Below are 56795 nucleotides of genomic sequence, written 5' to 3' on the forward strand. Positions count from 1 at the left end.
ATCATCGCCCCGATGGCGAGTGCAATTCCGTATGGCGCACCGACTTTGTTGTCATGCAATCGAAGTATCCACTCGGCTTTTGGCAGCCAAGTCTTCGGCACTTTCCAGCGAAACAACAATAAAAGCAACGTCAGTACACCGCCCAAAAAGGCAGAGTACACGAGATACTGCACGGCTTGTTCTCCAGCCCCCATCCACAGCCCAATCGCTGCTGCAAGTTTTGCGTCCCCGCCGCCAATCCAACCTGGAATGAACAATAAGAAGGCAACAGCCAACACGGCGGCACCGATACCGACATGGATACCGACCTGTTGGATCGGCATACCTATGGCAACGGCGCATATTGCAAAACTGACGATTAGCGCCAACGAAATCCAGTTGGGAATCCGCATGGTCAGCAAATCATAGGCTGCTGCAAATGCCATTAGGAGCGGAAAAGCTAAAGCCAATACTGAAGTAAGCATGTGGTTAATCTCTACTAAATTCGTTCGTCTGGATGGTGCTTGTTTACCGGGAAATAGTTAGGCCGCAGTAAATCTGATGCAAAAGCACATAAAAAAAGAGGGGCAAATTGCCCCCCTTAGTATTTAGCTGTAGATCACATCTTGTGATCATGTGGCTTATTATGATGCAGCTGTGCCGCCCATTGCCACTGTAATGCTATTGAACACTGCGAACAGCTGACCGCCCATTGCAGTTGCTGCACCAATGATTACGACAGAAATCAATGCTGCGATCAAACCGTATTCGATTGCGGTCGCGCCTGACTCGTCACTTAGAAACTTTTTTACCAAATTCATTTTGTTGCTCCTTGCTCTTTGTCACGACGTGACAATAAATTTGTCCGATCCTCACCACCGAACTCGAACACCAACTTAAGCTTGCTTTCTTGAAATAGTGTTAATTTGAACTAGCAGCGCCTAAGCATAGCCAGTCGCGTTACTTATGATTACTATATCGTTACTTTTTATAGTTAACAGTTTGTAACTAGAATAATACAACTATTTCCTTCCTTCCATCTTTACTAGGGTGCAGCACCCGGGCATGGCACAATTGGGCATATTTGCCATTTGTTCACCATTATTGTGCATGTTGGGCGTGAGTTTATAGTTACAGTTAGGTAAATCATGACATTTGCAAAATTCGCCGCTGGGATCAGCGCTGGTGTTTTGGGGATCGCAATAGCAACCGCAACAATTGCTGCGGAGTCTAAAAGCGAGATAAGCGTCATGATGAATATGGCCCGCATTTTGCGGCTACCTTCTGCCGCTTCCACCATAGTAATTGGCAACCCCATCATAGCGGATGCAACCATACAAGACCCCAGGACTTTAGTTCTGACGGGCAAAGGGTATGGTTCAACCAACTTGATTGCGTTAGATGCGGTGGGCAATCCGATCGCCGATCTCATCATTAATGTAAGTGCTGATGGCGCAAATCTTGTCACCGTCTTTCAAGGCAGTGCAAAGACGTCTATCTCGTGTGCGCCGAATTGTCAGCCGATGGCGCTGGGTGGCGACCACCCCGATTATGTTAAAGATATCGTTGATTCTCTAAACACGGCAACCAGCGTGAACAGCGGCAACTAATCTATCAGGTACACACAATAGTTTGCATTGAAGCTCAGTTTTCAATGGAACGGTAATGTTCTTGTTCGATACTCAATACTTGAAAACTCCCGTTTGTGGATTTGGAATTGGCTTTGATTAGGAATTTCAGAACATTATTCATACGCCAGACCAAGCGCCTCGCCAGTCAAGACGATGGCGTGACCGCTATCGAATTCGCACTACTAGCATTGCCATTCTTCGCCCTAATCGGCGCAATTTTGGAAACGGGTATGTTCCTTCTAGGTAGCCAAATTTTTGACAGTGCCGTTGATGATGCAGCCCGATTAATTATGATCGGTGAAGCCAAGAGTTATTCTGCTGCCGATTTTCGCACTAAAGTTTGCGAGCGTACATTTGGGTTGATCAACTGCCCGGGGATCAAGTTGCGCACGCGCCCTATTGCAAACTTCGCAGTTGCCGACACCACCCCGCCGGTAGATGAGAACGGCGACTGGATATTGGTAGAACAATTTGCACCCGGGAATTCCAGGCAAGTCATTCTGGTGGAAGCCTATTACAAGTGGAACACATTTTTGGGCTTCGATTTTGGATTCTCCAAATATGGTAGCTCGCTGATCATTTCGTCGGCTCGTGTATTCATGAATGAGCCGTTTTGATGAGCATATTGATTTTCAAGTCTCTTCGCTTCTTCCAAAATGCGGCCTTGCGATTTAGCCGAGATACCAAGGCTGTTGCAGCGGTCGAGTTTGCGCTCATTTTGCCAATCCTGTTGCTTACCTATATCGGTACTGCAGAAGTTAGCCGCCTGATTATTATGGATCGTCGCTTGGCTGTCGTGGCAGGCGCAGTTGGCGATCTTGTCGCTCGTGCAGACGGCTCATTGCCAAGCACCGTTTTGGACGATTATTTCGAAGCTGCGGAATTCACCATGGCCCCCTATCCTGCTGGGACACTTAAACAAGTTGTCACCAGCGTTTATGTGAATAAAAAGGGCAAGGCAAAGGTGCGATGGAGCAGAGGGTTTAATGGTGGCGTCAAATATGCGAAAAACTCAATTTACGCATTGCCGCCGGAAATGGCCAACCAATCCAAAAAGAAATACCTCATCATTGGTGAAGCCACCACACAATGGGTACCAATTGTCGATTTTATCTTCCAGTCTGGCTTTACATTGGAAAAAACCTACTTCTATCGCCCTCGCTTTGATGCTGAAATCCTCTTAAACTAACTTCCAGCACCCCCAACAAACGGATTTCCCATATGTCAGATTATTTGGTCCCAGTATTTGATCTGGGCGGGGTTTTTATCGACTGGAACCCAATGTATTTATTCCGCAAACTTTTTGATACCGAAGAAGATGCGCAATGGTTTCATGACCATGTCTGCACCAGCCTTTGGAACATTGAGTTTGATGCGGGCAAGTCTTATGCCGAAGGTATTCAAGAGAAAACCAATCAGTTTCCGCAATATTTCGAGCAGATTTCGGCTTTTGATCGGCGTTGGCACGAAATGATATCGGGCCTAATTGAGGGTACCATCGATATTCAAAATGAATTGATCGAAGCAGAAATCCCGACATTTGCAATTACCAACTTTTCCCGCGAGAAATTTCACGAGTGTTTGGAAAAATACGAATTCTTGCGCAAGTTTGACGGTATCGTCGTTTCAGGAAATGAAAGATTGATCAAACCAGACTATCGGATTTTTCATCGGCTTTTGGACCGGTATAGTTTAGCGCCCGACCAATGCGTTTTGATTGATGACAGCTTTCCAAATGTGACCGCCGCGCGTTATTTGGGCATGAAGGCTGTCCATTTTGAGAACCCTGCGCAGGCGCGCAAAGAGCTTATTGAATTTGGACTGCCGCTCAAAGCGGCATAAAAAAAGGCAAAGCAACCCGTGCTTTGCCCCCCAAATCAAATTCTATTTCTGAGTTATCGCGTTCCGTACATCCGGTCGCCAGCGTCGCCCAGACCCGGAATGATGTAGCCTTTTTCGTTTAGCCGTTCATCAATTGCTGCGGTGAAGATCGGCACGTCCGGATGCGCTTCTTGAAAGCGCACAATGCCTTCGGGGGCTGCAAGCAAGCAAAGAAACCGCAAATTATCCGCCCCGCGCCGTTTGATACGGTCCACAGCTGTAATTGCAGAGTTGGCGGTTGCCAACATCGGGTCAACCACAACGACCAAACGGTCTGCCACATCTGATGGGGCTTTGAAATAATACTCAATCGCTTCAAGTGTTTCAGGGTCCCGATAAAGACCTATATGTGAAACGCGGGCGGATGGCACGAGGTCCAACATTCCTTCAAGCAATCCATTACCTGCGCGCAGGATTGAAGCAAAAACCAATTTTTTGCCTTTGAGTGTCGGTGCTTTCATCGGCTGAATTGGGGTTTCAATGTCGATATCTTCAAGCTCGAGATCGCGGGTTATTTCGTAGCACAATAGATGCGCGATTTCGCGCAACAACCGACGAAAGCTTGCGGTCGAGGTTTCCTTGTTGCGCATAATCGTGAGCTTATGTTGCACCAGCGGGTGATCAATAACCGTTACATTTTTCATATTCGTCGTCCTTGATCCTTAAAAAAACGCGGTGCCGTGTGGTCCGGCAGGCAATTGCAGCCATGCAGCCACTGTTTCACCAATGTCGGCGAATGTCGATCTAGCGCCCTTTGATCCTTTGGTCAAACTTGGGGAAAACAATAAAACAGGCACTTGTTCGCGCGTATGGTCGTTGCCTTGCCATGTCGGATCGCAACCGTGATCAGCCGTCAGTATGAGTAAATCATCTTCATTCATTTTGGCAATAATTTCAGGCAAGCGTTGGTCAAACCGCTCTAGCGCTGCGGCATAACCTGGCACATCACGTGTATGGCCATAAAGCATGTCGAAATCCACAAAATTTGTAAAAATCAAATCGCCATCCCGCGCCATGTCAATTGCGTCCAATGTGGCATCGAACAGCTTCATATTGCCGTTGGCTTTGATCTTATGGGTCACCCCCTGCGCCGCATAAATATCCGATATTTTACCCACTGCAAAAACTTGCCGACCGTTATCTTTGGCGCGGTCCAACAAAGTTGGCTCCGGTGGTTTGATTGAAAAATCACGACGATTTCCCGTGCGTACAAACGTGTCTGGCGTTTCACCAACGAAGGGTCGAGCTATAATACGACCGATATTATAGGGCTTCACCAAATCAAACGCGATTTCACAAATCTCATTCAATCGATCCAAACCAAAGTGGGTTTCATGCGCCGCAATTTGAAACACGCTGTCCGCGCTGGTGTAGCAAATTGGCATGCCGGTTTTGATGCTTTCTTCGCCCAACTCGGCAATGACGAAAGTACCCGACGCATGTTTATTCCCTAAAATACCGGGCAAGTTGGCGCGCTTGATGAATTCATCAGTCAATTCTTTTGGGAAAGTTGGCGCAGTTTCGGGGAAGTAACCCCAATCAAATACTACCGGCACACCTGCAATTTCCCAGTGTCCTGACGGGGTGTCCTTACCCTTTGAAACTTCGCTGGCATGCGCCCATATGCCCGCTCTATGTTCACCCGATAAACCTGCTGGCAGTTCACCACTTGCGCCCAACGCTGCTTGGCCAAGGCCAAGCATGTCCATGTTGGGGATGTTAAGCGGGCCAGCTCTCAAACCAGTTTTATCGCCCAGTCCCTGCACACATGCATCCGCAATATGCCCAAGCGTATTCGAGCCCTCATCGCCGAACACTGCTGCGTCCGGCGCGCCGCCAATGCCAAAACTATCCAGAACACACAATATCGCTCGGGGCATATTTGCCTCCATATGTTTAGAACTAGCGGTCAGATCAGTTTGTGATCAGGCCGTGAAAAAGTTCGCTCGATGCGCCCACTTCACCAAATTGATAGGCTTTGCGCAACCGGTTAGCGGCCTCTGAGGCGCTATCTTCATCTGCGGCGTGGATACGCGCAATCGGTGTATTCGCGTCCAATTTGGTGCCTATTGGCGTGATGCGGTCAAAGCCCACTGCATAATCGAGTTGATCGCCGGGGGTTTTGCGACCGCCCCCTAGCACCACAACCGCCATGCCGACGCCCTTTGCATCGACACCCGAAATGTTAGCTTCACGGTCTGCAAAAACATCACGAATGATCGGCGCAACTGGCAAATAGGTATCGTGATTTTCGACGAAGTCTGTCGGACCACCAAGCATTGAAACCATTTTGCCAAACCGTTCGGCAGCGGCACCATTGTCCAACGCCGTTTGGCATTTCTGACGGGCAATCACCATGTCGCTTTCAATGCCAGCAAGACCAAGCCCGAGCGCGGCCAGTTCAATCGTAACGCTGAGCAAACGCTTGTCTTGGTGCGCGCCTGTGAGGAACCTCACAGCGTTGCGCACTTCCACCGCATTGCCTGCAGCGCTGGCCAAAGGTTCATTCATGTCGGTGATCAAGGCTGAAGTTTTCACCCCTGCACCGTTTGCTACATTAACGAGGCTTTTGGCCAATTCATCCGCGTCGCCAGCGGTGCGCATAAAGGCTCCGGTACCAACCTTCACGTCAAGCACCAACGCATCCAAACCAGCTGCCAGTTTTTTTGACAGAATTGAGGAGGTGATCAGGGAGACGTTTTCGACCGTCGCAGTCACATCGCGAATGCCATACATAATTTTGTCTGCCGGGGCCAAATTGGCCGTTTGACCAATAATTGCGCAACCCGTTTCACGCACAACTTTGCGAAATAATTCGTTGTCTGGGCTAGTGGTATAGCCCGGGATCGCATCAAATTTATCGAGCGTTCCGCCCGTGTGGCCCAATCCTCGGCCAGAAATCATGGGCACATAAGCGCCAACAGCGGCCCAAATTGGCGCAAGCATCAAAGAGACATTATCGCCAACGCCACCTGTGGAGTGTTTGTCCAATATCGGCCCATCAAAGTCTGACCAATCAAGCACATCGCCGCTGTCGCGCATGGCCTCTGTCAACGCAATGCGCTCATCCAATTCCATGTTCTGGAAGTAGACGGCCATGGCAAAAGCGGCGGCTTGCTCAGGCTTCACCTCACCATTGGTCAGGCCCGCAATGAAAGCGGTGATTTCTTCACTAGAAAGCCGCTCACCGTCGCGTTTTTTGGCAATCACTTCTTGGGGCAAAAAGACCATAAATACTCACCATTTAGGCGCCGTAAGGCACCCATACATTTTTGACTTGTGTTGTGCGGGCTAAGAAATAGTCGCCTTCACAAATCGCTTTGTCGGTCCAATCAATGGCTTTGCCTTTGTTGGTCCATGTTTGTTTGAGATTGTGGATCGACATTTGTTCGACCAATTTACCGCCCGCTGCGTCACCCGCATAAAAATGCGCATCAACGCCGTCATGCTCGACAAGCGTTTTGGTTAGGCTGTCTTTTTCGCCCGTCACAATGTTCACCACGCCGCCCGGCAAATCAGACGTATCCATGACTTGATAAAAATCCGTCATGGCCAAGGGCGCATGTTCGGATGGCACCAACACCGTCGTGTTGCCCATCGCAATTGCAGGTGCGAGCAAAGAAATCGCGCCGAGCAAAGGCGCTTCATCTGGCGCAGTTATGCCGATAACGCCAATCGGTTCTACCATGGCCACAACCATCGACCGGGTTGGTGGATTGTGCACTGCGCCATCATATTTGTCGGCCCATCCCGCAAAAGCAAACAAGCGCTCGATAGATTGATCGACTTCTTTCTTTGCAGCAGCGGCACTCACACCCGTCATGGCGCGAATGCGATCCGCGAACTCAGATTTGCGGTAGTCGAGATTTTCACCCATGTAATACAGAATTTGCGACCGCAAGTGGGCGGTTTTGCTGCCCCAACCCAAAGCGCCTCTGGCGGCTTCCACTGCGTTGCGAATGTCTTTGCGATTTCCTTCGCCGACTTCGGCGATCAATTTGCCATCCGGCCCAGTGATTGGGCGGGCATAGCCGCCGTCCGGACGTGTTTGCTTGCCGCCAATATAGAGTTTGGCTGTGCGATCAATGCCATCTGTTTCAAACAATTTCGGCGCAGCGGGTTTTGGCGTTGCAGGCAAGGCTTTGAGCTTGGTTTCCCACGTCGGGCGCAGGTAGGCTGACATGCCTTCTTTGCCGCCTTCACGGCCAAATCCACTTTCCTTATAACCGCCAAAACCACATGCAGCGTCAAACTGGTTGGTGGAGTTAATCCACACAATGCCAGACTGAATGCGCGGCGCGATATCGAGTGCGAGATTGATGTTCTCGCTCCAAATGCTGGCCGCAAGTCCGTAGCGAGAATTGTTGGCAAGCGCGACCGCTTCATCAGGTGTGCGGAAACTCATAGAAACCAAAACGGGGCCAAAAACTTCTTCACTGGCAATCGTATTGGCAGGGCTCACATTTGTGAAAAGCGTTGGCTTCATATAGCAACCATCGGCCGGCAATTCGCCATCAGGCTGATATTTTATCGCGCCTTCTGCTTCGCCTTTTTTCATCAATTCTGTGACGCGTTCGATCTGAATTGGTGCAATCATCGCGCCGATGTCGATGGCTTTGTCGAGCGGGTCACCCACACGCAATTTTGCCATGCGTGCTTTAAGTTTTTTGATGAAACGCTTCTCGATGCTTTCTTGGACCAATAGCCGTGAACCAGCGCAGCATACTTGGCCCTGATTGAACCAAATCGCGTCCACTAAGCCTTCAACCGCGCTATCAATGTCCGCGTCTTCAAAAACGATGAACGGTGACTTGCCACCCAGCTCGAGCGAAATGCCTTTGCCAGAGCCTGCGGTTGCTTTGCGAATGGCTTTGCCGACACCTGTTGATCCGGTGAAGGCAACTTTGTCTATACCTTCATGTTCCATGATCGCCGCGCCGACTTCACCATTGCCAGTGACGATATTGACCACACCTGCTGGCAGGCCAATTTCACGACAAATCTCTGCAAACAATAAAGCTGTAAGCGACGTGAGTTCTGCAGGTTTCAACACCACTGTGTTGCCTGCCGCCAAGGCTGGCGCAATTTTCCATGCCATCATCAATAGTGGGAAATTCCACGGGATAACTTGCCCGCAAACCCCATAGGGCTGGTGGTCTGGGAACTCGCGCTCAATATGCTGGGCCCAGCCTGCATGGTGATAGAAATGACGCGCCACCAAAGGCACATCCACATCACGGCTTTCGCGGATGGGTTTGCCATTGTCCATGGTTTCAAGCACCGCGAACAGGCGCGCGTGTTTTTGCACTTGGCGGGCAATTGCATAAAGGAACTTTGCCCGTTCAAAGCCGGACAAGGCTTGCCAAGGACCAGTTGCCTTGCGTGCCGCTTTTACCGCGCGGTCCAGGTCAGCCTTAGTGCTTTGGGTGATTTGCGCCAGTTCTTTGCCGTTCGCTGGATTGTTTGTGGCGAACGTTTTGCCGGGCTTTGTGAAGTCGCCATCAATGAAGCTGCCGAACTTGCGGGCATGGCTATCAAGCCACGCCACCGCTTGCTCGTCCCCCTCAGGGGCTGGACCATATTCAAGGTTCTTGAAAATCTCAGGAATGTTCATTGTCCTGCCCTAAACCATCGGTTGGCGATAGTCGGCTGAATAGCGACCGGTCGCATTATGTTCGAGTTGTCTTTCGATATCCGTCAAAAGGCTAGAAGCGCCAAAGCGGAACAGGTGCGGTTGCAACCAATTGTTGCCCAGCTCTTCCTTCATCAACGCCATAAAAGTAATCGCATCTTTGGCTTTTGAGATACCACCAGCGGGCTTGTAGCCAATTTCAACGCCGGTTTCTTCGTGGAACCAGCGGATCATACGGATCATCGACAAAGATGTTTGTAAATCAGCGTTGACCTTTTCCTTGCCTGTCGACGTTTTGATAAAGTCAGCCCCGGCCAACATGCAAACCAATGACGCTTTTGCCACATTGGTCTGCGTCGCCAATTCGCCGGTTCCCAAGATCGTTTTCAAATGCGCTTCACCGCAAGCTTCGCGGAAGGCCTTCATTTGATCATATAGGGCTTGCCAGTCACCATTAAGAACATGATGACGTTCAATCACTACGTCGATTTCTTTTGCACCAGCGGCAACCGAGGCTTCAACTTCTTTCACGCGGGTTTCAAACGGGGTAAGCCCGGCGGGAAAACCCGTGGAAACCGCTGCCACCGGAATACCCGTGCCTTTGAGCGCATGCACAGCGGTTTCGACGAAATTGTGATAGACGCAAACGGCGCCGGGATTGATTTTCAATCCTCCGGCACCAAGTGCGGCCAGAATTTCTGGGCGAACCGGCTGACGGGCTTTTGCGCATAGACGTTCAACGCGCCCCGCACTATCGTCGCCGTTCAGCGTCGTCAGATCAATCACGGTGATCGCGCGGAGTAACCACGCAACCTGCCATTGCTTTTTCACGGAGCGACGGGTGCCAATTGTCGATGCGCGGCGTTCAAGCGCCGAGCGGTTCATGCGCACTTGCCGCAACCATCCCAAATCCAGATCAAAACCCGGATTTCGCTGATGATTGTGATTATGCGCATCAATTGAAATAGCTTTGAGGGTCATAATTCCCCTACCAATCTTTCGAGCAACTGCTCGAGTTTTTTCGCGCCTTTAAGCGCCATTTCCTTGGTGTGCTGGTGGGAGATGGTTTCATCCGACAGCCCTGCACCCATATTCGTGATCGATGAACAAGCCCAAACACGCATCCCCAAGAAACGCGCCAAAATCGCTTCCGGAACCGTAGACATGCCGACAGCGTTCGCCCCAAAACCTTTGATCATGCGGATTTCGGCTGGCGTTTCAAATGTCGGGCCAGAGTACCAAGCGTAAACGCCTTCTTTTAACGTAATCCACAAATCGTCTGCGATGGATAGCGCCTGTTTACGCAATTGCGGGTCGTAGGCATCAACCATGTTGACGAACCTGTCGTCTGTTGGTTCGCCAATCAGCGGGTTAAAACCGTTATAATTGATGTGATCAGAAATCATCATCAATTCGCCCGGTGCAATGTCGTTCTCCAAAGACCCGGCAGAATTTGTCAGCAACAGCGTTTTTGCGCCAACTGCGCGCATTGTTTCAAGCGGCACGCGCATCACGTCGGCGCGGCCTTCTTCGTAATAGTGGGCGCGGCCGGTCAAGATCGCAGTACGCTTGCCACTTAACGTGCCAACCAACAAAGCCTTGCCATGCCCAGACACGCCACCTGTTGGAAAATCAACAAGCTCATCGTAGCGAATTTCTTCGCGATCACTGAGCAAATCGCCAACACCTGACAATCCTGATCCCAGGACTAATGCGACCTCAATTGGTTCAGAACCAGCACGATCTCGAATGATTTCTGCATTTGCATTTGCTGCACTCACTTTACCGCCTCCAAACTTTCTGGGCCAAACCCGTCGGGTAACAATTCGCTCATCGAATAGCTTTTTGAATCGCCGTCTTCACTTGTGCAAATAATCACGGTCTCAGCCGTGGCAAATTCGCGGATACGTTGACGACACCCGCCACACGGGGTGACAGGGTCGACACCTTTTCCGATTACAAAGATGCGGTGTATCTTTTTTGCCCCTGCGCCAATCATTGCCGAAATCGCCGATGCTTCAGCGCACGACCCTTGCGGATAAGCTGCGTTTTCGACATTGCAACCAGCATAAATCGCACCGTCATCAGCCAAAATTGCAGCGCCTACTGGAAAGTTAGAATAGGGCACGTGTGCATGCTTGCGCACCTTTTGGGCCGCATCATAAAGGGCTTGCGTTACCGCATCCATTTTATCTCTCCTTGACGTAGGGCTGCCCAACAGCTTTTGGTGGAACAGCGCGGCCGATAAATCCAGCCAGCAACACAACAGTCAGGATGTATGGCAGTGCTTGAATAAATTGCACCGGCACTTCCCCAATAAATAGGAACTCAACGCCTTGCAATCTGATTTGCGCGGCACTCAACACACCAAACAACAAGCAAGTCCAAAGAGCGTTCCAAGGCCGCCATTTTGCGAAAATGAGGGCAGCAAGCGCGATAAAACCACGTCCTGCGGTCATATTTTCGCTAAAGTTTGCCCCCTGTGACGTTGACAAATAAGCCCCCGCAATGCCGCACAGAACACCTGTAACAATCAATGCTTGGTAGCGCAGTTTGAAAACTGAAATGCCCGCCGTGTCGAGTGCTTTGGGATTTTCACCAACCGCGCGCAGACGCAAACCGAAACGCGTACGCATAAGCACCCAAGCCGTGATGGGCACAGCCGCAAACGCAAAATAGACAATGATCGTATGTCCAGAAATCAATTGCTCATAGATTGGACCAATGAACGGCACTTGTCCAATTTCTGTGGCAAATGGCAATTCAATAGGCCCTATACGAGCATCCTGAGGCAAATTCGGGGTGGTTCCGCCGCGTTTGAATATCGAATGGCCGATAAACACTGTTAAACCAGCAGCCAAGAAGTTCAACGCGACGCCAGAAATGACTTGGTTGCCGCGCAAATTGATCGACGCGAAGGCGTGGATCATCGACATCGCTGTTGACACCGCTATGGCTGCAAGCATACCAAACCACACTGAACCCGACAGCGAGGCCACTGCAGCGGCGGCAAATGCCGCGCCCAGCATCTTGCCTTCAAGACCGATGTCAACAATGCCTGCGCGCTCGGAAAATAACCCTGCAAGCGTAGCCAACAGAATAGGCACTGCCAACCGGACAGAGGAATCAAGAAGGAAAATGATATCGTTCATGCCCATCGTTACACTTCCTTCTTTTCAGCTGTGTCGTCTTGATTTCCCGAGGGCGACCGGAACGCTCCAAATATGCGCTCAAGCATCGGTTTAAACATTTCGTCCATGGCACCAGAAAAAAGAATAACGAGTGCCTGAATAACGACCACGAGGTCGCTTGGTACCGACGGCATAACGAAAGCCAACTCCAACCCACCTTGGTACAGCGCCCCAAACAAAACGGCAGCGAATGCGATGCCAACCGGATGTGCGCGGCCCATAAAGGCCACGGCGATGCCCACAAAGCCAAAGCCTTGGACATAACCAACAACCAGGCGTTTTTGTACGCCAACCGCTTCATTTACCGCCATCAGACCGGCCAATGCGCCTGCGATGGCCATAGCAATCATAATGATCGTGACGGCGTTGATCCCGGCATATCGAGCGGCTTCGGGGTTGGAGCCAAGTGTGCGGATTTTGAAGCCCAATTTTGTGCGCCAAATAAGCACATAAACAAATATCAGCGCTAGAATACCAAAGATGAATGTTACGTTGAGCGGCGAATATTTGAAGTAACTGAAATATTCTGCCATTAACGGCAATCGACCGGCTTCGGCAATCGTGCGTGTTTCAGCGTTTGCGCCAGGGTTGGTGATCACTCGGGCGAGCATGTAGCTCATAAACGCAGAGGCGATAAAGTTAAACATGATCGTTGTGATCACGATATGGCTGCCACGCTTTGCCTGCAAATAGCCTGGTATGATGGCCCAGATTGCGCCGAGTGCCATCGCAGCAAAAGTTGAAGCGAACAGCACAATAATCCAGTGGGTTTGGTCAAGCCAAAGCGCCATCATGATCGCGCCAAGCCCGGCGACATACGCCTGACCTTCACCACCAATATTAAACAGACCTGCATGAAATGCGACCGCAACTGCGAGGCCGGTAAAGATGAAACTGGTCGCAAAATGCAAGGTGAAGCCCATGCCCGTGCCGGTGCCAAAAGCCCCGTAGGCCAGAACTTTCATGGCTTCGAACGGATTCTCCCCAATCACAGCGACAGCAAGTCCGCCAACAATTAGCGCCAGCAACACGTTCATGGCTGGCATAAGGACATTCAATGCCCAATTCGGCAATGGCTGTCTCGAACTCATCGCAATTCCCCCGATTTATTGCTCAGCTGGGTCTAGCCCGGCCATTGCCAACCCAAACTCTTTTTCACTTGCAGTTGGTGGCAACTCGGTGACAATTTCACCGTCAAACATCACAAGTACACGATCCGAAAGCGATCGGATTTCATCCAGCTCAACAGATACCATAAGCACCGCTTTACCTTGATCGCGCAATTCAATAATTTGCTTATGGATGAACTCAATCGCCCCGATATCCACGCCGCGCGTGGGTTGGCCGACAATCAAAATATCCAGATCACGGTCCATTTCACGGGCTAGCACAATTTTTTGCTGATTGCCGCCAGAAAAATTTGCGGTCTTTAGGCGCGAGTTTTGCGGGCGGATGTCAAACATCTCGATGCGTTTGTCCGCCTCTTTTCGAGCTGCGGTGAGCGAAAGCATTGGCCCATTGCCATATTTTTGCGCATCTTCGTAACCGAGCATGGAGTTTTCCCACTCCTCGAACTGCGTGACCAAGCCCATTCTGTGCCGGTCTTCTGGCACATGGGCCAGCCCCATCCGGCGCACTTCTGCTGCAACACCGTCGCCATCGAACTTGATCTTTTTACCATTGATCCGAATTTCACCCAAAAGCGGTGAAAACATGCCCGAAATGGCTTGCAACAATTGCGATTGACCGTTGCCGGAGACCCCTGCAATGCCGACAATCTCACCAGCGCGGACGTCAAATGAGACGTTCTTGACGCGCGGCACACCAATATCGTCGGTCACAGATAGGTTCTCGACTTCAAGTACCTTCTCACCCGGCTTGGCTTCAGTTTTTTCAACTTGCAGCAGAACACGACGGCCGACCATCATTTCTGCCAATTGATCTGGCGATGTATCTTTGGTGGCGACGGTACCAACCATCGTACCTCGCCGCATCACTGAAACAGTATCGGTAATGGCCATAATTTCGCGCAGCTTATGGGTGATCAAAATGATCGTTTTGCCTTCGTCGCGAAGCTGTTCCAAGATGCGGAACAATTGATCCGCCTCAGTTGGCGTCAACACCCCCGTTGGCTCATCCAGGATGAGCACGTCGGCACCACGATAAAGCGCTTTGAGAATTTCAACACGCTGCTCTTGCCCCACCGAAAGGTCTTCGATGATCGCGTCCGGGTCAACATTCAACCCATAATCTTCAGCCAGTCGCGTCAATTCCTTGCGCGCCGCAGCCATACTTGGTGCAAGGAGATGATCACCTTCAGCGCCAAGAATGATATTCTCAAGTACCGTGAAATTTTCGACCAGCATGAAATGCTGGTGCACCATGCCGATACCCAAATCCAGGGCATGGCTAGAATCTTTGATTTTTACCTTCTCGCCATGGACGTAAATTTCGCCGGCGTCGGCTGTGTAAAAGCCATATAGGATCGACATTAAAGTCGACTTGCCAGCACCATTCTCCCCAACAATGCCGTGGATCGAATTACGCTTTACAGTCAAGTTGATGTCTTTATTTGCCTGCACCGGGCCAAAAGACTTCGAAACGCCTCTTAGATCAATCGCAGGAACAGACTCAGCAGCCCGCGAGGGCTGCTGAGTTGCTTGAGTTAAGTTCTCAACCATATTGAGTTACCGTTACCAGCCTTCGATTATGAAACTGGGCAAGAATTGTCTGAACGATAATCGTGTACAGCGATCTCGCCAGAATTGATCTTGGCAGTAAGCTCTTCAACTTTGGCTTGCATCTCTGGTGTGATGAGCGCGGCGTTGTACTCGTCCATAGCAGCGCCAACACCACCTTCAGCCAAACCAAGTGATTGGATGCCTGAAGTCCAGTTGCCATTCATCTCGTCTGTGAATGCATTTTGAACCGCAACGTCAACACGCTTCACCATTGATGACAACATTGTGCCTGGGAAGAGGTAGTTTTGGTTGCTATCAACGCCGATACCAAATTTGCCGGCATCAGAGGCTGCTTGCAACACGCCTTCACCAGATGCGCCTGCGGCTGCATAGAGCACGTCCGCACCACGCTCAAGCTGTGAACGACCAACTTCACCACCGGTATTGATGTCGTTAAAGGCACCAAAATCTGTTCCGATGAAGTTTTGAAGCACGACAACGTCTGGGTTTACCGCACGTGCACCTTGCACGTAACCACAACCAAACGCTTGAAGCAGTGGGAAATCAAACGCTGTAACATAGCCGATTGTGCCGGTTTCAGACTTCATCGCCGCTAGTGCGCCAACAATGTATGAACCTTCTTGCTCTTTAAACAACACAGACCGCACGTTAGGCTGATCAACAACCATGTCGATGATCGCAAAATGAGTGTCTGGGAATTCTTGAGCCACAACGTCAAGTGGTCCGCCCCATGTGAAGCCAGGCACCACAATTGGGTTTGCACCTTGTTGCGCAAAGCGACGAAGTGCTTGCTCACGCTGTGCATCTGTTTGGATTTCTAAATCTTGGTACGGGTTGCCAGTTGCTTTTGTATAAGCTTCCGCACCGTTCCAAGCCATTTCATTGAAAGATTTATCGTTTTTGCCGCCTACGTCATAAACCAACGCAGGTTGGGCAAGCGCCACACCTGTCATCAAAGCAGCAAATGTTGCTGCGCCAAGTACGGCTTTTGCACCACCAGAAATTTTATTTTGGACGGTCATGAATGTCTCCCTTGTCACGTCGTCATATGGTTTAACACAACAGGTCAATAAACCTGCTATGCGTCCATTTGATGTTTTTAATTCAAGCGTTTTATCAGGTCCTCCGCAAGCAAAAACGCCAGCTTGCTTCCTTCAATCGTTAGCTGGTGTGGAGCGCAATTACAAGTATTTTTTGACCGTTCGGTCAAACACCAGCACATTCACCAGCAAAACCATGGTGTTTTACTACATGGTAAAATTTTATATGGTGATTATTTGCCCGCCCGACATGTCAGCATCTGCGTGATCATGGGTCACCAAAAGTGTGGGTAGTTTTTTGGCTTTTGCCTGCGAAAAGACAAAATCGCGCACTTTACCACGCAACCCAGAATCAAGTGCGGAAAAAGGCTCATCCAATAACAAGGCTTTGGGCTCTGACAATAGAACACGTAACAACGCAATGCGTGACTGTTGTCCACCCGATAAGGTCAGCGGATCACGGCGACCAAGATCGGCCATATTCACCGCATCAAGCGCTGCACGAACCTTGTTGCAGCGTTCGTGATGACTGCCGCCTGCGGGCAAGCCGAACATTAAGTTTTCTTCGACATTAAAGTGGGGAAAGAGCAGCGGATCCTGAAACATCAATCCAACTTTTCTTTGCGCCGGATCAGCATCGGTTATGTCGACATCATCGAGCACCACGCGCCCCGTAAAACTAAAACTTGGTGGTAAAAAACCCGAAATGAGATTGAGCAGTGACGATTTGCCGGAACCCGATGGCCCCATAATGGTAACAACTTCGCCCGGTTGTACGTTGACGTTAAGTTCAAACAGCTTACTGCCATCATGAAACAAACGAACATTTTCAAGACAAAGAGCGTTTTTGTGGTTTGGATGTTTCATCACCTACCTGAAATACTTTTTGTTGGGAAACGCAAGCCGCGGCACCATAGCTGCCACAACAAATCCGATAGCAGGCAAAAGCATTTGCACCAAAGCATATACCCCAATCAACCGCCGATCACCGCCAGCAGCGAGCGCCACCGCCTCTGTTGTGATGGTGGGAACACGGCCCGCGCCGATCAGCAAAGTTGGCAAATATTGTGCAATGGAGATGGCAATTCCAAGTGCGGCGGCCAACAAAATCGGTTTGAGCATCATCGGTAAACGCACGGCAAAAAGGGCACGGTTTTGAGTGGTACCCAATGATGCGGCGACCCGCAAATAGCGCTGATCATAATTTCGATACGGCGCGGCAAGGGACAAAAACACATAGGGCAAAACAAATATTGTGTGCGCCATGGCGACCGGCCAGAAGCTGCCGTCCAAACCGTAGCGCACCAAAAACACCGAAATGCCAAACAGAAAGGCAACCTGGGGCACGATCAAGGGCAGGTACAAAATGCGCAACGCTGAAGGAGTGAATTCAATATTGCGACGATATTCGTTTTCCAAACAGGCGACGGTCAAAACCACGGAAAACAGCGTTGAGGTGATGCCGATTTTGATGGCATTTGTTATAGGCACCCAAAGGGTGGGACCGTTACTCATCCATCTGGACAATGTGAAGTTGGCAGGCAAAATATGTGGAAACTGCCAAAAACCGGCAATTGACCAAATGAGGAGAATAATCAAAGACATTATGAAAACCACAACCATCATGCTCATGGCCGATGCAGAACCGAAACGAAACCAAGCGTCTGATTTATGGCGCTCACCGTTGACAGATGCGCGCCGCCCGACATAGCCAACAATTGCTTCACCAACACGCCAAATCAACAACGCTGTGAGCGTTGCACCTAGCTGCCAAACCGCACCTGCTGCTGCAACAAAACGCATTTCCAATTCAGGGTCATTCATCCAACGCAGCAACTGCACGGGCAACATTGCAGGGAAGTTTGGCCCCAAAATCAAAGCAACATCGACAACCGATGAGGAGAAAGCGATGACCGCATAGATGGGCAAACGCATTTGTTTATAGAACGAGGGGAAAACAGCTGTGAACCAAGACCATACGCGGCCATACCCCAGCGATCGCGCCACTTTGAGCCGTTCATCCACATTGATTTGGCTGGACGCGGCTAATCCAACCAGAAATAAAAATGGAATTTCTTTTAACACCAGACCGAACAGCAAAGCATTGCCAATTGGGTCGTTGATGATCAACCAATCGGGGGGATGGGTAAAACCCGTTGCCCACGGAGAAAACAGGCGAACAAGCCATCCTGACGGCGCGATGAGGAACGCAAAGCCAAAAGCCGCTGCCGCGTGCGGCACGGACATGAGCGGCGAAATAAAACGGGAAATGGTTCTAAAGCTTGAACTGCCCCACTGTGATGCAAAGAAGCTGGTTACAAGCACCAAAGATATTAGCGTCGTTGCCAAACCAATCCAAATCGACAAATTTACCGAATGCCAAAATCCGGGTTTTTGGGTCACCGCGTGCAAATAATTTAGCGTGAATTGCTCGCCACCAAGCGAGGGGAAAAATCCGACCGCTGGCAACAAGACGCCAGCAAGTCCGGCAATCAGAGGCCCCGTGAGAACAACGATCATGAAGATCGGGGCCATCCATAGCGGATCGCCCCAACCTTTAGTTTTGGTTTGCATTAGTTAGAGCGCACGTATCGGGCAGCCCATTCATCTTCCAGCCTAGCAGACCAGCTCACGTCAGGTTCTAGCAATGTCGCACCAAACTGATCTGGGGCCAAAGTTGCTGGGCCACGCTCAAGCGTTTCGAACAGGGCCCTGCTTTCAGCAGAAAGGGAATTGATGTCCAGCACCGTTGGATCGCCCCAGACGTTTTCATCGGCTTTGCGGGCTTGCGCTTCTGCTGACAATAAGAAATTTGCGACAACCATCGCGCCCGCTTTTGCATTGGCGTTATATGGAATGGTCACGAAGTGGGAGTTTCCCATTGACCCATAATCTAAAACGAATGAGCGCACGGTTGCTGGCAATTCTTGCGCGCTAATCGCTGAAGACGCTTCGCCGGGATTGAATGTCATGGCAAAGCCAATTTCGCCATCGGCCAACAGGTTTTTCAACTGCGTCGTGTCTGCCGCATAGATTTCACCAGAACGCCAAAGATTGGGTTTTAAGCGATCAAGATATGCCCATAAAGGTGCAGTGACGGCGTCAAAATCTGCGTCATCAACCGAACCGCGCAGAACCGATTGATCTTTGATAACGCCATAAAGCACCTGCTTGAGGAATGTCGTGCCGATGAAGTTTGGCGGAGCTGCATAGGTAAAACGGCCCGGGTTTGCTTCAACCCAAATCGCCAAATCTTCAAGGTTGGTTGGTGGCGTTTCAACCATTGCGCTGTCATAATAAAACGTCAGCTGCGCCATGCCCCATGGGCTTTCTTGACCATCCACCGGCACCGTAAAATCGTAGGTCAGTGTTGGCTTGCCTGCAATGTCAGCAAATTGATAGTTTGGTAGTTTCTCTGACCAATTGTCGTCAATCAACAAGCCTTGGCGCTTCATGGACGCAAAATTTTCGCCGTTAATCCATATGAGGTCAACCGAACCGCCTTCATCGCGACCCGCCGCCTTTTCTGTCACCACTCGGTTCACCGCATTAGCTGTGTCATCAAGCTTTACCTGATTGAGCGTGACGCCATAATCCGCTTTCACCCGATCGCCGACCCAGGCAATATAGGCGTTAATGTTCGGCGCACCGCCCCAAGCGTTAAAATATACTTCTTGACCTTTTGCAGCTGCAACAACCGATGGCCAGTCGCTAGCATCTACTTCATCAGCCTGAACAACCCCGCCCAACATGGCAATTGTTACCAACCCCATAGCGGTAAATTTTTTTGCAAGCGTTTTCAACATATTCCCTCAAATGACTTTGTTGGTTTGTTCCAAAAATGCATTTGCGAACAAACAAGTGCAACACACATTGATGTTATATCATTGTGAGGGGGCAAAATGAACCGTGCGCAGCGCCGCAGGTATGCTTTCGCTTATTCAACGGGAACTGCGGTTGCGCCGAACTGCTCTGCAAAATGCTCGAAGAAGCGATCAATCACCCCTTGGGCGGCACCGCTGACCAGTTTGGCGCCGATTTTTTCGATCGATCCGGACACCTCACCATAGGCAGAAAACTTCAACGTTGAGCCTTCGGAATGATCATCCAATTCGATGTCAGCGAAGCCTTTTGCCAGTCCTAAGAGCCCGCCGCGCCCCTGTCCTGACAGTGTATAGCTCCGCGCCGGATCAATTTTTGACAATGCGAGATCGCCAACAAATTTTGGATGCGCGATGCCGAGATTGACCTTGATGGTGGCTTCCAGATTTGCGTCATCTATCCAATCAATTCTGTGGCAGCCGGGAATGCAGGCTTTAAGGATTTGTGTATCATTGAGCGCGTGCCAAACGTCCTTACGAGAGGCGGAAATAATGTAATGTCCAACAAATTTCATGAAAACCCTTTACCTTGAGCGATTTTGACACAATATCTCCAACACATGGTAACATGGTTGCAACCTGTCAATCGTTAGCGGTAAAAAGCTTACGGGCATCAAAAAATGGCCTTGAGCCGAAAATTTGGGAAAGAAACATCATGGCGACTGAACTTGCTGAAAAACCATTGCAATATTTGGACAAAGCAATGGGTGCGATCCGCGAAATGGGCCTATGGCCAGAAAATGTAGAAGAGGCACCAATTACTGCCTTGCTCGAACAAATCACGGAACTTGACGAAACCCGCGTGATTTTGATCGGCCGTACGTTGAACCAATCCAGCATCTTCAATGAAGTCGTGCGCGAGCAAATCGCTGCCATGAGCATTGGTGAGCGCTACGAAGACATCACCAAAGGTTTTGACAGCATTCGCGACGACGCTAAGGGCATGGTTGATCAACTCGAAGACGGCAAGCTGGATATGCTTGAGCGCGCATCTAACGTTTGGATGAAGGTCACCCGTGGCGACATCCCATCGCGTTTTGATAAAATCCGCACGATCTTTCTAGACGTTACAAAAGACACGAAAGACCAGATTGATCGCGAACACACAATTCTTGAAGCCTATCGCGATTTCCGCGGCGCATTGAAACAATCTGAGGTCATGGCTTTAGAGGTGTTCGAAAAAGCAGAAACAGAATTGCAGGCATGCAAAGACGCGCTGAACGCGGCAAGCAAGGCACTTGAAGATTTTACTGAAGGCACACCTGCAGACCGCGCCCGGCTTGAAATGGCCCGTGATGAGCGCCTTCGCGATATGCAGAACGAAGAGCGTCGCTACCAAATTTCAAAAGATCTATCGGACAATTTGACGATTTCTTACAACACGTCTGAAGTTGTGATGGCGCGCTTGATGCAAACCACCAACGCAAAAGAACGTGTTTATCAGCAGTCAATTTCGTTCTTTTCGACCAACGAAACCGTATTTACAGCGCTAAGCGCGTCTTTTACCGGCTTGTTCGGCCTGCATGAGAGCACTGAAACCTTGAATGCCATGAAAGAAGGCATGTCAAAAAGCCTTGAAACATTGGCTGAAATTGGTGACACCGTGCAAGAAGAAGCACTTAAGGCTGGTTACGGACCAACAATTCGTTCGGATGCCGTCATCAAACTGGTCGATAGCGTTATAAACTTCCAAGAGCGTTCACGCACAATCATCAATGAAATGCGCGAGCAATCAACGAAGAACTCAACCGAAATCCGTGATGCGGTTGAAGACGGCAAGCAACGCCTTGCGCGCCTTGCGGCTGACGGAAACACAATCTTGCTTGAGCAAAAAGGCTAAGCAAGGACGGGCGGCACGAACAATATCGGTTTGATGAGTAGAACTTGATGAGCAGATCCAACAAGAAAAACACAGCGCCTCTGGATGAAGTCATGCTCGCCATGGATGTGGTGGATACGCTGCGCCATAGCGAGAAACTCGTCGCCCGCGAATTGGGTGAAGAGGAGCGCGAAGGCGCTTTGATGGAACGCTTACGCAAGGTCTACTCTCAGCAGGGCATTGACGTGCCGGACCGCATTTTACGCGAAGGGGTAGCCGCGCTCAACGAAGCGCGGTTTGCCTACACGCCACCAACTGGTGGTGTGGGTTATATGCTCGCAAAAATTTATGTGTCTCGCAAAAAATGGGGCAAGCCCGTTTTGGTTATCGCCTTGGCCGCCATTATCGGGTTTGCAGGCTACAATTTTGCATACAAACCATTTGTCGAAGGGCAAGCAAATGCCGCAATTGAGCGGGTGCAAATTGAGCTACCCGCGCGGTTGGATCAGCTGCTCGCGCAAATAAAATCGACTTCAAAAGTTGAAAGCGCGGTCGTCACTGCGAACGAAACGGCGGCTCGGGGTAAAACGGCGGCGGCATCGTCTGATGCATCTCGTGCTGAGCAAGCGATTGCTGAGCTCACCGCCACGTTGGCCCAGTTGCAAAACGAATATAGATTGCAAATTGTCAATCGCGAGGGAGAAGACACCGGCGTTTGGACCTATCCCGATGTCAACGAGAACGCGCGCAATTACTACATTATCGTAGAAGCCATTGGCACCGATGGCGACGCGCAAACATTGACAGTTTTGAATGAAGAAAATGGACAGGCCGAACTTGTCAGTCAATGGGGCGTTCGGGTTTCTGAGGTTGTGTTTAATGGCGTTCGTGACGACAAGGTGGACGACGGCATCATCCAAAACAATATTATGGGCCTCAAGCAATATGGGTATTTGGATGTCGACTATGTGCTTCCGGTTTTGGGTGGTGAGATAACACAATGGTAAGAAGCAAAAAGATATCTGGCCCTGAAGCCTTGCGCTCACTTGATGGGGCGCTAAATGATATCCGACAAGAAGAAAAACAGGTTTCGCGATTGTCTGCCGACGCGGGTTCTCGTATTGGTCGGTTGCGTGAAATCGAAGCAGAGCAGTTCATCGCCTTGGCTGAGTTACGGCTTGACCCTGCGCGCAAAACTGAAATCACCGGCGAAATATCACGGGCTGAAGCGCAAGCGCGCTCTATTCTTGAAAAGCACGAAAGTCAGTTTAATCAAATTGGCGAACGCTTGGACGAAATTGATGGCGAGATCAAACAGATCTTGTCTAAACGGCAAGACGCGCAAGCCATTTTTGAAAAAGCTGAAGCTGAACTCGACGCCTTAAGTAGCGATGTTTTCAAAACCTTGAAGACCGATGAGAAGTATCAATCTCAGCTCTCCATAGCCAATGAAGCAAAGAGCGTTGCCGAACATGCATTGAAGAAAACTGAGGTGGCAGAAGCGGATTGCGACGAAAAGGGCAAACCTTATCGCGAAGACCCGTTGTTTATGTATCTTTGGGAAACCGGCTTTGGCACCAGTTCTTACAGCAGCAACAATTTGATCCGATTTTTCGACAAGATGATCGCCAAAATGGTGCGCTACCATGACGCGAAACCAAACTTTTCAGTTCTCAACGAGATTCCAATGCGCCTGCGCGAACATGCCGAGCGGTTGCTTGCAGAAGCAGATACAGAACATGCAAAACTGAAAAAGCTCGAAGACAAAGCTTTTGATGCAGCAGGCGGAAAATCCTTTCGGCTAAACTCTGAAAAAGCGGCCAAAGAAATCACGGCAATTGATGAAGCACAAATTCGCTTGGAAGACGAGCGGGATGAATTGGCGCGCAAGCATTCCAAACTTTCTGAAGGCGGTGACAGCGCCTATCGTGAAGCGGTTGAGACCCTGACCGCGGGTTTGCAACGCGAAACCGTTTCTGAGCTTTATGAAGCAGCGCGCCAGACCTCTAGCCGCGACGACGATTTGATCGTTCGAAAAATTGACGCCGTGCGAGCAGAGATTTTGGAACAAGACGACGATATCAACGAGGCAAAAGCCAGATTAAAAACCCTCGCCGCCCGGCGTCGCGAGCTGGAAGACATTGAATGGGAGTTCAAAAAATCCAATTTTGACGATCCGCGTATGAAATTTGACGACCATTTGGTTGAAGACCTACTTGGCGAGTTTTTAAAAGGCGCGGTCACCGCGTCCGGCTATTGGGGACTGTGGCAAGAAGCACAGCGCAGCTCGGGCTACACTCCGCGCTCAGGCAGCAGCAAAAACGAGCGCTCAAAGCCTGGGCCATGGAGCAAGGGCAATCTCGACTTTGGCTCGTTTGGCTCCCCAAGCAGCGACTTTACGCGTCCACGCGGTTCGTCCCGGCAAGGGTCAAAAGGCACACGCAAACACGGTAACTTTAAAACTGGCGGTAAGTTTTAGCAGGAGAATATATGACGGGCGTTCACGATAGTGCAGCAAAGGGATATCAAACTTCCGCTAATGCCTATCAAAAAGGGCGGCCCGACTATTCTCCAAAGATTCTCGAGTGGTTGCGTGATGACTTGAGTGTTTCGCGTAACAGCATAATTGTTGATTTGGGGGCTGGCACAGGCAAGTTTACCCAACGGCTTTGTGAGATTTCCAATAATGTTATCGGCGTAGAACCGGTTGATGCCATGCGCGAGCAATTGGCGCACAATTTACAACAAGTTCAGACGCTTAAGGGCACCGCAACAGCAATGCCGCATGCCGATGCGTCCGTAGATTTTGTGATTTGCGCGCAAGCATTTCATTGGTTTGCGACCAAGCAGACCATGGCGGAAATACACCGTATTCTAAAACCCGGTGGACGGTTGGGACTTGTCTGGAATGTGCGCGACGAGAATACCGACTGGGTTGCTGAACTGACCAAAATCGTCACCCCATATGAAGGGGACGCCCCGCGCTATTACAAAGGCGATTGGCGCAATGTTTTCCCGGCAACTGGCTTTACTGATTTGCATTCAAGCAGCTTTGCGCACGCTCATTTTGGGTCGCCTGAAGATGTGATCATCAATCGATTTATGTCGGTGAGCTTCGTGGCGGCGCAGGATGCTGCGACACGCAAAACGATTGAAGAAGAAATGCGCACCCTTATTGCAAAACACCCGGCATTAATTGGCAAGACCGAACTGGCGTTCCCCTATGTCACAGAATGTTTTTGGTGTGAAAAAACTTATTAGCAATCGCGAATTTCCTTGTCTTTGGATTTTTCCAACAGCTCTTTTAGCGTCAAGTTGTCGATCAAAGGCATCAGGTCGCCTTTGCCGCCTTGAGCAATATAGACGCTGAACCGTTCACGCGCATAATCGATCCGCTCAGTCTTACAAAAATCAGGCGACACACCAATGGAAAGACTAACTGACTTTGTTTTCTTCGACTTCATGTCCCGCAATAATGCCTGATGGGCCGTGATCTGTTGTTTTGCCTCCTCAGAGAATTGGAAAAGGCTTAGAACCTTGCCGCGATTTTGCGGAATATTGTTGAGTGCCAACTGGCTCGGCTCAACTCGCACCAATCCAAATCGTGTGGTCGAGGGGCCATCACCTGCCACTTGCAGGGTCATTGTGTATTTCGACGTATCTGGCTGAGCTTTTAGTTTGGGTGTTGCTTGTACGCCAAAAACCAAATTGGCCATATCACTCGTCAACGGGTCAAAGTCCGACATGGTTTGCATGGTTTTAATGGTCGAAAGGGAAACGCATGCATTAAGGAACAGCGCCAGAGCGACGACAGAAAATAGCTTTAAGTATGTCAAAATAAAACACCCGCAAAATTGAACTTGCGGGTGAGATAAACGACAAAATTCGTCTGGAATAAGGCGAACCTAGAAAATGTCACCCAAGGCACTTGCCCCTTGATCGGCAGAACCAACCAACGCGCGCATACCGGAGAACAATTCGCGGCCCAAACCAAAGTGCGAAGCACTGAGATCTTGTGTGGCCAATGGGCGCGCATCGAATTCAGCTTGGTCACCCAAAAACTCCAAGGTGCCTTTTTCTGCATCCAAACGCAGCATATCGCCATCTCTAATTTTAGCGATTGGGCCACCATCCAGCGCTTCTGGTGTTAAGTGAATGGCGGCCGGGATTTTGCCCGACGCGCCAGACATGCGGCCATCGGTGACCAATGCGACCTTGTAGCCCCGACCCTGCAAAATACCGAGCGGTGGTGTCAATTTGTGCAATTCCGGCATGCCAATGGCTTTTGGGCCGGAGAACCGCACTACAGCGATCATATCTTGCTCAAGCTTGCCTTTTTTGAACGCTTCTTGCATCTCGTCTTGTGAATGGAAGACTTTTGCTGGCGCTTCAACAAACCGATGTTCCGGCTTCACAGCAGAGATTTTGATCACGGACTGGCCTAGATTGCCTTTGAGCAATTTCAGACCACCTGACTTTGCGAACGCATTGGCTGTACCGGCCAACACTTTGTCGTTGCCTGTGGTTTTTGGTGCGGACACAAAATGTATTTTTTCGCCATCCAGTTTTGGTTCTTGCGCATAGACGTGCAAACCTGAACCCCATATGGTTTTTACATCGTCATGCAACGCACCATCGTTGAGCAGTTGCTCGATCATGAAGCCCATGCCACCCGCTGCGTGGAAGTGGTTCACGTCGGCCATGCCGTTTGGATAGACTTTGGCCAACAATGGCGTGCAATCCGACAGATCAGACATGTCTTGCCAATTGATTTGAATGCCTGCGGCGGCGGCCATCGCGATCAAATGGATCGTGTGGTTTGTCGAACCGCCAGTGGCATGCAAGCCGATCATGCCGTTGACGATTGCCTTTTCGTCGATCACTTGGCTTACCGGCGTAAATTCGTTGCCCAATGCGGTGATGGCCAAAGCGCGACGCGCCGCTTCTTTGGTCAGGGCTGTACGCAATGGAGTGCCCGGATTAACAAAACTAGAGCCCGGAATATGCAGACCCATGATTTCCATGAGCATTTGGTTGGTGTTGGCAGTGCCGTAAAACGTGCAGGTGCCCGGCGAATGATAGCTGTCGCTCTCAGCTTGCAATAATTCTTCGCGACCGACTTTGCCCTCGGCAAACAATTGACGAATGCGGGCTTTCTCATCATTCGGCAAACCAGAGGGCATTGGCCCCGCAGGTACAAACACGGCTGGGATATGGCCAAAAGTCAGCGCTGCTATCACCAGACCGGGAACGATCTTATCGCAAATACCAAGATACATCGCCGCATCAAACATATTGTGGCTTAAGCCAATCGCAGCGGACATGGCAATTACGTCGCGCGAGAATAGCGAAAGGTCCATACCTGGCTGGCCTTGGGTTACTCCATCACACATGGATGGCACACCGCCAGCGACTTGCGCGGTTGCGCCCATTTCTCGGGCTGCGGCTTTAATGGTGTCTGGATAGTCATAGTAGGGTTGGTGAGCCGACAACATATCGTTGTAGGCCGTAATTATGCCGATATTTGGGGTGATGCCGTCTGAGAGTTTTTCCTTATCACCCGGTGCGCAGGCCGCAAAGCCATGGGCCAAATTTCCGCAAGACAGGGCTGAACGATGCACGCCGCGTTTCACTTGCGCATCCATCCGGTCAAGATAGATGCGGCGTGTTTTCTGGCTGCGCTCGATAATCCGGTCGGTGACGTCCTTGATTTGATTGTTAACGCTCATCGGTCATCTCCAGTTCAGGTCGGTGCCAATTATGGGCACCAATAAATATTCAGCGGTGTTTGGTTTTGCCTTAAAACAGCGCGCACGGGCATCTCTTGTGTCGCGCCTTCGCCTTGCGCCGCGGCCAAAACGTCCGCTTTGGTTTCGCCTTCAATATGCAGCGCCAACATTTGTGCATTCAACAAGGCGGGTAGCGTAAATGTGATACGTTCTTCGCCTGCTCCGGCTGCACGCATCGACGAAAACATCGCCGCGTTTGACGTATCGATTGCCGCACTCAAGTTGTTGCCACCGGGGAAAAAGCTAGCTGTATGGCCGTCAGTTCCCATGCCCAAAATCACAACCGTGATCGGTTGAGCCATATCTGCAAACTTTGCCGTCAGGTCATCAATGCCCTCGTCGGCGGTTTTGCCTTCAACAAAAAGCGGTTCAAAATGCGCCGCAGCAGCGTGGCCTTGCAGCAGATTATCAGCCACCAATTTTGCATTTGATCGGTCAGAAGTTGGTTCTACCCAACGTTCGTCCACCAGCGAGACAAAAACGTTCGACCAATCCAAATCGGCGCGGCTCAAATGGTTGAAAAACACTTTTGGCGTCGAGCCGCCAGAAACCAAAAGGCTGGCTTTGCCGTCACGAGCAATCGCAGTGCGCAATGCATTTGCCACATCTTCGGCTAGGGCTGCGGCAAGAATATGATTGTTGGCAAAATCAGTTTTAGAGACTTTTTGGGTCATCAGCTTCCTCATGCCAAGTGCGGCCATCGCGTTCGATCAGAGCAATAGATGCTGTTGGGCCCCAGGTACCCGCTGTATAGCCATGCAATTTGCTTGCATCATTGTCCCACGCTTCGCGGATGGGATCGATCCAGCGCCAAGCCGCTTCCAACTCATCGCGGCGCATAAACAGAGTTTGATTGCCGCGCACCACGTCCATCAACAAGCGCTCGTAGGCTTCTGGGGTACGTTGAATGAAGGTGTCAGCAAAACTCAAGTTCAGCGGCACCTGGCGCAGGCGCATACCGCCCGGACCGGGGTCTTTGATCATCAAAAACAGTTTCACACCTTCATCCGGTTGAAGGCGAATAACAAGTCGATTGGCTTTCGGTGTTCCTTCAGTACGCGAAAATATCGAGTGCGGGATTTCGCGGAACTGAATAACAATTTCGGACGCCCGGGTTGCCATGCGCTTGCCTGTGCGCAAATAGAACGGCACGCCGTTCCAGCGCCAGTTTTCGACCTCGGCTTTGATCGCCACGAAGGTTTCAGTGTTCGATGTTACGCCGTCGCCCAGCTCTTCAAGATAGCCGGGCACTTTGGTTTCATCCGAGGAAACACCGCGATATTGGCCGCGCACCGTCAGTTTTTCAACCGCGTCGCCATTAATTGGCTTCAGCGCGCGCAGGACTTTTAGTTTCTCATCGCGCAAGGCATTGGCTTCGTCAGAAGCCGGCGGCTCCATCGCCACCAAACACAGAAGTTGCAGCATATGGTTTTGCACCATATCGCGCAAAGCGCCCGATTGCTCATAATAGCTGCGACCACCAGACCCGACACTTTCCGCCACCGTGATCTGCACATGGTCGATATGCGCAGAATTCCAAATCGGTTCAAACAGTGTGTTGGCAAAGCGCAGGGCCAAAAGGTTCTGCACTGTCTCTTTGCCCAAATAGTGATCGATCCGATAGACTTGTTCTTCGCGGAAAACTTTGGCAACGGTGTCATTGATATCGATTGAGCTTTCAAGATCGCGCCCAAGCGGTTTTTCGAGCACCACGCGCGCGTCAGGTGTCCAATAATTGCGGGTCGCGAGATAGTCGCAGATCGGTTCGAACAGGAATGGCGCGACAGCAAGATAGAATGCGCGCACCACTTTCGGGTCATCACGCAAAGCTGCATCCAACTCGGCCCAACCGTCCTTGTCCGTTACATCATTGGCGATGTAACTGAAACAGCTCGAAAATTCTTGCAACTGGTCGTCTTCAATCAAAGCCGCATCAACAAATTCACGCACTGAATTGATGGCAAAAGCCTGAAATTCTTCATCTGTCATTTCGGAGCGAGACACACCGATAATGCGCGAATTGGTGTCAAATTGCTGATCGATAAAACGATGGAAAAGCGCCGGGATCAGTTTGCGCTGACTAAGGTCGCCGGTGGCACCAAAAACCACATAATCAAACGGATCAACTGGGATAATACGGCTCGACATATCTTGCCTCCTAAGATTGATTAGCGGCGGCTTTCGCCATCAATAAAGCACCATGCTGCGCATCCGCTTGAGCGCCCATCACGAAATCGCCATAACGTTTCTGCAATCGTGGCAGCAACCGTTCGCCAAAACCGCCAACGATGGCCAGTTTTTTTGCACCACGCGCTTTGAACCAGTTGGCAAACTGGTCAAGCTGCTCATATTCAAAGGCCATCATTTCTTGGGCTATTGGATCGCCCTGCTCTACAAATTCCATGAACATTGGAATGAGGCTGGCAAAGTCTTTTGGCCACGCTGTAAACGACCATGCCATCATCGAATCGGTGGTGCCACCAAGTTTGTTCGCTATTGCAGTGGTCAGGGGCGAACCCTCACACAACCCATCAAGCGCTTCAATTGAGCGTCGCGCAATGGCGCGGCCAAGAATTGCGCCTGACGCTGTGTCGGAAATATGGTAGCCCCAACCGCCAACGGGATGTAAAACGCCGTTCACTTTGGCCAACCCAGCGGAACCAGTACCTACAATCAACACCGCGCCATCTTCACCAAGATGCGCGCCTTCGCGTGCGGTTTCCACATCATTATGCACCAATGTTTTAGCGAACGGATATTCACGGGCGGCAAAATCGCGCTTTGATGAGGCTAAATGCGCGCCAGCAAGTCCAAGGCAGGCAATGGTATTGGACATGTCGTCTTCGCCAAGCCCTGCCTTTTCAAACACCTTTTTGCTGACGTCAATAATCGAGCCATAGGCTTGGGTCCCATCACCAATGGTGGTGTTGGCCGGACCGCCACGAATTTCAGCGATAGTTTCAAGATGTTCATTGGCGAGGCGCGCGCGACAGTTTGTGCCGCCGCCATCAATACCAAGATAGAAATTTTGCACCGGGCGCTCTCCTAAAATTTTGCGCGGGTGAGATGACACGGCGCGATACATAAAGGCAAAACGTCTTAGACGAAAGTATTAATCGCCCCTTTTGTAACAAAAAGTCCACCTCTTGCGTTTTTTCTCAATTCGACGCAGTTTCGAGCGCTCTAATCTTAGCGCATATATCGAGGCCGATTTGACCCAAAAACTGACCATTTGCACCACCTGCAAATTCTCCAAAGAAAGTGCTTTTGACAGGAATGGAAAAACAGGCGGTGAAACGTTGCGGAACAAGCTGGAAATCTTGCGGGACAAACGTGGTACACGTCTCAACATCGTTGGGCATGAATGTTTATGGGCCTGCAAGCACTCCTGCGCTGTGCTTTTGGAGGATGAAAAGCGCACAGGATACTTGGCGGGCTATTTTGCCCCCGAGGATAATGATGCTCAATCTATATTAGATTGGTGCGAGGCCCATGACCGTACTGAGGATGGCAATGTGCCGTTTGTCGAATGGCCGCATGGGATGCGTGGTCACTTTATCGCCCGCATTCCGGGCAAAGACGCGGCAAAAACATCATGAGCGGGCATCACCTGATACTAGGCGGCGCGAAATCCGGCAAGACCGCTTTTGCTGAAAGTTTGGCGCTTGATCTCGGGGATAAGCCGGTTTATTTGGCCACGGGTCAAGCGTGGGACGACGAAATGCGGGCGCGGATTGATGCGCACAAAACGTCGCGAGCGGACAAATTTATCACCATTGAAGAGCCATTAAACCTGGCACAGATTTTGGATCAAAATCGGGACGTTTCAGGGGTGATTTTGATCGACTGTTTGACCCTTTGGATCACCAATTTGATGATGGCGGAAATGGGAGTTGAGAAGAGCGTTGATGCCCTTATTTCTTGGCTCTCGATCAACAAATCCATAGATGTCATTCTCGTTTCAAACGAGGTCGGACAGGGCATTGTGCCGGACAATAAGATGGCGCGCGCGTTCCGCGATCATGCAGGGATAAGTCATCAGAAATTGGCCAAAATCTGCACTTCGGTGACGTTTGTCACCGCCGGGATTGCGCAACGGCTTAAGGGCTAGCCAAACATCAAGGCGAGTACAAAAAGAACGCCGAGTGTTGCCGTTAAGCTGAGCGCATAAAGCTTAAGCGCGCGGCTGATATCATCTGGTTCAAGGAAGTCTTTGCCCTCGCCCATGATCGCTAAATCAACCGTTTCCCCATCATAATCGCGCGCACCACCAAGCTTCACGCCCAACGCGCCCGCCATCGCGGCTTCGGGCCAACCCGCATTGGGCGAGCGATGTAGTTTTGCGTCCCGAAGCGCCGAACGCCATGCCGCTTTGCCGTCCATATCCGGGGTAAAATATGCTGTCAGCGCAAATATTCCAGCGGTCAAACGGGCGGGGATAAAGTTGGCGAAATCATCCAATTTTGCACTGGCAAAACCGAAGTCCATGAAGCGTTCATTTTTATGTCCAACCATTGAATCGGCAGTGTTAATTGCCTTGTAAATCGCCACGCCGGGCAAGCCAAAAAGCAACAGATATAAAATCGGTGCGATGATACCATCTGAGGTATTTTCCGCCAAACTTTCCACTGCCGCGCGAGCAACGCCGTCTGCATCCAATTGTTCTGGATCTCGACCAACAATATGGGCAACCGCATGGCGCCCTTGGGTCAGGTTTTCGCGCAAACCTTCCGCCACAGACTTAACCGCTTGACCCAATTCCTTTTGGGCAATCAAGGTACTAGCCAGAAAGATTTCGATGGCCCAGCCAAAAGGTATGTCCCGTAAAACAACAATGATTGATAGTGACACAAAAGCTGTAACTGCCACCAAAATGGCGAGCATCGCAAAGCCGTTTCGACGACGCCGAGCCGGACTTAAAGCTGGATTATTGGCGTTGTTTTCAAGCACTTCGATCAGTTTACCCATCCACATGACCGGGTGGCCTACAGCATTAAGGACCGGGCGCGGATAGCCGATAAAGCGTTCTAACAAAGTGGCGGCAAAGGCGAGAACGGCGCTTATCATGTTGATTTACCTATTAAATTTTCTGGAATTCTCATAGCGGCAGCAATTTCATCCAAATTGACATGACTTTCCAAATGCGCTGCAAAGCCATCCAATATCTGGTCAATGCGGGCTTCAAATTCAAGAGTTTGGCTGGTTTTTGCACCGAGTTCTTCGAGGAATTTTCGGCGGAAATGATCCGCAGCAAATAATCCATGTAAGTAGGTGCCGATTACCTGTCCATTTGTCGACATTGCACCTTCAGGCTTATCTCCAACCATCGCAAATGGGTTGTTTCGATCCGCCCCAATCGTTTCGCCCATATGCATATGATAGCCAGCTAAAGGCGCATTATTTTTTGCATGGGCAGCGTTCTCCAAGCGCAATTGTTTTTGTTCGGAAAGGGTGGTTTTTACGTCCAACATTCCAAGCCCAGCAAAGGTTTTGGGTACACCTTCGATGCCTTTTGGGTCGGCAATTGATTGACCCAACATTTGGTAGCCGCCGCATATCCCCAACACTGATTTTCCTTGGCGAACATGGGCGCGGATATCCACATCCCAGCCTTGAGCCAACAAAAACTCAAAGTCTGAAATGGTGGATTTGGAACCGGGTAAAATGATCAGGTCTGCATCATTTGGCAACGGGTTTCCGGGCTGAATGATGTGCAGGCTCACGCCTTCTTCTTGGCGCAAAGGGTCAAGATCATCAAAATTGGCGATGCGCGGCAAACGCGGCACTACGATTTTGAATTGCCCACCTGATTTTTCTTCAACATGATCAAGCGCAAGTACGTCTTCTGGGGGCAATAGTCGTGCATCTGGATAGTCTGGCAGTGGTCCCCAACAGGGCAAACCAGAACAGATTTCGATGAAGGATTTGCCGTCGCTGAACAGGTTCGGATCACCGTGAAAACGGTTGATCAATGAGCCGACAATCAGGGCTTTATCTGCAGGATCAATCACCTCAAGTGTGCCGATGATCGAAGCGATGACACCGCCGCGATGAATATCGCCCACCAACATAACTGGCAGGTTGAGCGCACGGGCAAAGCCGAAATTGGCAATGTCGGACGCGCGCAAATTGATTTCGGATGCACTGCCCGCGCCTTCAACAAAGATCAAATCCGCGTCCGCTTGCAACTCTTCAAATGCCGCGACGGTTTGGGGTAAATAGATACTGCGTTTTTTGAAATATTCACGCGCGGTCATGGATGCAACACGCTTGCCGCGCACTACAACTTGCGCACCTGTTTCTTGCTCTGGTTTTAACAAAACGGGGTTCATGGCCGTTGTTGGTTCAACTCGACAAGCCCGGGCCTGCAGAGCTTGAGCGCGACCAATTTCGCCACCGTCTGCGGTGACCGCTGCATTGTTGGACATATTTTGCGGTTTAAACGGGCGCACTTTTAATCCGCGATTGGTGAAAGCGCGGCACAGGCCAGCGGTGACGAGGCTTTTGCCCACGTCCGATCCGGTGCCCATGATCATGAGTGCCTTTGCCATGTCGCTCATTGTGCTGCGTCAATAATGTGGGCGTATGAGCCCATAACATTGCCCGCAACGCAACCCATTGGGGGTTGCGGGTTGCCCTGGGCATCCGCTGCATCAAACAGAGATTGGGCCACCTGCCCCGATTGTGTTGAATAGTGAAATTCATGGCCGCGCAGATGTTTAGGCCAAGGCAGAGGGCTATTGTGGCTGAGTTGACGATAACCGAGTTGGCGGCGCGGGCGATCAATCGCAGATGCATGTGGCAGAAGGCCGAGCATGGCAAAAGCCTCCCCCTGCTTATTGGTTAGGCTTTGACCCAAAACCATATAGCCGCCGCACTCACCATAAATCAATTTGTTGGCGCTTACTGCGTGGCGCATGGAACTGGCGAAATTATTGGCATTCGAGAGGTTTTCGGCATGGAGTTCCGGGTAGCCGCCGGGCAGAAATATTGCGTCTGCTTCGCTGTTCGGCGCTTCATCCGCCAGAGGCGAAAAGAAGCTGAGTTCTGCACCTTGCGCCTGCCAGTCGGACAAAATATGCGGATATATAAATGCGAACGCTTGATCGCGGGCGATGGCGATGCGCTGGCCCAATGGCGCGAGTTGAGTTGGCTCGTTAGCGGCTTGAATGGGCGTTGCAATTTCTTGCAACAAGTCGAGATTGATATGTTGCTCAATTCGCCCGACCGATGCTTTTGCTACATCTTTGGCCGCGCCGAAATCTTTGGGCAAAGTCAGCCCCAAATGGCGCGAAGGGATAACTAACTCGTCGTCACGCCCTAGCGCCCCAAGATAAGTGATATTAAGAGGTTCAAGTGCCGACCTTAGCATCATTTGATGCCGCTCGCTGGCGACCCGATTAAGGATGACGCCTGCGACATTGATATCGGCTCTGAGCGTTGAAAAACCATGCACCACGGCTGCTATCGATTGGGCCATAGAGCCCACATCAACCACCAGAACCACTGGCAAATTGAGCGCTGCGGCCAGATCGGCGGTGGAACCATTGCCGCTCACAGCGCCATCAAACAGGCCCATAACGCCTTCAATAAGTAGAAAATCAGCGCCTTCTGCCGCCCGCTGCGCCCGCGCGCGCAATTGGTTTTGCGACATGGCCCAAGGGTCAAGGTTGGACGCCACCTGCCCTGTTGTCAGGGCGTGAAAAGATGCGTCAATATAGTCAGGTCCGGTTTTTGCAGAAACGGCGTTTACGCCGCTGTTTTTAAGCGCGCCGAGCAGCCCCATGGTGACAAGGGTCTTGCCCGAACCAGAACTTGGTGCAGCAATGATCAGGCCATTAGCCAATGCGGTTCTCCGATGGCTGATACCAATTCAAAATCTCGCGGTAGTTGACCACGTCGCCGATGACCACAATCGCGGGCGTCGGCACGTCTTCGCGTGCAACCAATGCGCCAGCTTCGCCCAGTGTTGTGATCGCTACTGATTGTTCTGGCAGTGTTGTGTTGGACAGGATCGCTAAGGCGTCATCTGGTTTACGGCCCGCCGCAATCAGCTTTTCCGCAATCGAGCCCAGATGTTTGACGGCCATGAACATCACAATCACGGGCGCAGCGGTTGCGATTGATCGCCAATCCACCGCGTGTGGCACCTCGCCTGTTTCGTCATGCCCGGTCAGGAAAATAACAGCTTGGTTGGTATCACGGTGGGTGACGGGAATACCCGCGTAAGCCAAGCCGCCAATGCCTGAAGTGATGCCCGGCACAATCCGGAATTTTATGCCAGCCTTGGCCAGTGTTTCACTCTCTTCCCCGCCCCGGCCAAACACAAAGGGATCGCCGCCCTTAAGGCGCAAAACCTTTTTGCCTGCTTTTGCCCAGTCAATAAGGCTGATCGAAATGTCTTTTTGCTTAGGCGAAGGTTTGCCGCCGCGTTTGCCCGCGTAAATGCATTGCGCATTTGGGTTGGCAAATTTTAGAAGTTCTTTGCCAACCAGCGCGTCATAAACGATTACGTCTGCTTCGCCCATTGCGTAATAACCCAGCATAGAAATCAGCCCGGCCGCCCCTGGCCCGGCACCGACAAGCCACACCGTGCCCTTTTCGAACTTGGGAAAATCTGTCGCGTCCAAACGTGCGAAATGGCCGGATGGCTGGTCAGCAACAAACAGATTTTTGAGGCGGTGCCAAAAGCTCATCTAAAACTTCTTTCTTTGCGCGGCGTGATGCGCGTTATATAGATCATTGATATGAGTGCGGACAGCCAAAAACAACCCGAACAATTGCGCCGTGGCTGGACCACGGGCGCTTGCGCCACTGCGGCCTGCGTTGCAGCGCTTGAGGCATTGCTGGGCGGTGAGTTTCCTGATCCTGTTTCCATAATTCTGCCCGGCAAACAGACCCCAAGCTTTGCTTTGGCCACCGAAGAATTGGGCGATGAATTCGCACAATGTGGAATCGTGAAGGATGCTGGCGACGATCCCGATGTTACCCATGGCGCGATGATTGTTTCGACCGTTCGTTTGGGTGTCGCTGGCAGCGGCGTCACCTTCAAAGCGGGCAAGGGTGTTGGCACGTTCACCAAACCCGGACTGCCGTTGCCACCGGGGGAACCCGCCATCAACCCCGTGCCGCGCAAAATGATGCAGGAACACGTTCAGGCGATTTGCGCCAAATATGGCGTTGCTGCGGATGTGGAGATCACCGTTTCTGTGCCTACTGGCGAAGAGTTGGCCGACAAAACCTGGAACCCACGACTTGGGATTTTGGGTGGCATTTCGATTTTGGGCACCACCGGGATCGTGATCCCCTATAGTTGCGCGGCCTGGATCCACTCGATCCATCGCGGCATCGATGTGGCCCGGGCCGAGGGGCACAAGCATGTCGTCGGCTCGACGGGAGATACGTCCGAAAAAGCGGCGATGGCTCATTTTGATCTGCCGTTGGAATGCTATTTGGATATGGGCGACTTTGTTGGTGGCTTGCTGAAATACCTCAAGAAGAACCCCGTGCCGCGCCTGACTATTGCTGGCGGCTTTGCGAAACTGGTGAAACTGGCGCAAGGGCATTTGGATTTGCATTCAGGCCGCTCCCAAGTTGATTTCAACTGGTTGGCCGACGAAGTGGCCAAAATGGGTGGCACAATTTCCCTTTGCGAATGCATTCTTAAGGCCACAACTGCCAAACATGTTTTGGAAATGTGCCAAGCCGAAGGCATAGAAATTGCCGGGCGCGTGGCGCAACAGGCTAACCATAAAGCGCAGAGCATGCTTGATCCGCAAAAAACCACAACAGATGTTTTGGTGGTGGATCGAAATGGGGTTATAATTGCTCAGAGCTAATTGCAATTGGGAGGTAAGTCTATGCGAATTCTGGTATTCGGCGGCACCGGAGATGCGATTGATTTGGCGAACGGGTTGGTGCGGCATGGCCATCAGGTCACCACATCGTTGGCGGGCCGGACGCGCAAACCACGGCTGCCCAACGGGCACATTCACAAAGGTGGGTTTGGCGGTACGCAAGGTTTGGTTGATTTTATCAACCGCAACGGATTTGAGTTTATTGTTGATGCGACGCATCCGTTTGCGGCGCAAATGTCGACGCATATTGTTGACGCGTGTGTCGAGTTGAACATGCCGATGCTGCGCGTGGTGCGCGAAGCGTGGCAGGCAAATGTTGATGATGATTGGCAACATGTTTCGAGTATTGAAGCGGCAGCCAAGCAGCTGCCCTCTGGCGCGCATGTGTTGGTAACTGTTGGCCGACAACACATTGAGCCGATGGTTTTGCGCGATGACTGCAAGATCTTCATCCGTGCGATTGAGCACCCAGAAGTGATATTGCCATCCCATGTTTGTGTGATTTTGGAACGGCCGCCGTTTCGCCTGTCGGACGAGATGGCGTTTATGCGCGAGCATGAGATCACTCATTTGGTGAGCAAAAACGCGGGCGGTGATCAAACTGCGGCCAAACTTGAGGCGGCACGCATGGTTGGGGCGAAAGTAATCATGATTGAGCGCCCGATCTTGCCCGAAGCGCCGGAGGTCTATTCGGTTGCTGCGGCAATGCAGTTCGTCGCCGATCATTCAGCCTCCGCTGCCTGACGCACTTTCTTTTTGCCCTTGTTGCGCAGCACATGGGCAAAATCAGCGCTATAAAGTTCACTGTCGCGGAACTGTTTTTGGCCAAAAACTTTGCCGACAAAAATTAAGGCTGTGCGGGTGATTTTTGCGGCACGCACATCGGCGCGCATGTTTTTGAGCGTGGTGGTGATGTATTTTTCATCTGGCCATGTGGCACGATAAGCTATGATCACCGGGCAGTCTTCGCCATAATAAGGCGTCAATGTTTCCTCAACATATTTAAGGTTTCGGATCGACAGGTGGATGGCCAGCGTTGCCCGCGATTGGCCCAGAATTTCTAGCGTTTCATGCTCAGGCATCGAAGATGCTTTGCCCGACGTTCGGGTGATGATGATGGTTTGGGCGATTTCTGGCAGCGTTAGTTCGGTTTGCAATTTGGCGGCAGCCCCTGCAAAAGCTGGCACCCCCGGCACCACTTCATAAGGGATTTGCAAATCATCCAAACGGCGCATTTGTTCGGCCACCGCGCCATAAATCGATGGATCACCCGAATGCACCCGCGCCACATCGTCACCCCGATCATGGGCGGCCTGCATATCGTCAATAATTTCACCAAGGTTCATGGGTGCTGTATCTTTGACCAGCGCGCCCTCGGGGGCGGCATCCACAGTTTCAGCAGGCACCAGAGAGCCAGCGTAAAGGCAGGTTTGGCAGCGCTCGATCAGTTTGAGACCGCGCACGGTGATCAGGTCGGCTGCGCCGGGACCGGCACCAATGAAATATACGGTCATGATGCTTGATCCATTTTTGCGGCCTTTTTGGCATAACCACGCGGTGTGTAGGCGACAGTTTCGCCCGATCCGCGGGTAAAGCTTTTAGATTGCGAGGAGCCGAACATGACGATTGTCAGCATGTCGATTTCTTCGGGATTGAAATCCTCAAGGGTCACGACGCGCACTTTTTCTGCCGGGCGGCCGAGATTTGAGGCAATCACCACCGGCGTATTTGTCGGGCGGTGTTCGAGATATTTTTGCTTGGCGATTTCGATCAAATCGGTGCGCCGCATGGAGCGCGGATTGTAAAATGCGGTGACGAAATCGCCCGCTGCTGCTGCATCCAAACGCTTGAGAATATCTTCGCGCGGTGTCAGCAAATCTGACAATGAGATACAGCAAAAGTCGTGACCGATCAGCGCGCCCGATTTTGCAGCTGCTGCTTGGAATGCCGAAATGCCGGGGCAGGTTTCAATCATCACGCGTTTGGCAGCATCTGATATGGCGCGGTCACCTGTTGCAGCGAGCAATTCGTAGATTAGAGCGCCCATGGCAAAAATGTTCGCATCGCCTGAACAGATCAGCGCGACCTGCTTGCCTTCGCCTGCCAATTCAAGCGCATGGCGCACGCGCAATTCTTCTTCACCCAAGGCAAAGCGATGTTCGGTCTGCTCGGTTTTTGCGTCGGCCGCAAGATCGAGATAGAGCCCGTACCCAACCCAATCCGTGGTGCGGCGCAAAGCCATATCCGCAACTGGGGTGCGCAATAGATTGGTGCCGGGGCCAAGGCCAACGAGATAAAGCGCGCCAGCTGGCGTGCCGAACGTTTCCACATCGATTGGCATTTCGCTTATGCCGATGGCGCAGGTGGCTTTGTTGGTCTTTTGTTTTTCAACCAGTAATTTACCCGCTTTGATGGCTGATGCCTCGGCTACCGAAGGGGTGCCGACTTCGCTCATCACCACAGTTGATGGATTGGGCACACGAGACGCTTCTTGTTTGAGCTGTTCTGCGGTGAATGTGCGCAACGGCACGTTAAAGTGATTGGCGGCGGCATTGAGGGCAGCTTCGTCGGACTTCAAGTCAATGGAAGCGATCGCGGCAATGGCCAGTGGCGAAATGTTATTTTCTGCCAAAGCTTTTTCGACCAATTCAATCACATGTTCGACAGGGCAATGGCGTTCGCAGCCGATGCCAACGATTATATTCTTTGGCACGATGTGCAACACATCGTCGGGCTGTATTAGATGCGAAACCACAACTTTTACGGTGCCGTCTGGATTAACTAGGCCAGACTGGATCAGCCAAGGCGCGTCGCCGTTCAGTTTGATTTTTTCTCCTGCCAACAATTTTGCCATTGCGGCCTTGGCCAAATCCGGATTGGAAACAATGTAGCCTGATGGTGGTTCATCTAGCGAAATATTCAGCACATTATCGCTGGCGGTTGTGATCGCAGCATTTGCGTTCAGCGTGGCGGAAAGCTCAATTGCGAGTTGGTTGGCACCGTGATGCCCGCCGAGCAACGGCACAACCTGCTCGCCGTTCGGTGAAATGGCGATTACCGGCGGTTCTGTCTGTTTGTCAGCCAAAAGCGGCGCGAGGAAACGAATGAGAATGCCAGCTGCGCACACGCCAATAATTGAGCGATCTGCGCTGAAAGCAGATTGGATCAGCGCCTTGCCGTCCAAACCAACTGCATCGCTTTTTAGCCAGAGTTGTGCACATAGGTGCTCGGCGACTTGGCGCGCGACAATGTCGCCAGCGATGGAGAATGAGATCACCAATGGTGATTTTATTTGCCCCATGCTTCATCTCCTTTGTAACAGAGGATGGTTGAAAAATAGGGCCGTTCGTCTTTTGCGAAGTCGGCTAAGGGCGTGATTTTTTGCCGTGCTTGTGTGGCGTGTTCGACCACAATGGCATTGGCGGCATGGCCGGTTTGGTTTAGCACGTCGCGCACACGGTCAAAATGGCGACCGACTTTGATGATGGCCGCGCTTTGGGTTTGGCCGAGTTCTGCAATCAGTTTTTCGCTATCTAGCGGAGCTGGCAATATCTTGAGCGTTTCATTGCGAGCAGCGAGTGGCCGACCAACCACCGAAGCCGTAGCGGTGAGCGATGTGATGCCGGGCACAATGGCGATATTTACAATTGACATGCGCTCGACGAGATACATGGCTGAGCCATAGAACAGCGGATCACCTTCGCACAAATAGGCGACGGATTTTCCTTCGCTCAACAGCTGCGCGATGGTTTCGCCAATCTGGTCATAGGCAAGTTGTGCGGGTTCTCGCTCAACCTTCATTGGCAAATTGACGGGCATGCGGACCGCATCCACCCCGACATGCGCCTCAGCAATCGACAAGGCCAATGATGGCTCGCCCGGTTTTTGCGGATACACAACCACATCTGCCGCACCAATTGTTTTAACAGCTTTAAGCGTCAGTAATTCAGGATCACCCGGCCCGACGCCAACTAGGGTAAGTGTGCCAATCATTGTTCACCTTCATATGGCTTAGAAACGTTCCATTGGGTGACGGCCATGCGCGGGCGCAGCGCTTTATGTGCACCGACAGTGTCCAGATGCGACACCTCAATGCGCGCCATGTCACCGCCATGTTGATCAAGTCGTTGAACCAGCGCCGTTTCACCATCCAAAGTGATCGCGTTGGCGACCAGGCGCCCGCCGGGTTTCAGCGCGTCCCAACAGACGTCAAAAAGCTCATGGTTGCCGACATCACCACCGATGAATATGGCGTCGGGTGCGTCCAACCCTTCAAGACTGCCCGGGGCTTGCCCTGAAACGATTTTGAGGCCAGGAGCTCCCAGTGCCACACGGTTCTTTTCAATCATTTCAATGCGGGCGGCGTTGCGTTCAAAACAGGTCGCCGTGGCGCGTGGTGCAGCGCGCATCCATTCAATCGCGATAGAACCACACCCGGCACCAACATCCCACAAATGCTGACCTGACAATGGGATCAGTTTGGCAAGCGTTGCTGCACGCACTTCGCGCTTGGTCAACTGCCCATCATGCACAAAGGCCCCATCGGGCAACCCGGGCAATGGCGGCAAAATTGGCGCGCGGTGATCGGCCACGCAATCGATAGCCACCGTATTGAGATTGCCGACGCCTTTGCTTGAATAGTCTTGTGCCAAGAATTCAACTTGGCTTTGTGTTTCGCCGCCCATCGCGTTCAACACCGTCATATGACTTTCGCCATAACCCCGGTTTTTCAAAACCTTAGCAATATCGTGAACGGTTGTTGCGTCGCTGGTGAGCGCTAAAATCCGTTGGCCCGGCACCATGTGGCTGTGCAGAATTTCAACCGGGCGGCCATGCACAGAAATGCAATCCACATTTTGCAACGGCCATTTCATCCGCGCAGCTGCCAATGAAAATGCAGAGGGCGCGGGGTGAATTTCAAACTCGTCAGCCGCGATATGCGCGGTGAGCGTGGCGCCAATGCCAAACCATGTTGGGTCACCTGTGGCGAGAATGACGGTTGGGGTGCCGCGATAGGACAATATCTGTTTAATCATTGCGCTGAGCGGTGATTGCCATGTCACAAGCCGATCATCCAGCTCGCGCACTTTTGGCAGGCTACGCGGTGGGCCGATGATCACTTTGGCATTGTCGAGCAATACCTGTTGTTCGGGTGCCAAGGATTGCACACCGCGAGCGGTTACCCCGACCACGTGAAGCCAACATTCACTCATGTCCATTCCTTCCCGATTGTAATTGCATTCAACGCAGCGCTGGCCATAGCAGAACCACCACGACGCCCGAGCACCGTAACATAAGGTACGTGGATTTTCGCCTCCGACAGTGCTTGCTTTGATTCAGCTGCGCCCACAAAGCCTACAGGGGTGGCGATGATGGCTGCAGGTGTTGGTCCTCCTGCTTTTATCAACTCCAGCAAGTGGAATAAGGTCGTCGGCGCATTGCCGATCACCACAATTGCGCCATCCAACTTGTCTTTCCACAACTCAACGGCGGCGGCTGAGCGCGTGGTTTGCATATCCTTTGCAAGGGCAACAACAGAAGGATCATTTAGCGTGCACGTCGGCTCAAAACCCTGTGGCAAAAACCGACGGATAATACCCGAGCGCACCATTTCGCAATCGCAAAACATCGGTTTACCCACGCCAATGGCGGACGCGGCGGCTTGTGCCACGTCCCCATGCCAAGCAATATCTTCGGTCAAATCCACCATGCCACACGCATGAATCATCCGCACCACAATCTTGTGCAAACCAACGGGGAACTGGTCCAACGCCGCTTCACGTTCGATTGTGGCAAAGCTCTCAGCATAGATTGCTTGCGGATCACGTAGCCAATTCACAGATTTTAGCCCTTTTCTTTTGCAGGTTTTTCCATGGTCCTAGGACCAAGTGGATGGTCTGCAAATGGATAAGGATGGTGCGCATGATCATGTGTGTGCGCATCGTCATGCGAATGGCTGTGACTGTGGTCGTGATCATGGTCGTGGGTATGCTCGTGCGCATGAACGGGCGTCCAATCAAGCCCGTGTTTTTTGCAGAACTCTTCGTCACGACATGACGCATCGCAATCGCCCTTGCATGGACAATTCTCCATGCCACCGCCGATGCCTTCAACATGATGGTGATGGCTTTCTTGTGCCAATCCCACTTCTGCTTCAAAGCCAAGAACTTGTTCGCGATATTTGCACATCTGGCAGTTCATTTTGTTTTCGCCGTGAAGGGTTTCCTCAATGCGATCAATGAACGTATCCACCACCAAATCATGGTCGTTGAGATAGCCAGCTTTGATAAACTCAATATCTGGGTATTCAGCAGCCACTTCATCCGTGTAGCTATAAATCCGCTTCACCAAAATGCCGGTAAAAAGGAAATAGGGGAACACCACAATGCGCTTGTAGCCAAGCTTTGTTGCATGGCGCAGCGCCGGTGCAGTCAGCGGGAATGTGACGCCCGAATAGGCGACTTCACCCCAACCAAAACCCATGCCTTCCCAAAGCATGCGCATGACTTTGGCGACATTTGAGTTCGCATCAGGGTCAGACGCACCCCGGCCAACAACCATCAGAAGCGTTTCCTCGCGGGGCACGTCGCCGCCAGCATTTTTTAAAGCCTCTTCAATGCGTTCGCCTGCGGCGCGGATCATTTTCAGATCAATGCCAAGCTCGCGACCATAAATGACTTCCATCTCAGGGTTTTGCGCTTGATAGCTGTTCAGCACCGAGGGGATGTCGTTTTTGGCATGGCCTGCGGCAAACAACATGCCCGGCACAGCCAGCACTTTTTTGATGCCTTGGTCTTTGAGCTGATTGAGGCCGTGATGGATAACTGGGTCAGCGAATTCAAGATATCCGTATTCCACCGGCACATCACCCAACCGCTCTTTTAGGCGATCCTTGAGGTGAGCGAATTCGCCCACTGCCAATTGATTTCTACTGCCATGACCACACAACATTACGGCTGTGTCAGCTGGTAGTTGCAATTTAGCGCTCACGATTTGCGACCACGCACATCATGCGCAAGCGCGATAACGGTACGAGTTGGGATTGCTAAAACAAGTATTTTATTCATTTTCTACCTCTGAAGTTTTCAAATAAGAGGCAGAGTTCATTTATATCAAAACATCGAGCAGCTCAGGACTAGGCCCCCTAATTGGGTCAGCCGCACCGGAATCGCTTTCAGTTCCTAAAAGGAACGCTGCGCAGCTGTTTGTAAGGAACCAAGGAATGTGGGTCAACAATTCATCAAACGAATTCTAAGAATACGATATGTTAACTGCTTTTCGGAGGCGTGAATTAACAATTTTGGCGCAGAATATGTCCAGTCACAGCAAAATAGTGTGTTTGGAGGGCGCTGAATATGTCAGGCAGCAATAGCGAAAAAAAAGATTATGGCGCAATGTATGGTGCCGTTGGTGTTATGGGTGTCGCCCTCATTTTGGCAGAAATTGCCGTCTTTTTCATCTATTCTTGGCTCGAACCTGAGGCGATGACACGGCGCATGAGTGTCACGGCTGTGGTTACCATTTTGGTGTCATACCCAATCGGCTATTACATTCATCAACAAAACGCAAAACTGCAACAGCTCACCAAAGAACTCGCACGTATTGCCAGCACAGACCAAATGTCGGGCCTGTTGAACCGAACTTCGTTTTTGCAAGCGGTCGAAGGTGCTTTGCACACGCCGTTGGGCGGGCCGACCGCGGGCAGTTTTTTGTTCATCGATGTTGATCATTTCAAAAAACTAAATGATCGTTTCGGCCACTGTGTGGGCGACGATGCGATCAAATTGATCGCAGACATTATCAAAGAAACACCGGCCAAAGATTCCATCGTTGGGCGGATGGGCGGCGAAGAATTTGGACTATTTTTGCCGCATGCCAACAAAAAAGAAGCGATCTCCATCGCCGAGAATGTGCGACGTCGGGTCCGCAGATTGATTTTCGACAATGGCCCTATTCGTCAACAGATGAGCGTGTCCATCGGTCTGTCGATGCACCATGCTGGTCAATCGCTGAGCGCATTCGTGCAGCAAGCCGATGAGCGGATGTATCTGGCTAAGGCGCAGGGCCGAAACCGCGTCGCTTATGAAGACGCACAAACGCCAATCGTTGGGCAATCCCCAATCAAGCAGAGCGCTTAAGAAAACCCGCGTCCACACTTTGCTCGATTATGCTTTCGCCGAGCACCCACAGCGCTTGCGAGCCATCGGCGATGACGCGGAGGCGCTCCAGAACATCATTAGATGACACGCCGAATTTCGCCCAACGCACGCCTTTGGTGTAAAAATTATAGAGTAATGGCGACAGTCGATCCATCGAACGAGCAAATTGTGCATCATTGGTTTGGTGCGCTTCAAACTCGTTCCAAAGTGATTTCAGATCATCACAAAGCACCGGGGGCAACATGCCAAACAAACGCTCAGCCGCAGCGATTTCGCGTTCCTCTTTGCCCTTTTGCGCCGCAAGGTCATAAATCGGCGCGTCGCCTGCATCAATCTCAACAATATCATGGATCAAAAGCATCTTTAGCACCCGCAATAGGTCTACATCAGCGTTTGCATATTCGTGCAACATAACCGCCATGATCGCTAGATTCCATGAATGCTCGGCATCATTTTCGAGCCTATCAACGCTTAAAATTTGGGTCTGACGAATGATGGATTTGAGTTTGTCGATTTCCACCACGAACTGAATGCGTTTGGCGAGGTCTTCGTTCGCAGCCTGAACTGTGTGCATGTGATCCGCCAGCTTGTTGTGCTGGTTTGCCGGTTCAATTGATGGGTTATTGCTGTCTCGGACGACGCCGAACTTTTGATAGGTCGCCAACACCGTTTCGAACAAGTTTTTCAAGTCAGATGAGACATCGTTCATGCTGACCATTTGGGCGCGCACCATCGCCTCGTCAACGCCCTGCGCCACCAAACACCCCTCACCTGAATATCCGTAATATAGGAATGGGGAAAGGCGATCGATAGCTTTTGCATACTTGGCTTCCGCTGTTTCGCGCGTTTCGAATTCATGCCAAAGCGACGTCAACTCCTCAGCTTGATCTTTGGGCAACAATCCAAATATCCGGTTAGCTCCCTCTAGTTCTTCTTGGAACTGCTGATCGGCATCTGCGTTGGCATAAATATAGGTGTCCCCCGCATCAATTTCGACCACGTCATGCACAAGCAGCATTTTGACCACGCGCGCAATATCCACCTTTGTGCCGGCATAGGGTTCAAGCACCAACGCCATCAGTGCCACGTGCCAAGAATGCTCCGCATCATTCTCAACGCGGTCTTGGCAGATGATTTTGGTCATCCGATCAACCGATTTAAGCTTGTCCATTTCCATGACGAACGCGATTTGACTTTCTAAGCGTTGATTTGGAATTTTCAGGTGTGGCATTTCGGTGGTCATGGCAATTGTCCTTGATCTTTGAAAAAGCGGAATTGTCCCTTCAATTGAAAAACTGAAGAAAGGAAATAGTCACAAGGCGCAATAAGCGCCTAATGCTCTGTTTGGCAGTTGTTGTGGTCGCTCAAAACTTCCAGGATGCGGCATTTTTCAACCGTGTCATGCTGGCAATTGTTCAGCATGGATTGAAGTTCCGCTCGCAAGCGCTCGAGCTTTTGAATACGCTGTGTGACATCGTTTAAATGACGTTCGGTGATTTGGTCAAGGTCGTCGCACGGTGCGTCTGGATGCCCAGCAAGGCGAATGAACTCGCGGATGGCATCAATAGAAAAACCCAGTTCGCGGGCGTGGGCGATCATATCCAAGCGATTTAACGCGTCTTGGTCGTAGCGCCGCTGGCCACCTTCAGTGCGCCAAGGCTGCTCAAGCAAGCCAATTTGCTCGTAATATCGAATGGTAGGCACTTTCACATTCGCATGATTTGAAAGCTGGCCAATTGAATATTCTTTAAAACTTTTTTCCATTGGAGATTGAACCTCTAGTCGCTATAGCATTCATAGATAGCACCAACGAAGACAGAAATAAAGAAAGATGCGTTGGAAAATGAGTGCATGGTTGGGGCAACAAAGGACCATCGACACTAAAGCGCGTTGATCAATTCAAGCAATTTCAAAACAGTACGTCGATTGCGCATGGTAATTGGCGTGCCAATCTTTTTGGCGAAATTAAGCGCTCCGAGCTTGGAACGACCCGAACCATTGCCGAAATAGAAGTGAATTTCTTGCTCTTTTGCTTCTACTAATTCGCCATCAATGGCCACTTGCTCAAGGATAGAAATCGCATTTTCGCCAATTGGTTGACGCGCAAATCCCGTCATCATGAAACTCAGATTTCGCTCATCTGAGAAAAATGGGTACGCGGTGGTGGCAGAGGCGAGTTCTGCCTCAGTGCGCACAACAATATCGACGCGATACTCAAAATGCTTTTCAAACGCACCTTCGAGCATTGTTTCAATCTTATCTCTGGGCTGATCATGCACAAAGACCGCATTGCCAGATTGAATGTAAGTAGTAACCTTTTGACAATCTGCGGCCTCTAGCATCACCCTAAGTTCAACCATTGTTATTTTGTTGTGGCCGCCCACATTTAGGCCACGAAATAGAGCCACATATTTGTTCATCGATCTGTCGCGTCTTTCTGGCAGAATCTGCCCCTATTTTTAAAGAAGTGAAACATGAACGCTAGAGCCCCTGCAATCGAAAACAAACTTGGTCTTTGGCCCGATAAAGTCGAGGCAGTGGTTTTTGATATGGATGGACTGCTGTTGGACACAGAACGTGTTTATAAACGGGTCATGCAAGACCTGTGTGCTGAATGGGGCCATGAGATGACCCACGACATGTTCGCCGCCTTTGTGGGCATTCCGCAGACGGAAAATGTGCCGATTTATCACCAGTTTTTCGGCCCTGACTTTGATGTTGAAACATATGAGACCATTTTAGTTGATCGTGCGCAGGAAGAAATGGCAAAGGGCATTCCGCTTAAAAACGGTGCAAAAGAGTTGGTAGCAGGCTTGAGCGCGCGCGGTGTTCCCATTGCCGTCGCAACGTCGACGGGTCACTCCGCGCACCAACATTTGGAGCAAACCGGGCTACACGCCTATTTTGATACGATTGTTACACGTATGGACGTTGCTCAAGGCAAACCACATCCCGAACCGTTTTTGACCGCCACTGCGCGTTTGGGCTTTGCGCCAGAAAACTGCATCGCGTTTGAAGATAGCCACAATGGCGTACGCTCAGCCAGCGCCGCAGGGCTTGCTACTGTGATGGTGCCAGATATGTTGGACCCAACCGACGAAATCGCCGCTATGTGCGTCGCGATTTTGCCGAGTTTGCTGCATTTCAAATCAGAGATTGATTATTTTTTTGGGCCGTTGCCGGGTTTGAGTGCCTAAGTAGCCGAAAGCTTTTCAGCTTGCTTTTCGGCGCTTGGTTGTGAACAACGTTCTTTTGAAAACTCTATTTGTAAATCAGACTATTTGCCACTTGGGCAGATAGTGTCTGCAACAAAGTCTCGCCGCCGCTTACGGGTGCCAGCGTCAGATTGATATTGGCAATAGTAATATATCCCGCGCTTTGCTTTGGATTCAAATTTGCGGTGAGCCTAAGCATCATTGGGCCAATTGACGGGTCAGCGTATCGGGCGATCAGGTGCACGCCCTTGTAATCTTTGAACTCATACTCCTCAATCGCCAATATTTCGGCATTTTGGAACCCCTGAACGGCTTGAGGAAAGACATTGTTACGCAAAAGGGCAGCCGCCATTTTCACGCGCGCGGAACTAGGATCGTCGACATCCACTGGCATTGGTATGTTCGCAGGAATGATTTGGATGTTTTCTAAGAAAACCAGGTCTTGATTGTCGCCACCTGTGTCGGCCTCCGCCTCAATTGCGAAAGTAAACTTAACAAAGGCCCCGCCATCAGGCTTGCCATCTGCAATCCGCTTTACATCATTGCGCTTTGGCACCGACAAGGCAAATGGCGTAGCAACCGCAACACCCGTTTTTTCTGTATAGCCTTCGTCAAAATTGAAAATGGTCTGAACATAAACACCTTCAAATTCAAATAGGTTGAAGCTGATGTTGCCCTCGCTGTTTTGGGCCACAGCCGCTCCTGTTAGCAAAACACTGATCGCCAGAACACGCAAAAAAGGGTGAAACATAAAAATCTACCTACACATTTAGAACATTGCCTTCGAGCGAAGGCTAATTGTTCCAACGGCAATGTCAAGTTGAGGGTAAACTTCATGTTCGAGCCCAAAAAATGCTGCGCTACAATTTGACCACTATGCGTCACAGCGCGGCAAACAAGTCGGGAGCTGACATCGGCTCAAACAAAAAAGGGCCGCCGAAGCGACCCTTGAAAACTCACAAATTCGACCTGCCTACATCTGCGATGGCAAGAACAGTGACAAGGCTGGAATACTGACGAGCAGGGCAAGGCGGAAAATGTCGGCGATCCAAAACGGCGTCACCCCTTTAAAGATTGTACTGGTCGACACATCGCCTACAACGTTTTTCAGAATGAAGACGTTGAGCCCCACAGGCGGTGTAATCAGGCTGATTTCTGTGACCACAACTACAACAACGCCGAACCAAACAGGGTCAAACCCCAAACCAATAACGAGCGGAAAGAAAATCGGCACGGTCAGCAAGAGCATCGACAGGCTTTCAAAAATCATGCCGAGCATAATGTAGATGCCCAAAATAATCGCCATCACCGCCCATGCAGGCAGATCGTAAGACGTAATCAAGTCTCGCAATCCTTCGGTTAGGCCCGCCACATTGACAAAGTTCGAGAAGATCCACGCGCCAATCAGAACACTGAACAACGAAGCCGTTGTAATTGAGGTTTCTTTGAGCACTTCGAGCACAGCTTTGAGGTTCAGATTGCCCCGGAACAGCGCAATCAAAAACGCGCCCGCAGCACCCATGCCAGCGGCTTCGGTAGGTGAGAAGGTCAGATGAATTGGCCACACGTCAAGCGCTCCGTAAAGACCGCCAATGACCAAAAAGAACAAGATCAAGACTGCCCACACTCCGCGTAACGCGCCAAGGCGACCAACCCAGTTTGTGCGCTCGCCCGCAGGTCCCGCCTTTGGATTGCGGGTCACGGTGTATTTTACGGCAAAAATGTAAAACACGATCCCCAATATACCGGGAATAATGCCGGCCATGAACAATTTGCCGATGGAAGTTTCTGTCAGCAAACCATAGATGACCAAAATGACCGAAGGCGGAATAAGAATGCCGAGCGTGCCACCCGCCGCAATGGATGCCGTGGACAGACTGTCTTCGTAGCCATATTTGCGCATTTGCGGCATGGCGACTTTGGACATGGTCGCCGCCGTTGCCAGAGACGATCCGCAAATTGCAGCAAAGCCACCGCAAGCAAGAATGGTCGCCATGGCCAACCCGCCACGCATGTGACCCAAGAACGCGTAAGACACTTGATAGAGCTCGCGTGCAATACCACCTTTATTGACGAATAGTCCCATCAAAATGAACAGCGGCACCACGGACAAACCGTAATCTTGCGAGGTATCAATGATGAGGCGCGACACCATTGAAAGTGCGCCGCGAAAACTTGTTTCGTTTGCATAGCCAATCATGCCCACGAGCCCCATGGCGAATGCGAGCGGCATACGCATCAGCACCAGTACGAGGACGGCACCAAACCCAATTGCTGCTTCAATCATTTTGTTCTTCCAAAAGCTGAGGTGCAAACAAGGTGATCAGCCCGCGGGCGAGCAACACAAACGCACTTACAAAGGTGAGAATGGCGATAAACCATCCGATATAAAACTGGGGAATGGCGAGATATTCGGTCACGTCGCCATAGTCGCGCGCGCGCTCTGCAAGCACCACCACTTGCCGTGCAGGCCAAATCAACATCGCGCCACATGCAAGATTTACAAGCGTGTCGCGAATGCGGATTGCCCATTTGTTCGTGAAAAGCGGGTCGGCCAAATCAACAACGATATGCTCTTGTGACCCGCTGATAATGGGCATCACCAAAAACACAACGATTGCCATGAACATACGCGTTAGCTCGGTCGCTGCTTCTAATGGTGCGTTAAACGCTGACCGCATAATCACGTCGGTAAATGTCATTGCCATCAACAAAAACAGCACAACCGATGCAAGCAACATTGGCAGCTGCGATAATTGGCGGACAAGGTTCAAAGCAGATCTCATAAGTATCATCCCTAGAGAACGTTAGAATGGCGCAGGTCGAGTTGACCCGCGCCAAACCAATAAGTCAAACTAACCGCACCTATTGGGCAGCCATTTCAGCTTTGACCATGTCATATGCGGCTTGTCCATCAACGCCAGCAGCCGTCAATTCGCCAATAATTTTTGCTGTGACTTTTGCAGCAATTACAGCATAAGCGGCTTGATCTGCCTCAGAAGCCAGAGTGATTGAGTTATCTCCGGCAGCCTCGGTTGCAGCACGACCGATATTGTCGATCTCATCCCATGCAGCGCCAAGCATACGGCTTGCTGGTTCGCCAAACACTTTTTCTTCTAGTGCTTTTTGAATATCTGCTGGAAAACTATCGAAAGTTTCTTGGCTCATCAAAAACGCAAATGAACCACGGTAGAAACCACCAGGCATTTCATAAACGTTTTTAGCAACTTCGGTCAGCTTGAAGCCATCACGACCTTCATATGGCATGGCAACCGCATCGGCAGCGCCTGAAGCCAAAGTTTCGTAAACCTTTGGAGCTGGCACTTGAATACCAATCAGGCCAAGCTCTGCACCGACATCGCTAGAAACACCACCGCCGAGACGGGTTTTCAGGCCATTCAAATCTGCCAATGTTGTTACAGCTTTATTTGAGTGAATTTGCCCTGGCCCGTGCGTGGTGAGACCCATCAATTTAACGCCACGGTGCTCGTCAAGCTTTGAAAGATAAGCTTCGTGTACGCGCCAGTATGCAACTGAAGCTGCTTCTGCGTTACCTTCATAGCCTGGAAGTTCGATCAGTTTTGTGCCAACAAAACGGCCGGGCTGATAGCCGTGAAAAATGATGGTCATGTCAGCCGCGCCATCCATCACCAAATCCATTTGAGCTGGTGGTGGGGCAAGGCCAAGTTTAACTTCAGCGGTCACCCTGCCATCCGTTGCATCTTCGATCATTTTAATCAGGTTTGGCCACATAATGGCGTTGATGCCGTGCCCTGGACCCGTCCAGCTAGAAATGGTCAGCGTGTATTCCGCCGCAAAAGCACTGGTACTTGCTGTGATTGCAACAGCTGCTGCCGCTGCGAGTTTAATAAATTTGTTCATTACTACCTCCCTGAATGAACTATTCCCAAATTAATCACTCCATTGTGGGAGCAACCGTTTCGATATTGCAAGATAATTATCATGTTAATTATCTCGTAGGCCCTTTATTCCGCCAACCAGCAAATCCGTTGCCAAATCCGCGTAATCCGATCGCGTCATGCCTTTGCCTTTTCTGTACCAAAGGTAAAACCAGTTCAGCATGCCAAACAGCGACATTGTGACCGGCCGCAGCATCTCTTCGCGTGTCTCAAAACACATCGGAGAAATTGCATTGATGGCATCAGAAAGTGTAACTACCAAACGCCTTTGCAGGTCAGCGAGTGTTTTTTGGTTATGCTTTGGTAAAGAGACTGTTGCTTCCAACTGTAGCTTATGCTCAGCATCCGCATCGCGATATTGCGTGAGTATCGCATGCACAAGATTGCGTAAATGCTGCTCCGGATTGGTCACAGGGTGAACAGAATCAACCGCATCTACCAGGTCTTGAAGATGGGTGAGAATAATATCGTAAAGCAGTGCTTCTTTGCTTTGATAATAGTGATAAATCAAAGCCTTAGAAACACCGCATTCCAGCGCCAACTGGCTCATGGAAGAACGATCAAATCCGTTTTTGGCAAAGAACTTCGCCGCCGTTTTCAAAATGGCGAGGCGCTTTTCTTCGTGATCTTTGGCGATCGTGCGAACCACTAGCCTTGCCCCTTTTCTCGGTTGTCAATAACACGGACAGCCTTGCCTTCAGATCGTGGCACACCGCCTGGCGACTTAACAAACACTTGGGCTGACACACCGATATTATCTTTAATCTTTTTCGCCAGTTTTTTGCTGGCGGCCATGCGCACCTCATCAGATGCCGCATCGGGGGTTGCCTCCACATGTACGATCATGCCGTCCATGCGCCCTTCGTGGATCCGTTCAATTTGGAAATGCGGGGCTAAGCCGGAAACGGCCAAGACCTGCACTTCGACCTGGGTTGGAAACACGTTTACGCCGCGCAAAATGATCATATCGTCAGAACGACCAGTTATCTTTTCCATCCGGCGCATGGAGCGAGCGGTACCCGGCAACAATCGTGTTAAATCGCGGGTGCGGTAACGAATGATTGGCAATGCCTCTTTGGTCAGCGAAGTGAAAACCAATTCGCCTTCTTCGCCATCTGCCACCAATTCACCCGTTTCTGGATTGATGATTTCAGGATAAAAATGGTCTTCCCAAATGTGCAAACCGTCTTTGGTTTCAACGCATTCGTTTGCGACGCCCGGGCCCATCACTTCAGAGAGCCCATAAATATCTACCGCATGCATGTCGAAAGCGTTTTCAACTTCTTTGCGGGTTTCGTTTGTCCAGGGCTCTGCGCCAAAAATACCGACCTGCAATGAACTCTCACGCGGGTCGAAACCCTGTTTGCGGAACTCGTCCAAAATGGCCAACATATAAGACGGCGTGACGGTTATTGCGTGAGGTTGGAAATCTTGAATTAGCTGCACTTGGCGCGATGTCATGCCGCCAGAAATCGGCACCACAGAACAGCCCAAGGCCTCCGCGCCATAATGCGCGCCCAGACCGCCTGTGAACAATCCATAGCCATAAGCGTTATGCAGAATATCGCCTTTGCGCACCCCCGATGCGCGCAATGAACGCGCAACAACAGACGACCATGTATCGATATCGTTCTTGGTGTAGCCGACCACGGTGGGCTTGCCAGTTGTGCCCGATGAGGCGTGGATGCGGCTGACCTGCTCACGCGGCACAGCAAACATGCCGAACGGATAATTGTCTCGCAGGTCCGTCTTTACCGTAAAGGGAAACTTTGAGAGGTCCGATAGGCTCTTCAAATCATCAGGATGCACGCCTGCATCATCAAACTGTTTCTTGTAAAACGGCACATTGTTGTAGGCATGGACCAGTGTCGATTTCATCCGTTGCAACTGCAATGCAGAAATCTCATCGCGTGAGGCGATTTCAATTGGATCGAGATCCGCTTTGTTTGGTGTTAGATCTTTCATTTGTTCCCCCTACACACGCTCGAGCATCAAGGCGATGCCTTGGCCAACGCCGATGCACATGGTGCATAGCGCGCGTTTTGAACCTGTGTTGACCAATTCAATCCCCGCCGTTAGCGCCAAGCGCGCACCGGACATGCCGAGGGGATGACCCAGCGCAATCGCGCCGCCATTTGGATTGACGAAATCAGCGTCGTCGGCCACGCCCAATTGGCGCAACACGGCAATGCCCTGCGAGGCAAACGCTTCGTTCAATTCAATGATGTCCACGTCTGTGATTTTAAGACCTAATCGCTCTAGCAGTTTTGTTGAGGCTGGCGCCGGGCCGATACCCATAATGCGAGGCTCAACGCCTGCCGTTGCCAATCCTGTGATTTTGGCTTTTGGTGTTAGACCGTATTTATCGACCGCTGCTTTTGAAGCAATAATGATCGCAGCCGCACCATCATTCACCCCAGATGCATTGCCTGCGGTGACAGAACCGCCTTCGCGGAAAGGGGTGCCAAGTGAGGCTAGTTTTTCTAGCGTACTTGCCCGCGGATGTTCATCTTGTGAAAAGACAATTGGGTCGCCCTTGCGCTGACGGATTTCCACCGGAACTATTTCTTGCGCTAGCCGGCCAGAGGCAATCGCCTTGGCTGCACGTTCTTGAGAACGGAATGCAAATGCGTCTTGATCTGCACGCGAAACGTTGAAGTCTTTTGCAACATTCTCGCCCGTTTCGGGCATTGAATCTATGCCATATTGCTTCTTCATTAGCCTGTTGACGAAACGCCAACCGATAGTCGTGTCGTAGATTTCTGCATTGCGCGAAAAGGCTGTGTCAGCTTTTGGCATAACGAACGGCGCACGGCTCATGCTTTCAACGCCACCCGCCAAAATCACCTCCGCCTCGCCAGCCTTAATGGCGCGGGCGGCCATGCCCACAGCGTCCAGGCCCGAACCGCACAAACGGTTGATAGTGGTACCTGAAACAGAAACGGGCAACCCCGCCAACAATGTCGCCATGTGGGCGACGTTGCGGTTATCTTCGCCTGCCTGGTTGGCGCACCCCATATAACAATCATCAATTGCGGATGGATCGAGATTGGGGGCCGCTTCCATGGTTTTCTTGATCACATAGGCAAGCATGTCGTCTGGACGCACCGCTGCGAGTGTGCCGCCAAAGCGGCCAATCGGCGTTCTAAATCCTTCACACAAGTAGGCTTCGTTCACGCCTCAATCTCCGTAAAATGTGTACCCTTGATGGTGCGCGAATGGCCGCGAAAATGAGCCAGTGCTTCATCGTTTTGATTTGTTATCGTCACGTCATAAATGCCGGAGCGCCCGGACTTGCTCACTTCAACCGCTTTGGCGGTGAGTACATCATCTAGTTTGCCGGGTGCGGCATAGGTAATCGAATTTTGGTGGGCGACAGCCAATTGATTGTAGCTGTTACACGCGAAAGCAAACGCACTGTCCGCCAGCATGAAAACATAGCCACCGTGGCAAATTTTGTGTCCGTTCAAATGCTCTTCGCCGATGGTCATCGTTAGGGTTGCCGAACCGACGCCAATTTCGACGAGCTTCATGCCCACACGCTGCGACGCGCTATCGTTTTCCCACATAGTGCTTGCGGATTTTTGGGCGCGCTCTTGTGGCGTCATCATTCGACACCGCCAAAATTTACAGGCCGCTTATCCAAAAACGCGCTAACGCCTTCGGCATAGTCTTTTGACCGGCCACAACGGCCTTGCATTTGCGCTTCCACGTCCAAATGCTCATCAAGCGAATGATCAAACGAGGTTTGCAACGCCTGTTTCATCATGCCCAAGCCAAAAGTTGCGCCTTCAGCCATTTGCGCGGTGACTTTACGTGCCTCTGCCATCAGCTCTTCGTCTGGAATTGCTTGCCAAATCATGCCCCACTCAACCGCTTGCTTTGCGGGCACAGGGGTGGCGGTCATGCATATATATTTGGCGCGCGCTTCGCCAATAAGCCGTGGCAAAATCCAGCTACCGCCTGCGTCTGGCACTAAGCCCACTTTGGCGAACGATTGGATGAATTTTGCTTTTTCTGATGCAAGGACGATGTCACACCCGAGCGCTATATTGACACCAGCCCCTGCGGCCACTCCGTTCACGGCGCAGATAATCGG

General features: G+C 51.1%; 58 protein-coding genes (1 of these 58 running past the window's edge). 14 read left to right on the forward strand and 44 right to left on the reverse strand.

Features of this window, described 5'->3' with window-relative positions:
- Nucleotides 1–464: A24 family peptidase (locus ACJAZW_RS00005; protein WP_415154688.1), on the reverse strand; the 464-nt coding region annotated here is incomplete at its 3' end.
- 159 nt (nucleotides 465–623) lie between these two features.
- The gene (locus tag ACJAZW_RS00010; RefSeq protein ID WP_415154689.1) at nucleotides 624–800 is read right to left on the reverse strand and encodes a Flp family type IVb pilin; all 177 of its coding nucleotides are present in this window, start codon (nucleotides 798–800) and stop codon (nucleotides 624–626) included.
- 327 nt (nucleotides 801–1127) lie between these two features.
- Between ACJAZW_RS00010 and ACJAZW_RS00015 the strand changes: the two genes are divergently transcribed.
- The 4 genes from ACJAZW_RS00015 to ACJAZW_RS00030 all read left to right on the forward strand — a co-directional run bounded on the left by ACJAZW_RS00015 (nucleotide 1128) and on the right by ACJAZW_RS00030 (nucleotide 3452).
- Nucleotides 1128–1589 (forward strand): pilus assembly protein N-terminal domain-containing protein, encoded by a 462-nt coding sequence (locus ACJAZW_RS00015; protein WP_415154690.1) that lies wholly within the window; start codon nucleotides 1128–1130, stop codon nucleotides 1587–1589.
- Nucleotides 1590–1696: 107 nt separating this feature from the next.
- On the forward strand, nucleotides 1697–2227 hold the full coding sequence (locus tag ACJAZW_RS00020; RefSeq protein WP_415154692.1) for a TadE/TadG family type IV pilus assembly protein: 531 nt from the start codon (nucleotides 1697–1699) through the stop codon (nucleotides 2225–2227).
- Complete coding sequence (locus tag ACJAZW_RS00025) at nucleotides 2227–2799, forward strand: TadE/TadG family type IV pilus assembly protein (RefSeq protein WP_415154694.1); 573 nt, start codon at nucleotides 2227–2229, stop codon at nucleotides 2797–2799. Before ACJAZW_RS00020 ends, ACJAZW_RS00025 begins: the two co-directional genes overlap by 1 nt.
- 32 nt (nucleotides 2800–2831) lie before the next feature.
- A complete protein-coding gene (locus ACJAZW_RS00030; RefSeq protein ID WP_415154696.1) occupies nucleotides 2832–3452 on the forward strand; it encodes an HAD family hydrolase in 621 nt (206 codons plus the stop codon).
- Nucleotides 3453–3505: 53 nt separating this feature from the next.
- Here ACJAZW_RS00030 and upp read toward each other — a convergent pair whose 3' ends face one another.
- From upp to ACJAZW_RS00105, 15 genes are all read right to left on the reverse strand, one after another.
- A complete protein-coding gene (upp, locus tag ACJAZW_RS00035) occupies nucleotides 3506–4135 on the reverse strand; it encodes a uracil phosphoribosyltransferase (RefSeq protein WP_415154698.1) in 630 nt (209 codons plus the stop codon).
- Between the two features lie 18 nt (nucleotides 4136–4153).
- Complete coding sequence (locus tag ACJAZW_RS00040) at nucleotides 4154–5371, reverse strand: phosphopentomutase (protein ID WP_415154700.1); 1218 nt, start codon at nucleotides 5369–5371, stop codon at nucleotides 4154–4156.
- A gap of 34 nt (nucleotides 5372–5405) precedes the next feature.
- On the reverse strand, nucleotides 5406–6722 hold the full coding sequence (deoA, locus tag ACJAZW_RS00045) for a thymidine phosphorylase (protein ID WP_415154702.1): 1317 nt from the start codon (nucleotides 6720–6722) through the stop codon (nucleotides 5406–5408).
- A gap of 13 nt (nucleotides 6723–6735) precedes the next feature.
- Nucleotides 6736–9105, reverse strand: a complete 2370-nt coding sequence (locus ACJAZW_RS00050) for an aldehyde dehydrogenase family protein (protein ID WP_415154704.1) — start codon at nucleotides 9103–9105, stop codon at nucleotides 6736–6738.
- Between the two features lie 9 nt (nucleotides 9106–9114).
- Nucleotides 9115–10104: a deoxyribose-phosphate aldolase gene (deoC, locus tag ACJAZW_RS00055; RefSeq protein ID WP_415154706.1), complete on the reverse strand. Its 990-nt coding sequence runs from the start codon at nucleotides 10102–10104 to the stop codon at nucleotides 9115–9117.
- On the reverse strand, nucleotides 10101–10904 hold the full coding sequence (locus tag ACJAZW_RS00060) for a purine-nucleoside phosphorylase (RefSeq protein WP_415154708.1): 804 nt from the start codon (nucleotides 10902–10904) through the stop codon (nucleotides 10101–10103). The genes deoC and ACJAZW_RS00060 overlap by 4 nt, the downstream gene beginning before the upstream one ends.
- Nucleotides 10901–11311, reverse strand: coding sequence for a cytidine deaminase (gene cdd / locus ACJAZW_RS00065; protein WP_415154710.1), 411 nt, complete (start codon nucleotides 11309–11311; stop codon nucleotides 10901–10903). The genes ACJAZW_RS00060 and cdd overlap by 4 nt, the downstream gene beginning before the upstream one ends.
- A gap of 1 nt (nucleotide 11312) precedes the next feature.
- The gene (locus ACJAZW_RS00070) at nucleotides 11313–12275 is read right to left on the reverse strand and encodes an ABC transporter permease (protein WP_415154968.1); all 963 of its coding nucleotides are present in this window, start codon (nucleotides 12273–12275) and stop codon (nucleotides 11313–11315) included.
- A gap of 8 nt (nucleotides 12276–12283) precedes the next feature.
- On the reverse strand, nucleotides 12284–13405 hold the full coding sequence (locus tag ACJAZW_RS00075) for an ABC transporter permease (protein WP_415154712.1): 1122 nt from the start codon (nucleotides 13403–13405) through the stop codon (nucleotides 12284–12286).
- A 15-nt stretch (nucleotides 13406–13420) separates the two neighbouring features.
- A complete protein-coding gene (locus ACJAZW_RS00080; RefSeq protein WP_415154714.1) occupies nucleotides 13421–14995 on the reverse strand; it encodes an ABC transporter ATP-binding protein in 1575 nt (524 codons plus the stop codon).
- Nucleotides 14996–15021: 26 nt separating this feature from the next.
- Nucleotides 15022–16038 carry a BMP family lipoprotein gene (locus tag ACJAZW_RS00085; RefSeq protein WP_415154716.1) on the reverse strand — a complete coding sequence of 339 codons (1017 nt, stop codon included), beginning with the start codon at nucleotides 16036–16038 and terminating at the stop codon, nucleotides 15022–15024.
- A 240-nt stretch (nucleotides 16039–16278) separates the two neighbouring features.
- Entirely contained in the window at nucleotides 16279–16923 is a 645-nt protein-coding gene (locus ACJAZW_RS00090) for an ATP-binding cassette domain-containing protein (protein WP_415154718.1), read from the reverse strand.
- A 3-nt stretch (nucleotides 16924–16926) separates the two neighbouring features.
- Nucleotides 16927–18630 (reverse strand): ABC transporter permease, encoded by a 1704-nt coding sequence (locus ACJAZW_RS00095; RefSeq protein ID WP_415154720.1) that lies wholly within the window; start codon nucleotides 18628–18630, stop codon nucleotides 16927–16929.
- Nucleotides 18630–19862, reverse strand: coding sequence for an ABC transporter substrate-binding protein (locus ACJAZW_RS00100; protein WP_415154722.1), 1233 nt, complete (start codon nucleotides 19860–19862; stop codon nucleotides 18630–18632). The genes ACJAZW_RS00095 and ACJAZW_RS00100 overlap by 1 nt, the downstream gene beginning before the upstream one ends.
- A 131-nt stretch (nucleotides 19863–19993) precedes the next feature.
- The gene (locus ACJAZW_RS00105; RefSeq protein WP_415154724.1) at nucleotides 19994–20452 is read right to left on the reverse strand and encodes a CoxG family protein; all 459 of its coding nucleotides are present in this window, start codon (nucleotides 20450–20452) and stop codon (nucleotides 19994–19996) included.
- Nucleotides 20453–20592: 140 nt separating this feature from the next.
- On the opposite strand from ACJAZW_RS00105, the gene ACJAZW_RS00110 reads away from it, so the two are divergent.
- Genes ACJAZW_RS00110 through ACJAZW_RS00125 form a run of 4 tightly spaced genes read left to right on the forward strand, consistent with a single transcriptional unit; the run spans nucleotide 20593 to nucleotide 25017 of the window.
- Nucleotides 20593–21777, forward strand: coding sequence for a cell surface protein (locus tag ACJAZW_RS00110; RefSeq protein WP_415154726.1), 1185 nt, complete (start codon nucleotides 20593–20595; stop codon nucleotides 21775–21777).
- Nucleotides 21778–21824: 47 nt separating this feature from the next.
- Nucleotides 21825–22763 (forward strand): DUF6384 family protein, encoded by a 939-nt coding sequence (locus ACJAZW_RS00115; RefSeq protein ID WP_415154728.1) that lies wholly within the window; start codon nucleotides 21825–21827, stop codon nucleotides 22761–22763.
- Nucleotides 22757–24235: a hypothetical protein gene (locus ACJAZW_RS00120; protein ID WP_415154730.1), complete on the forward strand. Its 1479-nt coding sequence runs from the start codon at nucleotides 22757–22759 to the stop codon at nucleotides 24233–24235. The genes ACJAZW_RS00115 and ACJAZW_RS00120 overlap by 7 nt, the downstream gene beginning before the upstream one ends.
- An 11-nt stretch (nucleotides 24236–24246) precedes the next feature.
- Complete coding sequence (locus ACJAZW_RS00125) at nucleotides 24247–25017, forward strand: class I SAM-dependent methyltransferase (protein ID WP_415154732.1); 771 nt, start codon at nucleotides 24247–24249, stop codon at nucleotides 25015–25017.
- On the opposite strand, the gene ACJAZW_RS00130 is transcribed toward ACJAZW_RS00125, so the two are convergent.
- From ACJAZW_RS00130 to ACJAZW_RS00150, 5 genes are all read right to left on the reverse strand, one after another.
- The gene (locus ACJAZW_RS00130; protein ID WP_415154734.1) at nucleotides 25014–25592 is read right to left on the reverse strand and encodes a hypothetical protein; all 579 of its coding nucleotides are present in this window, start codon (nucleotides 25590–25592) and stop codon (nucleotides 25014–25016) included. The two genes, ACJAZW_RS00125 and ACJAZW_RS00130, sit on opposite strands and share 4 nt — an antisense overlap.
- A gap of 69 nt (nucleotides 25593–25661) precedes the next feature.
- Nucleotides 25662–27485 carry a phosphogluconate dehydratase gene (gene edd / locus ACJAZW_RS00135; protein WP_415154736.1) on the reverse strand — a complete coding sequence of 608 codons (1824 nt, stop codon included), beginning with the start codon at nucleotides 27483–27485 and terminating at the stop codon, nucleotides 25662–25664.
- A gap of 29 nt (nucleotides 27486–27514) precedes the next feature.
- On the reverse strand, nucleotides 27515–28219 hold the full coding sequence (gene pgl / locus ACJAZW_RS00140; RefSeq protein ID WP_415154738.1) for a 6-phosphogluconolactonase: 705 nt from the start codon (nucleotides 28217–28219) through the stop codon (nucleotides 27515–27517).
- Nucleotides 28200–29693, reverse strand: a complete 1494-nt coding sequence (gene zwf / locus ACJAZW_RS00145; RefSeq protein ID WP_415154740.1) for a glucose-6-phosphate dehydrogenase — start codon at nucleotides 29691–29693, stop codon at nucleotides 28200–28202. Before zwf ends, pgl begins: the two co-directional genes overlap by 20 nt.
- A gap of 10 nt (nucleotides 29694–29703) precedes the next feature.
- Nucleotides 29704–30579, reverse strand: a complete 876-nt coding sequence (locus ACJAZW_RS00150) for a BadF/BadG/BcrA/BcrD ATPase family protein (RefSeq protein WP_415154742.1) — start codon at nucleotides 30577–30579, stop codon at nucleotides 29704–29706.
- A gap of 178 nt (nucleotides 30580–30757) precedes the next feature.
- Here ACJAZW_RS00150 and ACJAZW_RS00155 point away from each other — a divergent pair, with 178 nt between their 5' ends.
- Together ACJAZW_RS00155 and cobU are read left to right on the forward strand one after the other, a co-directional pair.
- The gene (locus ACJAZW_RS00155) at nucleotides 30758–31144 is read left to right on the forward strand and encodes a DUF1636 family protein (protein WP_415154744.1); all 387 of its coding nucleotides are present in this window, start codon (nucleotides 30758–30760) and stop codon (nucleotides 31142–31144) included.
- Nucleotides 31141–31656, forward strand: coding sequence for a bifunctional adenosylcobinamide kinase/adenosylcobinamide-phosphate guanylyltransferase (gene cobU, locus ACJAZW_RS00160; protein WP_415154746.1), 516 nt, complete (start codon nucleotides 31141–31143; stop codon nucleotides 31654–31656). Before ACJAZW_RS00155 ends, cobU begins: the two co-directional genes overlap by 4 nt.
- Here cobU and cbiB read toward each other — a convergent pair.
- From cbiB to cobA, 4 genes are read right to left on the reverse strand one after another with little or no spacing between them, the layout of a single operon-like run.
- Nucleotides 31653–32612 (reverse strand): adenosylcobinamide-phosphate synthase CbiB, encoded by a 960-nt coding sequence (cbiB, locus tag ACJAZW_RS00165; RefSeq protein ID WP_415154748.1) that lies wholly within the window; start codon nucleotides 32610–32612, stop codon nucleotides 31653–31655. The two genes, cobU and cbiB, sit on opposite strands and share 4 nt — an antisense overlap.
- On the reverse strand, nucleotides 32609–34096 hold the full coding sequence (locus ACJAZW_RS00170) for a cobyric acid synthase (RefSeq protein WP_415154969.1): 1488 nt from the start codon (nucleotides 34094–34096) through the stop codon (nucleotides 32609–32611). The genes cbiB and ACJAZW_RS00170 overlap by 4 nt, the downstream gene beginning before the upstream one ends.
- Before the next feature lie 5 nt (nucleotides 34097–34101).
- Nucleotides 34102–35391 carry a cobyrinate a,c-diamide synthase gene (locus ACJAZW_RS00175; RefSeq protein ID WP_415154750.1) on the reverse strand — a complete coding sequence of 430 codons (1290 nt, stop codon included), beginning with the start codon at nucleotides 35389–35391 and terminating at the stop codon, nucleotides 34102–34104.
- Nucleotides 35384–36241 carry a uroporphyrinogen-III C-methyltransferase gene (gene cobA, locus ACJAZW_RS00180; RefSeq protein WP_415154752.1) on the reverse strand — a complete coding sequence of 286 codons (858 nt, stop codon included), beginning with the start codon at nucleotides 36239–36241 and terminating at the stop codon, nucleotides 35384–35386. The genes ACJAZW_RS00175 and cobA overlap by 8 nt, the downstream gene beginning before the upstream one ends.
- A 51-nt stretch (nucleotides 36242–36292) precedes the next feature.
- Between cobA and ACJAZW_RS00185 the strand changes: the two genes are divergently transcribed.
- On the forward strand, nucleotides 36293–37384 hold the full coding sequence (locus tag ACJAZW_RS00185; protein ID WP_415154754.1) for a cobalt-precorrin-5B (C(1))-methyltransferase: 1092 nt from the start codon (nucleotides 36293–36295) through the stop codon (nucleotides 37382–37384).
- A gap of 21 nt (nucleotides 37385–37405) precedes the next feature.
- Nucleotides 37406–38146 carry a cobalt-precorrin-6A reductase gene (locus tag ACJAZW_RS00190; RefSeq protein ID WP_415154756.1) on the forward strand — a complete coding sequence of 247 codons (741 nt, stop codon included), beginning with the start codon at nucleotides 37406–37408 and terminating at the stop codon, nucleotides 38144–38146.
- Here ACJAZW_RS00190 and cobM read toward each other — a convergent pair.
- Genes cobM through ACJAZW_RS00220 form a run of 6 tightly spaced genes read right to left on the reverse strand, consistent with a single transcriptional unit; the run spans nucleotide 38125 to nucleotide 44392 of the window.
- A complete protein-coding gene (cobM, locus tag ACJAZW_RS00195; protein ID WP_415154758.1) occupies nucleotides 38125–38916 on the reverse strand; it encodes a precorrin-4 C(11)-methyltransferase in 792 nt (263 codons plus the stop codon). The two genes, ACJAZW_RS00190 and cobM, sit on opposite strands and share 22 nt — an antisense overlap.
- A complete protein-coding gene (locus ACJAZW_RS00200; protein ID WP_415154760.1) occupies nucleotides 38913–40703 on the reverse strand; it encodes a cobalamin biosynthesis protein in 1791 nt (596 codons plus the stop codon). The genes cobM and ACJAZW_RS00200 overlap by 4 nt, the downstream gene beginning before the upstream one ends.
- On the reverse strand, nucleotides 40691–41395 hold the full coding sequence (cobI, locus tag ACJAZW_RS00205) for a precorrin-2 C(20)-methyltransferase (RefSeq protein WP_415154762.1): 705 nt from the start codon (nucleotides 41393–41395) through the stop codon (nucleotides 40691–40693). The genes ACJAZW_RS00200 and cobI overlap by 13 nt, the downstream gene beginning before the upstream one ends.
- Complete coding sequence (gene cbiE, locus ACJAZW_RS00210; protein ID WP_415154764.1) at nucleotides 41392–42615, reverse strand: precorrin-6y C5,15-methyltransferase (decarboxylating) subunit CbiE; 1224 nt, start codon at nucleotides 42613–42615, stop codon at nucleotides 41392–41394. The genes cobI and cbiE overlap by 4 nt, the downstream gene beginning before the upstream one ends.
- The gene (locus tag ACJAZW_RS00215) at nucleotides 42612–43241 is read right to left on the reverse strand and encodes a precorrin-8X methylmutase (protein WP_415154766.1); all 630 of its coding nucleotides are present in this window, start codon (nucleotides 43239–43241) and stop codon (nucleotides 42612–42614) included. The genes cbiE and ACJAZW_RS00215 overlap by 4 nt, the downstream gene beginning before the upstream one ends.
- 5 nt (nucleotides 43242–43246) lie before the next feature.
- The gene (locus ACJAZW_RS00220; RefSeq protein WP_415154768.1) at nucleotides 43247–44392 is read right to left on the reverse strand and encodes a sirohydrochlorin chelatase; all 1146 of its coding nucleotides are present in this window, start codon (nucleotides 44390–44392) and stop codon (nucleotides 43247–43249) included.
- Nucleotides 44393–44757: 365 nt separating this feature from the next.
- Between ACJAZW_RS00220 and ACJAZW_RS00225 the strand changes: the two genes are divergently transcribed.
- A complete protein-coding gene (locus ACJAZW_RS00225; RefSeq protein WP_415154770.1) occupies nucleotides 44758–45540 on the forward strand; it encodes a GGDEF domain-containing protein in 783 nt (260 codons plus the stop codon).
- Here the strand turns inward: ACJAZW_RS00225 and ACJAZW_RS00230 are convergent.
- From ACJAZW_RS00230 to ACJAZW_RS00240, 3 genes are all read right to left on the reverse strand, one after another.
- Entirely contained in the window at nucleotides 45524–46804 is a 1281-nt protein-coding gene (locus ACJAZW_RS00230) for an HD domain-containing protein (protein WP_415154772.1), read from the reverse strand. The two genes, ACJAZW_RS00225 and ACJAZW_RS00230, sit on opposite strands and share 17 nt — an antisense overlap.
- Nucleotides 46805–46893: 89 nt before the next feature.
- A complete protein-coding gene (locus tag ACJAZW_RS00235) occupies nucleotides 46894–47325 on the reverse strand; it encodes a MerR family transcriptional regulator (protein WP_415154774.1) in 432 nt (143 codons plus the stop codon).
- Between the two features lie 116 nt (nucleotides 47326–47441).
- Nucleotides 47442–47981 (reverse strand): DUF1697 domain-containing protein, encoded by a 540-nt coding sequence (locus ACJAZW_RS00240; protein WP_415154776.1) that lies wholly within the window; start codon nucleotides 47979–47981, stop codon nucleotides 47442–47444.
- 54 nt (nucleotides 47982–48035) lie between these two features.
- On the opposite strand from ACJAZW_RS00240, the gene ACJAZW_RS00245 reads away from it, so the two are divergent.
- Nucleotides 48036–48758: an HAD family hydrolase gene (locus ACJAZW_RS00245; RefSeq protein WP_415154778.1), complete on the forward strand. Its 723-nt coding sequence runs from the start codon at nucleotides 48036–48038 to the stop codon at nucleotides 48756–48758.
- A gap of 64 nt (nucleotides 48759–48822) precedes the next feature.
- Here ACJAZW_RS00245 and ACJAZW_RS00250 read toward each other — a convergent pair whose 3' ends face one another.
- From ACJAZW_RS00250 to paaG, 9 genes are all read right to left on the reverse strand, one after another.
- Nucleotides 48823–49527 carry a hypothetical protein gene (locus tag ACJAZW_RS00250; protein ID WP_415154780.1) on the reverse strand — a complete coding sequence of 235 codons (705 nt, stop codon included), beginning with the start codon at nucleotides 49525–49527 and terminating at the stop codon, nucleotides 48823–48825.
- Between the two features lie 222 nt (nucleotides 49528–49749).
- Complete coding sequence (locus tag ACJAZW_RS00255; RefSeq protein ID WP_415154782.1) at nucleotides 49750–51063, reverse strand: TRAP transporter large permease; 1314 nt, start codon at nucleotides 51061–51063, stop codon at nucleotides 49750–49752.
- Complete coding sequence (locus ACJAZW_RS00260) at nucleotides 51056–51562, reverse strand: TRAP transporter small permease (protein ID WP_415154784.1); 507 nt, start codon at nucleotides 51560–51562, stop codon at nucleotides 51056–51058. Before ACJAZW_RS00260 ends, ACJAZW_RS00255 begins: the two co-directional genes overlap by 8 nt.
- A 79-nt stretch (nucleotides 51563–51641) precedes the next feature.
- Nucleotides 51642–52658, reverse strand: a complete 1017-nt coding sequence (locus ACJAZW_RS00265) for a TRAP transporter substrate-binding protein (protein WP_415154786.1) — start codon at nucleotides 52656–52658, stop codon at nucleotides 51642–51644.
- An 84-nt stretch (nucleotides 52659–52742) separates the two neighbouring features.
- On the reverse strand, nucleotides 52743–53345 hold the full coding sequence (locus ACJAZW_RS00270) for a TetR/AcrR family transcriptional regulator (protein ID WP_415154788.1): 603 nt from the start codon (nucleotides 53343–53345) through the stop codon (nucleotides 52743–52745).
- Entirely contained in the window at nucleotides 53345–54661 is a 1317-nt protein-coding gene (paaK, locus tag ACJAZW_RS00275) for a phenylacetate--CoA ligase PaaK (RefSeq protein WP_415154790.1), read from the reverse strand. The genes ACJAZW_RS00270 and paaK overlap by 1 nt, the downstream gene beginning before the upstream one ends.
- Nucleotides 54662–54670: 9 nt before the next feature.
- Nucleotides 54671–55873, reverse strand: a complete 1203-nt coding sequence (pcaF, locus tag ACJAZW_RS00280) for a 3-oxoadipyl-CoA thiolase (protein ID WP_415154792.1) — start codon at nucleotides 55871–55873, stop codon at nucleotides 54671–54673.
- On the reverse strand, nucleotides 55870–56307 hold the full coding sequence (paaI, locus tag ACJAZW_RS00285) for a hydroxyphenylacetyl-CoA thioesterase PaaI (protein ID WP_415154794.1): 438 nt from the start codon (nucleotides 56305–56307) through the stop codon (nucleotides 55870–55872). The genes pcaF and paaI overlap by 4 nt, the downstream gene beginning before the upstream one ends.
- Nucleotides 56304–56795: the 3' portion of a 2-(1,2-epoxy-1,2-dihydrophenyl)acetyl-CoA isomerase PaaG gene (gene paaG, locus ACJAZW_RS00290; protein ID WP_415154796.1), read on the reverse strand. It continues 300 nt past the right edge of the window; 492 of the gene's 792 nt are visible here — the last part of the coding sequence; the start codon falls outside the window, past its right edge — the gene reads right to left on this strand; it ends in the stop codon at nucleotides 56304–56306. Before paaG ends, paaI begins: the two co-directional genes overlap by 4 nt.

This window comes from Maritalea sp., from assembly GCF_047634455.1.
Lineage (GTDB): Bacteria > Pseudomonadota > Alphaproteobacteria > Rhizobiales > Devosiaceae > Maritalea.

What these genes read in the sequence shown, in the direction of transcription:
- cbiB (WP_415154748.1), bottom strand. Translation starts at nt 32,612, where the DNA reads ATGATAAGCGCCGTTCTCGCCTTTGCCGCCACTTTGTTAGAACGCTTT.
- ACJAZW_RS00250 (WP_415154780.1), bottom strand. Translation starts at nt 49,527, where the DNA reads ATGTTTCACCCTTTTTTGCGTGTTCTGGCGATCAGTGTTTTGCTAACA.
- ACJAZW_RS00265 (WP_415154786.1), bottom strand. Translation starts at nt 52,658, where the DNA reads ATGAACAAATTTATTAAACTCGCAGCGGCAGCAGCTGTTGCAATCACA.
- ACJAZW_RS00245 (WP_415154778.1), top strand. Translation starts at nt 48,036, where the DNA reads ATGAACGCTAGAGCCCCTGCAATCGAAAACAAACTTGGTCTTTGGCCC.
- ACJAZW_RS00095 (WP_415154720.1), bottom strand. Translation starts at nt 18,630, where the DNA reads ATGCAAACCAAAACTAAAGGTTGGGGCGATCCGCTATGGATGGCCCCG.
- ACJAZW_RS00110 (WP_415154726.1), top strand. Translation starts at nt 20,593, where the DNA reads ATGGCGACTGAACTTGCTGAAAAACCATTGCAATATTTGGACAAAGCA.
- ACJAZW_RS00190 (WP_415154756.1), top strand. Translation starts at nt 37,406, where the DNA reads ATGCGAATTCTGGTATTCGGCGGCACCGGAGATGCGATTGATTTGGCG.
- ACJAZW_RS00200 (WP_415154760.1), bottom strand. Translation starts at nt 40,703, where the DNA reads ATGGGGCAAATAAAATCACCATTGGTGATCTCATTCTCCATCGCTGGC.
- ACJAZW_RS00230 (WP_415154772.1), bottom strand. Translation starts at nt 46,804, where the DNA reads ATGACCACCGAAATGCCACACCTGAAAATTCCAAATCAACGCTTAGAA.
- deoC (WP_415154706.1), bottom strand. Translation starts at nt 10,104, where the DNA reads ATGACCCTCAAAGCTATTTCAATTGATGCGCATAATCACAATCATCAG.
- ACJAZW_RS00235 (WP_415154774.1), bottom strand. Translation starts at nt 47,325, where the DNA reads ATGGAAAAAAGTTTTAAAGAATATTCAATTGGCCAGCTTTCAAATCAT.
- ACJAZW_RS00185 (WP_415154754.1), top strand. Translation starts at nt 36,293, where the DNA reads ATGAGTGCGGACAGCCAAAAACAACCCGAACAATTGCGCCGTGGCTGG.
- cdd (WP_415154710.1), bottom strand. Translation starts at nt 11,311, where the DNA reads ATGGATGCGGTAACGCAAGCCCTTTATGATGCGGCCCAAAAGGTGCGC.
- ACJAZW_RS00100 (WP_415154722.1), bottom strand. Translation starts at nt 19,862, where the DNA reads ATGTTGAAAACGCTTGCAAAAAAATTTACCGCTATGGGGTTGGTAACA.
- ACJAZW_RS00090 (WP_415154718.1), bottom strand. Translation starts at nt 16,923, where the DNA reads ATGAAACATCCAAACCACAAAAACGCTCTTTGTCTTGAAAATGTTCGT.
- ACJAZW_RS00010 (WP_415154689.1), bottom strand. Translation starts at nt 800, where the DNA reads ATGAATTTGGTAAAAAAGTTTCTAAGTGACGAGTCAGGCGCGACCGCA.
- ACJAZW_RS00025 (WP_415154694.1), top strand. Translation starts at nt 2,227, where the DNA reads ATGAGCATATTGATTTTCAAGTCTCTTCGCTTCTTCCAAAATGCGGCC.
- cobM (WP_415154758.1), bottom strand. Translation starts at nt 38,916, where the DNA reads ATGACCGTATATTTCATTGGTGCCGGTCCCGGCGCAGCCGACCTGATC.
- ACJAZW_RS00085 (WP_415154716.1), bottom strand. Translation starts at nt 16,038, where the DNA reads ATGACCGTCCAAAATAAAATTTCTGGTGGTGCAAAAGCCGTACTTGGC.
- ACJAZW_RS00070 (WP_415154968.1), bottom strand. Translation starts at nt 12,275, where the DNA reads ATGAACGATATCATTTTCCTTCTTGATTCCTCTGTCCGGTTGGCAGTG.
- ACJAZW_RS00040 (WP_415154700.1), bottom strand. Translation starts at nt 5,371, where the DNA reads ATGCCCCGAGCGATATTGTGTGTTCTGGATAGTTTTGGCATTGGCGGC.
- ACJAZW_RS00260 (WP_415154784.1), bottom strand. Translation starts at nt 51,562, where the DNA reads ATGAGATCTGCTTTGAACCTTGTCCGCCAATTATCGCAGCTGCCAATG.
- edd (WP_415154736.1), bottom strand. Translation starts at nt 27,485, where the DNA reads ATGAGCGTTAACAATCAAATCAAGGACGTCACCGACCGGATTATCGAG.
- cobU (WP_415154746.1), top strand. Translation starts at nt 31,141, where the DNA reads ATGAGCGGGCATCACCTGATACTAGGCGGCGCGAAATCCGGCAAGACC.
- ACJAZW_RS00240 (WP_415154776.1), bottom strand. Translation starts at nt 47,981, where the DNA reads ATGAACAAATATGTGGCTCTATTTCGTGGCCTAAATGTGGGCGGCCAC.
- ACJAZW_RS00125 (WP_415154732.1), top strand. Translation starts at nt 24,247, where the DNA reads ATGACGGGCGTTCACGATAGTGCAGCAAAGGGATATCAAACTTCCGCT.
- ACJAZW_RS00030 (WP_415154696.1), top strand. Translation starts at nt 2,832, where the DNA reads ATGTCAGATTATTTGGTCCCAGTATTTGATCTGGGCGGGGTTTTTATC.
- ACJAZW_RS00115 (WP_415154728.1), top strand. Translation starts at nt 21,825, where the DNA reads ATGAGCAGATCCAACAAGAAAAACACAGCGCCTCTGGATGAAGTCATG.
- paaK (WP_415154790.1), bottom strand. Translation starts at nt 54,661, where the DNA reads ATGAAAGATCTAACACCAAACAAAGCGGATCTCGATCCAATTGAAATC.
- upp (WP_415154698.1), bottom strand. Translation starts at nt 4,135, where the DNA reads ATGAAAAATGTAACGGTTATTGATCACCCGCTGGTGCAACATAAGCTC.
- ACJAZW_RS00255 (WP_415154782.1), bottom strand. Translation starts at nt 51,063, where the DNA reads ATGATTGAAGCAGCAATTGGGTTTGGTGCCGTCCTCGTACTGGTGCTG.
- ACJAZW_RS00105 (WP_415154724.1), bottom strand. Translation starts at nt 20,452, where the DNA reads ATGAAATTTGTTGGACATTACATTATTTCCGCCTCTCGTAAGGACGTT.
- paaI (WP_415154794.1), bottom strand. Translation starts at nt 56,307, where the DNA reads ATGATGACGCCACAAGAGCGCGCCCAAAAATCCGCAAGCACTATGTGG.
- cobA (WP_415154752.1), bottom strand. Translation starts at nt 36,241, where the DNA reads ATGAGCTTTTGGCACCGCCTCAAAAATCTGTTTGTTGCTGACCAGCCA.
- ACJAZW_RS00075 (WP_415154712.1), bottom strand. Translation starts at nt 13,405, where the DNA reads ATGAGTTCGAGACAGCCATTGCCGAATTGGGCATTGAATGTCCTTATG.
- zwf (WP_415154740.1), bottom strand. Translation starts at nt 29,693, where the DNA reads ATGTCGAGCCGTATTATCCCAGTTGATCCGTTTGATTATGTGGTTTTT.
- ACJAZW_RS00170 (WP_415154969.1), bottom strand. Translation starts at nt 34,096, where the DNA reads ATGGCAAAGGCACTCATGATCATGGGCACCGGATCGGACGTGGGCAAA.
- ACJAZW_RS00225 (WP_415154770.1), top strand. Translation starts at nt 44,758, where the DNA reads ATGTCAGGCAGCAATAGCGAAAAAAAAGATTATGGCGCAATGTATGGT.
- ACJAZW_RS00015 (WP_415154690.1), top strand. Translation starts at nt 1,128, where the DNA reads ATGACATTTGCAAAATTCGCCGCTGGGATCAGCGCTGGTGTTTTGGGG.
- cbiE (WP_415154764.1), bottom strand. Translation starts at nt 42,615, where the DNA reads ATGAGTGAATGTTGGCTTCACGTGGTCGGGGTAACCGCTCGCGGTGTG.
- ACJAZW_RS00050 (WP_415154704.1), bottom strand. Translation starts at nt 9,105, where the DNA reads ATGAACATTCCTGAGATTTTCAAGAACCTTGAATATGGTCCAGCCCCT.
- ACJAZW_RS00120 (WP_415154730.1), top strand. Translation starts at nt 22,757, where the DNA reads ATGGTAAGAAGCAAAAAGATATCTGGCCCTGAAGCCTTGCGCTCACTT.
- pgl (WP_415154738.1), bottom strand. Translation starts at nt 28,219, where the DNA reads ATGACCCAAAAAGTCTCTAAAACTGATTTTGCCAACAATCATATTCTT.
- cobI (WP_415154762.1), bottom strand. Translation starts at nt 41,395, where the DNA reads ATGATTGGCACACTTACCCTAGTTGGCGTCGGGCCGGGTGATCCTGAA.
- deoA (WP_415154702.1), bottom strand. Translation starts at nt 6,722, where the DNA reads ATGGTCTTTTTGCCCCAAGAAGTGATTGCCAAAAAACGCGACGGTGAG.
- ACJAZW_RS00080 (WP_415154714.1), bottom strand. Translation starts at nt 14,995, where the DNA reads ATGGTTGAGAACTTAACTCAAGCAACTCAGCAGCCCTCGCGGGCTGCT.